This is a genomic window from Frankia sp. AvcI1 (assembly GCF_001420875.1).
In the GTDB taxonomy this organism is placed as follows: domain Bacteria; phylum Actinomycetota; class Actinomycetes; order Frankiales; family Frankiaceae; genus Frankia; species Frankia alni.
The window spans coordinates 289261-346931 of record NZ_LJFZ01000002.1 but is presented as its reverse complement, the minus strand read 5'-3'; the positions used below and the strand labels follow the sequence as shown (position 1 = coordinate 346931).

Below are 57671 nucleotides of genomic sequence, written 5' to 3'. Positions count from 1 at the left end.
GGTCAGCGTGGCCTACCGGATCCTCAGCGACCCCGACCTGCGCCGCCGCTACGACCTGCGGCTCACCGACGAGGGCCGGCCGCNCACCGCCGGACCGGGCCACACCCGTGGCGGTTCACCCCATCCCCAGACCAGGCCCCATCCCCAGGCCAGGGCGTATCCCCGGACCGGACCCCATCCCGAGACCGGACCCCATCCCAAGACTGGACCCCATCCCAAGACTGGGGCGTATCCCAAGACTGGGGCGTATCCCCCAGGCGGGCCACACACCCCCGGCGGGCCGCGAGCCACGCGTGGCGACGGTCCGGGGGCGNCTGGATCGCGCCGGTCCCAGCCGGGAGCCGATTCGCCCGCGCCGCCGCGGCCCGGCGCCGACCCGGTGGTGCGGCGGCGCTACCTGATCCTGATGTCGATCGCGCTCACCCTGTTCATCGCGGGCGGCACGGTGGTCCGGATGTACTCCCTCCCCGCCACCATGATCATGATGGTGATCGCGGCGATCATCCCGCCGGTGGCCGTCACCGTCGCGGGCCGTCCCCGCCTGCCCCCCGACCCGACCCGTCACCACCGGCCGGGGCGGCGAGGCCAGCGCAGCCGTTGATGAGCCCTACTCGCGTTCGGTGCCGGCGGATCCGCCCCGACCGCGAGCCGTTGCCCCGTCAGCCGGGCAGGCGCACCCGCAGGGAGCCGACGGGCCGCCCGCCGCCAAGCACCGTCGGCGCCCCCAGCACGGCGAGCTGAGCCATGTCGAGTTCGAGATGGCCCGGGGTGTCCACCCCGGGCAGCGCGCCGAGGCGGTTCAGCGCCGCCAGTGCGACCGGGATGCCCGCCCGCCCGGCCCCATCTGCGATCTTGATGGCGACGGTGTGCCCGTCGAGCGTTGCGACCAGGGTGACGCCCTCGGCGCCGTTCTTCGCCAGCACGCCCGGCGCGGCGCGCATCAGGTCGGTGTCGGGGCGCCCGACCCCGCCGACCAGCTCGGGATGGGCGCGCATGGCGTCGACGACGCGCCGCTCCGGGCTGCCCGCTGCCGCCTGCACCATCGCCCGCAACCCGCGAGCGAGCCCGGTGAGCGAGAAGGCGAACAGCGGTGCGCCACAGCCGTCCACCGTCGTGCCGGCGATCTCCTCACCGATCAGGTCCTCGACCGTGCGGCGGATCTCCTGCTGCAACGGATGGTCCGGCTCGGTGTAGTTCCGCACCGGCCAGCCGGCGGCCACACAGCAGGCGATCATGCCGGCGTGCTTGCCCGAGCAGTTCATCAGGACCGGTTCGGCGCGCCCGCCGGCGCGCAGGTGGGNCTCGGCCGCGGCGGTGCCCAGCGGCAGGTCCGCGGGACAGCGCAGGGCATCGGCGGAATAGCCGGCGACGGAGAGAATCTCCAGCACGCGGGCCAGGTGGGCCGGTTCGCCACTGTGCGAACTCGCGACCACGGCCAGCAGGTCGCTCGGGATGTCCCGGCTCAGGAAGACCCCGTCGAGACCGGCCCGCAGCATCGCGGCGGCCTGAAAGGGCTTGGCGGCCGAACGGGGGAACACGGGCCTGTCCGGCGCGCCCACCCGCAGGGCGACGGCACCATCGCGACCGAGACCGACGACGGTGCCGTGATGCAGGCTCTCGACGAACGGTGCGCCGCTGCGCAGCCCCCGGACGACCTCGGCGACCACCTGCGGACCCTCCGGTGGCTCCATGGCTGTCAGGGTACGACGGCCGTCCCGCCGAGGCGGGCACCATGCCACATCCCCCACATCCGGACGAAAACGCGCACTTCCGGCCGCCGCCGCGCCCTTCCGTGCGGGGGCCAGCCGAACCGCGACCAGGACGCGGCCGGGCCACATACCCTGGTGATGTGCCTGCCTACGACTACCGCTGCCGGGTGTGCGACGCCTCCTTCGAGGTCCGTCGGAGCATCACCGAATCCACCCCGACCGACGGAGTGACCTGCCCGTCCGGCCACGCCGAGACCTCGCGGGTCTTCTCCGCGGTGGCCGTCAGCCGCGGCGCGGCCGCTCCGGCCATGGCTGCGCCGTCGGGCGGCGGCGGAGCGTGCTGCGGCGGAGGTTGCTGCGGCTGACGCCGCCCCGCCTCACCGCTGGCGGCCCGCCCCGCGGCTCTTCGCCGGCCCGCGGGCTGCCCGGCTGCGGGGGCCGACGTCCACCTGGCGGTCGCGCTGACCGCCCGACGCCGCCGCCCGGTCCTCGACCAGGCGTCGGCGAAGCAGCCGCAGTGTCGCGTCCCGTTCGGTCTGGTTGAGGCCGGAGACGAGGGTCTGCAACAGGCCGCCCGATCCGGGTTGTCGGTCACGGTTACCGAGCCCACGCGTACCCATGAACTCACTCCTACCCACGGGTGTGACAGGTCACGCGGCGCCGCCCTCAACCCAGGTGCGCGCACGTGCGCTGGCAGGCCACCGGCCGGCCCGCTTCCTGGTCGGAGCGGCGCCGGTCCCGTCGCCCCCGCATCCGGGTACGCGGATCAGCCCGACGTCCCCGCACGATCGGCCCGCGCGCCCGCGGCCGTGACTTGCCCGCCCGCGGCGGTGACCTGCCCGCCCGAGGCGGCGGCCTGCTCCGAACGATCGGCCGGGCGGCGCCGGGTCGCCCGCAGCACGCTCGCCGCGCCGAATCCCCCGGCCGACCGCGTCGCCTGCCCCGTCTTCGCCGCCCGATCTGACTGCCCTGCCCGCTGCGGGCCCGCCCGGTGGGCCGAGCGGACGGACGAGCCGAGCGAGCGGCCCGACGAGCGCAGGAACCTGAGCGCGGCCGAACCCGCGTCGACCAGCGAAGCCCGCGCCGCCTGGCGGTAGGTGTGCACGACCCGCCGGTCGAAGGTGGGCGGTCCGAAGATCATGATCCAGGCGACGCCGAGTGCCCACAGGCCGGCCAGGGCTCCGAACGTCAGCACCCCGAACGCACCCAGCAGTGCGAAGAACACCAGGAACGCGACGCTCGCCGCCGACCCCCAGCCGATCAGACGGCCGAGGCTGATCGGCTCCGCCGGTCCCCGACGAGCGGCGGGCGGCCTGGTCGACGTGGTCGCCGCCGTGCGGACCGGTGCCGGGCGCGCGGCCCGAGCGGGGGAAGGTCCCGTGGCCCGACCCGTGGCCGCACCCACCGCCGCGACCGATCCGGCACCCCCGGGAGACCGGGTCGACGTGGTCCCGGCGGGCCGGGCCGATGCGGGTCGGGCGGCCGCGGTGGCGCGGGAGTCCCGGGTTGCGCGGGAGTCCCGGGTTGCGGAGCCACGGGTGGTAGATGTGCGTGGCCGTCGATCCAGCACAGTGCGTCCCATGGCTGCTCTGTGCCCCGGTGGTGTCGGCGTCATGCAATCGTCCTCATGACGACCGCCACATTCCCCTGCCACGCAAAGGTTTCCCACCCGAAGGCGCCACGGTGGCGGCTGCTGTCATACAGCGGACACCCGGGCCGTCCCCTCGCACCCGGTCACAGCCCGGCCCCGCACACCGCACACCGCCCGCCGCCCGGCCTCCGGTCGAACGCGGTCCGTCAGCTCCGCGCCGACTGGGCGTCGACCTCCTGCCGCAGCACCCGCCACAGCTCGCCGACGGAGGTGAACTGGACGCCGGGTGGCGCCGCTTCGACCTCCTCGATCACCCGGTCCGGGGCGTGCTGGTGGCGGAGATGATCCATGATCTCTTCCCGCTCGGCGGGAAAGACCGCCCGGCCGAGCCAGCGGGCAAGCTCGGACCGCTCCTCGACGTCGGCCAACGTCATGCCGGCCGCCGCCCCGGCCCGGGACTGGGCGGGGTCCGGGAACTGCGCGTCGCCGGGCAACTCGTCCGTCGGTTCGACGGAACGCCACTCCTCCGCCCGGGTGTCCCGGCCGCTGCGCACGAACCCGGAGACCTCGTGCGCCATGGNGTCGTCCCGCCACGGGCCGTGCTTGGAGCTTCCCCGATCCACTGCCATGTCTCGTTCCTTCCCTCCGTCGCCATCGCGGACGGCGACGGGTGGTCGAGAAACCGACGGCCCGCGCGGCGGACTGCGCGCGGGGATGGGCGGTGACCCCGTTCGTCCCGCCGGATCCGCGTCGCGCAGGGGATGTACACGCTGGGGCCCGAAACAAACCCTCCGCCGGGCGGTGCGGTTCNCCGACAGGCCCGGACGGGAACACCGCAGGCATGAGGCGGACACCGCACGATGTTCTCGTCGGGCCGGCCGAGCGCCTGGAGCGCGCCGAGGCACTCGATCCGGTGGCGACGAAGGTCCGCGACCGTGTGCGGCACACCCTGGGGCCCGGGGCGGNGCGCGACCTGCTCAACGGGGTGCCGCTCGGGCATCCGCTGCACCCTGCCCTGGCCCAGCTCCCGCTGGGGACCTGGCTGTCCGCGGGGATCGTGGACCTGCTGGGCGGGCACGACGAACGATCCGAACGGGCGGTGCGGGTCCTGATCGGTTCGGGCCTGCTCGCCGCCGGGGCGGCGGCGGCCGCGGGCCTCGCCGACTACTCCGAGCTACACCAACGTCAACTACGCGTCGGCGTGGCCCATGCCGGCGCCAACAGCCTGGCGGTCGGCTGCTACCTCGCGTCGTTGCTGGTCCGCTGGGGCGGGCACGACCGGCTGGGTCGACGGCTGGGACTGGCCGGGCTCGCCGTCGCGGGCACGTCGGCCTACCTGGGCGGTCATCTCGCCTACCGGCAGGCGTCGGGGGTCAACCACGCCGAGGAGGTCACCCACCTGCTGCCGCCCGGCTGGCACCGGGTCGCCCGACTGGACGAGCTGGCCGCGGGNCGCCCGGAGGTCCGCCTGCTGGGCGAGGTGCCGCTGCTGCTGCTCCGGCAGGGCGATCACGTCGACGTCCTCGCGGACCGGTGCAGCCACCTGGCCGGGCCCCTGCACGAGGGAAGAATCGTGATCGACGGCGGCGTCACCTGTGTGCGCTGCCCCTGGCACGGCAGCACGTTCCGGCTGGCCGACGGGGCGGTCGCGCACGGACCCGCGACCGCCGGGCAGCCCCGGCTGGAGGTCGCGGTCGCCCACGGCGACGTCGAGGTGCGGTTGTCCGACGCCGGGATCTCGTGACCTCCACGAGGTCCGAGCCAGGCGCCACGCGGGCCCCGAGCCGTCCGCGGCGCGCGGGACGCTCCGGGTGGCGTCGGGCGAGTGCACCGCATGCCCCATTCGGACGATCCGGGGGCACCACAGGCGGGCCATGCAGTCGGCCAGTAAATGGTCCGGTCGAGTCAGACGCCCGGTGACTCACCTCGGTGGTCATGGTGCCCCGCCCGGGGGAGTGCAGGGCCCGACCGGGCCCACTCGAGAGGGGTAGAAAGCCCCGGATCGGACTATCAGCGGTCAGCGTGACACGCCCGGACGGACCATGTCCCCGCGGGGGGCCCACGCGGGTGATGGCCGCCCGGGCGGCGAGCCCGTTCGGGCGGGTGCTCCCCACCCACACCCGTTCAAGCAACACGGGAGTGCATCCCCCACCTGGGCCATGGGGAGCCCCCACGCCGACTATCCGGTCTGCCTGTTCAGATCCACGACGCCCCGCTCGTCGTCGCGGCAGGCCGGCCGATCGACGCTCGGATGACGGAGGACCGGCCGTCGGCAGGACCGTCGGACGGCGGTCACGAGGCCGTCGGGCGGCGGTCACGAGGCCGTCGGGCGGCCGGTCAGCAGGGCCGTCGGGCGCTGGTCACGAGGCCGTCGGGGCCGCGAGATCGACCGCCGGAGCCGGTGACGGCGCCGGTGTCCGGGCCCCCTCTGCGGGCGCGCCGGAGCCGACGGCGTAGAGCGCGCAGGGCTTCCCGATCACCGGCCGGGCGACATTGCGGACCGGCACTCCACCCGCCGTCGACCCGCGTTCCGAGCCCGCGTGGGCGTGCCCGTGCAGGGCGAGGACGGCGCCGCCGGCATCCAGCGCCTCGGCCAGGTGATAGCTGCCGAGAAAGGGATAGATCTCGGCTCGTTCGCCGATCAGAGTGTCTGGAATCGGGGCGTAATGGGTCAAAGCGACGCGGGTATCGCAGTCGAGTGCCTCCAGGGCATTCCGGAGCCGGGTGGCGACCTCCTTCGTATGCCGAACGAAGGCCTTCATCAGCGGTTCACCGAAGTCGGATCCGCTGGCGCCGGCAAAGCCGCCACCGAATCCCTTGACGCCGGCGATCCCGAGCCGCGCACCGTCGACGTCCACCACCGTTCCGGTGCCTTCGAGCACCGTCACGCCGGCAGCGGTGAGGATGGCGGTGATCTCGGACTCCGCATTGCTGTGGTAGTCGTGATTGCCGAGCACGGCGATGACGGGTAGCGGTGCGCCCGCCACCTCGGCCGCGACAACGTCGGCTTCGGCGGGCAGCCCGTGCTGGGTGAGATCGCCCGCCAGCAGCAGCACGTCGGCGCACCCGGCGAGGCCGCGGACGACCGGCGCGAAGGTCCCTGCGCTGTCCGTTCCCAGGTGGATGTCGCCGACCGCGGCGATGCGCATCATGAAATTGTCTCCACCCTCGCAGTCTCGTCGACCGCCGTGGCGCGGCCGGTGATCGTGACCTCGTTGCGGACCAGCCTGCCCGGGGCGGCCTCGGCCAGCACCTCCGCGACCGCCCGGCGGCGGGCATCGGTGGCGACCTCGCCCTCGACGAGGATGCGCCCGTCGACGACCACCACCTCGAGCCCGAGCTCCGCGACCCGCGGATCCTCGGCGAGGCGTTCGTGCAGCTCTCCCGCGAGGTATTCGTCGGCCTCGGTCAGGTCCAACTCCCCCGCCAGGTCCGTTCTCCCCGCCCGGCCCGACTCCGCCGACAGACCTGACTTCCCCTCCGGTCCGGGGCCGTCATCTTCCTTGCCGGCTCGCAAACCAATGCCTTCCGGCGCCTGTCTCTCAGCCCCGCCGCCTTCAGCCCTGCCGCCTTCAGCCCCGCCGCCTTCAGCCCTGCCGCCTTGTACCCTGCGGCCTTCCGCCCTGCCGCCAAACGTTGCGCCGCGCTGCCCCGCCGTGGACAGCGCAATGCCGCCATCCGACGCGGCAATCCCGGCGGGCCGGGCGGCCACCGGGGCGGCATCGACCGGCGGAATGAGATTGAGTCNGGCGGCGACCAGCAACGCGGCCTCGGCGAAGGGCGAGGCGGCGGTGGATCGGCGAACCTGGTCCCAGTCGACCTGCTCGCNCATCGCCCGGATCATCGGCAGGACCCGGGCCAGATCGCAGTAGCGCTCCTCCAGCGCCAGCAGGGTCATCTCAAACCAGTCCGTGGCGTCCAGGACGGGCATCCGAACCGAGTCCACCGACATCTCGCTGGACCGTTCCAGCATCTGCGAGGTAACCGCCCGACCGACCGGATGGTGGATGAGATCGACGAGCACCTCGCCGTCGAACACCTTGGTGAGCCAGTCCTCCGGCGGATCCACCGGCCGCAGCCCGGCCGCGGCCAGAACCTCGACCGCCCGCGGCACNTCCTCTTCCCGCAGCATGAAATCGACGTCGTGAACGGGCTCGGGACCGCCGCGGGCCCAGCACGCGTAGCTCCCCCCGAGGGCGAACGGGATGTCCGCCTCCTTCAGGGTCACGGCAACCCGTTTCAGACTCTCCCGCAGACCTCTGGGCGCAAGCTCCATACCGCAGCCCGTACCCGCCTGTGCCCTGTGATGCACCTCGCGCGTGGCGCCGGGTGGTCGCGGGTGCCCCTGTCACGATCGCGACATCCCCGAATGGCTACCCCAAAGCGGTGACAAGAGTACTACGCAAGTGCCGGGATGTCCGGCTATCCGTAGTTATAATTTCACTACATGCCACAGGAGTTACGGCTTCGACGTCGGAGCGCCACCCGATTCTCACACCCTGGCGACAACGAGCGTCGGCATGAGCGATGATGACCTTTGCGGCGAACTCGTCGGCCGCCCACTTCGACACCGGATTGGAAGCGAACCCTGAACGCGCGCACACGATCCGACCAGTTGCCCAGGGGTGTCGGTGAAGACACCGGCGTGCTGGAACATTCCGGCGAGCGCCTACCCGGGCAACGCGCCACCGGGACGGCCACCCTGTCCCCGCAGCCGGCCGAGCCGCCCAGCACCAGCGGCGTGGTCGACATGTCCAGCCACCCGGGCCAGCTCGCCCGTCGGCTGCAGCAGGTGACCTACCAGCTGTGGACGACAACCGTCTCCACCGAGACCNCCCCGCCGCAGTTCGTGGTCCTCAACAGCCTCCTCGCCGATCCCGACATCGATCAGCGCACGCTCGGCGAACGGGCGTCGCTCGACAGATCCACGGTCGCCGACGTGGTGGCGAGGCTCGTCCAGCGAGGCCTCATCCNCCGGGTCCGCGACCCGCGTGACGGCCGCCGCAACGTGCTACGGCTGACCAAGCGAGGCGAGTCGACCCACGGCCAGGTGGCAGACCNCATCGAACAGATGAACGACAAGCTGCTGGCCCCCCTGTCCCGGGAGGAACAGGGCTCGCTGCTGTCCATGCTGACGCGGATCGTCGACCAGGGCGGCCCGCGGTAGCACGACTGCCACTCATCGTTTACNTTCGGTAACGCTAGGACGTCGATTCAATTCGATCCGACCGGCACCGAGGACGATGCTGCGACTCCGTCGGCCCGACGCGCGGCGTCGCCCCCGATCACCTGGCGCCCCGCACACGGGCCTGTCCGCACTTCGGCGACTCGCTGTCGTCGGGCTCGCCGGTCTCGCGGTCGGCACCGTCGGCATCACCGCCTCGTCCCCGCTCCACGGGCGCGAGGCCGCCCGGCCCGCCAGTTCCATCCCAGCGGGCCGTCCCGACCGCGGTGAGCCCGACGGCGGTACGCACGCCGCCGGCCCCGACCTGCCCGCCGATCGTGACCCGAGCGGTGGGGGCCCGCCGCACGATGTTCGGCCGAGCCAGACCCGGCCGAAGGGTGCCCGTGCCTCGTTCGGTCCCGAGGCCACGGCCATCACCGTCGTCGCGGCGGGCGAGATCGACCTGTCCCGGGCGGTCGACCCACAGGCGGCCGTGTCACCGCTGCGCGGCTACGGCACCGCGGCCGATCTCGCTCTCTGCCGGCTGGTCGCGCCCCTCGCGACGTCCCTCGCCGCCCCGGATCGCCGGTCAGACGGCGCGGATGGCGCCGCCGTCGCCCTCGCCGGCGCAGGTTTCGACCGGTGCGACACCGGCGGTGTCGGACCGCCCGGCAGCCCGGCGCGCACGCGCACCGACGCGGCCCTCGACCAGGCGGGCATCGCCGCCTCCGTCCCGGCGGTCGCAGGCGCCCGGGGGCCGATCGGGACGGAGACGGTCCGGGGAACGCGGGTCGCCCTGCTCTCCTACCTCGACCCCGTCTCCTCCCTCGACCCCGCCGGCACGTCCGCCCAGACCGCTCTCACCGCCGAGCGGATCGGCCAGGACGCCGCCCGCGCCCGCTCCGACGGCGCCGATCTCGTCGTCGCGCAGCTCGCCTGGGGCCGGCCCGGCCAGCAGGCCGTGACGCCGCACCAACGGGATCTGGCCCGCACGCTGCTCACCTCGTCCGACGTGGACCTGATCCTCGGCACCGGCGGCGGGAGCCCGCTGCCGATCGAGCGGATCGCCGGCCGCTACGTCGCCTACGACCTGGGCACCCTGATCGGCGCACCGGCCTTCGGCGACCGCGGGGACGCCACGGCGGACCGCTCGGCGGACGGCTCGGCGGACGGCTCTGCGGACGGCTCTGCGGACGGCTCTGCGGACGGCTGGTCGCCCGCCCCGGGCCTCGACGGCGTGCTGCTCTCCATCCAGGTCCGGCGGACGGCCCTGGGCTGGACGGTGGCCGGCCTCACCTACACGCCGACCTGGGCGGATCCCTCCGGCGCCGCGGCCTGGCCGATCGCGGACCGGCTGGACGACCCCGGCGCGCCCGCGCTGGATCAGGCCCGGCTGGCCGCCTCCTGGCAACGCACGATCGCGGCCGTCGGAGCGCTCGGCTCGACCGACGGGGTCCGGGTCGACCGGGTACCCCGCGATTCGCCCCCGGACCGTCCAGGCTGGCCGGCCAGCCCTGAAGCCCGGCCAGCCCCCACAGGCCCGGCCGGTAGGGCGAACCCGCCAATAGGGCGAACCCGCCAATAGGGCGAACCCGTCGGTAGGGCGAACCCGTCAGTAGATCAAACTTAGTGCAATTAGCGTGTCTTCGCCGTCAACCCGATACTGTCTGCGCTGCGGCAGCGGTGTACGCCACGCCGTCCACGCAGGCAGCCCGTCCCGAGGAGGAGACACGTGACATCGCCTGACACCGNGGCCCTGGTGCTCCGGGTCATCGTGGGTCTCACTCTGGTCGCCCACGGCTACAACCACGTCTGGGGGCCTGGCGGGATCAAGGGCACGGCCGGCTGGTTCCAGAGCATGGGTCTGCGTCCGGGCATCGTGCACGCCTGGACCTCCGGGCTCGTCGAGCTCGCCGCGGGATTCGGGCTGGTCTTCGGCTTCCTCACGCCGTTCAGTGCCGGCGGCATCATCGGCACGATGGTCGTCGCGGGCATCACGGCGCACCGCACCAACGGCTTCTTCATCTTCAAGCCGGGCCAGGGTTACGAGTACGTCCTGATGATCGCGGCCGTCTGCGCGGCGATCGGCATCCTCGGCCCCGNCAAGGCGTCGCTGGACCACGCGATCGGCATCGAACTCGACGGCTGGGCCGGCGGCCTGATCGCGATCCTGCTCGGCGTGGGCGGGGCTGCCCTGCTGCTGGTGACCGCCTGGCGGCCGGAGCGCAAGCCGGCGGAGTCGACCAAGGTCTGAGCACCGCCGCCCGGCACCCACCGCCTGACCTGCGTCGTCCGGCGCGGGCTGGCCGCGGCGCGGGCCCGGGACGGTCNCGGCACGGGGGCGCGCGGGCGAAGAGTGTGCTCATACTGACCTACGTGCCTACGAACTCCGACAGTGGACAGCTGGCCTCGGCGACCTCTGGCCCGTCCCTGCGCATCCCCAGCGGCGGGCTGACCCTCGCCGCGGACGCCTACGGCGACGACACCGATCCTCCGGTGGTGTTACTCCACGGTGGCGGCCAGACTCGTCACTCCTGGCGGCGCACCGCCCGCCGGCTCGGTGCGGACGGCTGGTACACCCTCACGGTGGACCTGCGCGGCCACGGCGACTCCGGCTGGTCCCCCGAGGGCGACTACGCGCTCGACGCCTTCGCCGACGACGTGCTCGCCCTGCGCCGCGCCCTCGGCCGGCCGCCGGTGCTCATCGGCGCCTCGCTGGGCGGCATCGCCTCCCTCGCCGCCGTCGGCCGCGACCCCGACGTCGCGCGCGGCCTGGTCCTCGTCGACGTGTCGCCGTTCCTGCAGCCCCGGGGCACCGGACGGATCATGGACTTCATGCGGGCCGCGCCGGACGGCTTCGCCTCCGTCGAGGACGCCGCCGACGCGGTCGCCGCCTACCTGCCGCACCGGGAGCGCCCCCGCGACCCGGCCGGGCTGCGCAAGAACCTGCGCTTCGCCGACGGCCGCTGGTACTGGCACTGGGACCCGGCGTTCGTCTTCCCGCCCGAGGGCCACGACCCGCGGCTGCGGCTGCGCACGCCGCTGGAGGAGCTGTCCGCCATCGTGACGAGGCTGCGGATCCCGACCATGCTCGTGCGGGGCGGCCAGTCCGACGTGCTCGGCGAGGACGACGCCCGCCGGTTTCTCGACCTCGCCCCGCACGCGGAGTACTGCGACGTCGCCGGGGCGCATCACATGGTCGCCGGCGACGACAACGCCGTCTTCGACGTGCGGATCCTCGACTTCCTCCAGCGCCGGATCCGTCCCCGCCTGGTCCTGGGCCCCGGCGACTGACCGGCACACCCCACCCGGTGGGGTATGCCTGACCCCGATGGACGACGCACCGGACACGCCCCCGCCCGAGGATGCCGGCCCGCCCACGGTCGCCGGCCTGCTGCTGGCGGCCGGGGCGGGGCGGCGGATGGGGCGCGCCAAGGCGCTGGTCGAGTTCGGCGGTGAGACCCTCGCCGCGCGGGGGGTCCGGATGCTCGCCGCCGGCGCCTGCTCGCCGGTCGTGGTCGTCGTCGGCGCCGCCGCGGACGAGGTCGCCGCGGCCCTCACCGCTGCCGCCGCGTACCGCGGGGCGGGCGACTCTGTGGGGCGGGCCCAGCAGCGTGCCGGCGGGGCGGGCGGCGAGGCGACGGGGCGTCTCGGGTGGGCGGAGCCGCGGCTGGTGCGGGCGCAGGGCTGGGCCGAGGGGATCGGCGCCTCCCTGCGAGCCGGGCTCGACGCTCTCGGCGGCACCGGCGCCCAGGCCGCGGTCGTGACGCTGGTCGACCAGCCCGGCCTGACCGCGGCGGCGGTCCGCCGCCTGGTCGACGCCGCCGCGCCGGCCGGGGCGTACCGGCGATACGCGGCGCTGACCGCCACCTACCGCGGCCAGCCGGGCCATCCCGTCCTGCTGCGCCGGGCGATCTGGGCCGACGTCGCCGGCCTCGCCCGCGGGGAGGTCGGCGCGCGGGCCTGGCTGCGCGCCCATCCCGACGCCGTCGGCCGGGTCGCCTGCGACGGCCTCGGCACCCCCGCGGACGCCGACACCCCTGCCGACCTCGCCGGCATCGAGGAGGATGCCCCCATGGACCTGTCTGTCACCGATAATCCCGCACGCTTCCGCTACGAGGCGATCACGCCCGCCGGCGAGATCGCCGGTTTCGTGCAGTACCAGAAGCGGCCGGATCGGATCGTCTTCATCCACACCGAGGTGAGTCCGGAGTTCTCCGGCCAGGGGGTGGGTTCCACCCTCGCCACCGCGGCACTGGACGATGTTCGCCGGCAGGGCCTCGCCGTGGTCCCGCAGTGCCCCTACATCCGCGCGTTCATCGAACGCCATCCGGCCTACGCCGATCTCGTGGCCGCCGACGCCTGAGCCGCGGCCGTCCGCCGTAGAGCGAACATCGGGGCTGGTAGGACACCATGCCGACGACGTAGGAAACGGAGGAACAACGCCGAGCCCCGGCATTCCAAGATGAGCTGACGACCGGCCCGCGGCTGGGCAGTATCGGCGGCACGAAAACCGATACGAGGCACAACGCTCCCGATTCCCGAATCGGCGGGGGACGGCGGGGAGCGCGGTCGACCGTTGCGCGGTGGGCTCGGCGGGAGAAGTAGTCACATCATCGTGGTGGCGGCGGGTTCGGAACAGGCACGGCGCCTCCCGTGAAAGGACGTCTGTGTGTCCGGCGCCCGTCATCGGTCCCCAGGTGGAGGCAGTCACGGCGCCCGGCCGCGCCGGCCTGACCGGCCTGACCCGCCTGACCGGCGTGTCCGCAGGTCAGCGCGCGGACGGTTCACCGGGCCTGAGCGGTCCGAACAGCCGGAACGGCCCGGACGGCCGGAAGGGCCCGGACGGCCCGGACGAGTCGGACGGTCCGCGCGGCCGGGACGGGTCGGCCCGGACGGGCGGCGCCGGGGCTGGCGGGCCCGCGGGATCGGTCTCGGCGCGGTCAGCAGTGCCGCCCTGCTCGTCCTCGGCGGTCTCACGGTCACCGGCATCGGGTTCGCGGCGGCCTCCGTCTGGCACGGCGGCTCGCCGGAGGAGTGCGCCGACGGCACCACCCGGACCACGCTGACGATCACCACAGCCCCGACCCTGGCCGCGCCGATCAGCCGGCTGGCCGCCGAGTTCAGCCGGGCGCACTCCGACCAGGACGGGCCCTGCGTGACCTTCGACGTGTCCGCCACGCCGTCCGACCGGGCACTCGACGCGTTGTCGCGGGCGACCACGCCCGGTTCGACCGTTCCGGACGTGTGGATCCCCGAGTCGGCGGACTGGCTGGAGCTGGGGCAGGAGTCGAACACCGCGGCGCAGCAGTTGCCGGCGCGGGCGACGACGATCGCCGGCTCCCCCGTCGTCATCGCCATGCCCCGGCTGATGGCACAGCGGCTCGGCTGGCCGGAACATCACCTGACCTGGGCCGATCTCGCGGCCGATGCGGACAGGACGGCCTTCTGGCCGGACCGCGGGGAGCCCCGCTGGGGCGAGTTCCGGCTCGCCATGGCCAACCCCGAGAACTCGGCGGCGGCGCTGCGGGCGGTCATCGGCACGGTCGGCGCGGCGCGGCGGTTGGCCCCCGCGGACATGACACCGGGCACCTTCGACCAGGACCGCGCGGCCCAGGCCACGGTGCTGCACCTGGAGCGCTCGATCGACTGGCTGCCGCAGTACGACCACCAGCTGTTCGACTCGGTCCGCGACGGCGGTACGGAGAACGGCGCCGCCGGCAGCGCGCCGTCGGCCTTCCCCGCCCTGGAGTCCGACGTCATCGCCTACAACCGGACGCTGACGGCGCGGACGGGCCCCCTGTCCGCGACGACCCTCGTCGCCTCCTATCCCGCCGACGGCGCGTTCACGGCGACGGTGCCCTACATCGTCCTGAAGCGGACGACGGATTCGGCGCCCAGGCACGCCGCGGCGGACGCCTTCGCCGCCTACCTGCGCGGCGACGCCGGGCGGCGAGCCCTGACCGCGGCCGGCTTCCGCACCCCCGCGGAGCTGGCAGGCCGCGACGATCCGGGCGGGCTGGCGGCGACGCTCAACGCGACCGACGGCGTGCGTTCCACCCCGCCGAAGCTCGCCAGTACGGACGCCTCGGACAGCGTGCTCGGAACCGCGCGCCGCTTCTTCCGGCACAGCCGTGAACGCGGGGCCACCCTCGCCGTGCTCGACACCTCCGGCTCCATGGCGCTGCCGCTGACGAGCGACGCCGGTCGCACCCGCCTCCAGGCGGCCACGGACGCGGCGATGACCGGCCTGCGGCTGTTCGCACCGGACAGCCAGGTCGGCCTCTGGCAGTCCTCCGCCGAACTGCCCGACGGCCACCGGGAGCTCGCCCCGCTCGCCCGGCTGAACGCTGCGGGCCACGCCGGCGCGGGCCACGCCGGCACCCAGCGCGACGACCTGACCGCCTCGCTGGCGGCCCTGAAGCCCGGCGGCAGCACCGACCTGTACTCGACCGCCGTCGCGGCCGTGCGCGAGCTGACCGACCGGTACGCCGCTGATCGGCTCAACCGGGTCGTCCTGTTCACCGACGGTGACGCGGACACCGGCGGCGACGATCACCCCGACGGGGAGCAGCCGGGGCGGCGCGCGACGGCGAGTGCCGAGCCCACGCTCGACCAGGCTGTCTCCGCGCTGCGGGCCGCCGCAGATCCGCACCGGCCCGTCCAGCTCATCGTGATCGGCTGCGATCCCGGCGCGGATCTCGCCAGCCTGCAACGCCTGGCCGGGGCCACCGGCGGCCACGCCTACCTCGCGCCGGACGCGAACGCCCTGTTCGACATCTACGTCGACACCCTGACCGGCGCCTAGCCGGTGCGCGTTCCACGTGGGTCCCTCTCAGGCGCGGCGCGACCGCCCGTCGCCATCTCGGCCAGATTGCGGACACATCGTGCCGAGGTCTGGGCACGGTTTTGAGCGTCAAAAGCGTGCCCAGACCTCGGCACGGCTACGCACGCGACCGGTGACAGAAAGGATCGGCGGGTAGCCCACCTCTCCGTGACGCCAGCCGACCAGCTCAGCCCGCGACGCCGGCGGCGCGGCGCCGGCCGGCCCGGGTGCGCCGTGGATCGGGGCTGGCGGCCTGCGGGAAGCGGCGCAGGTACTCGCGTTCGAGCTCCAACATGCGCGCCGTGTGGGTCTCGAACGCGTCCTCGCTGCCGGCGATGAAGGCGTCGTGCCTGGTGCGGTGGAGGTGCCGCAGCTCGCGGACGAGGTCGTCGTCGGCCAGGTTGGGGGCGGGGATGCCCTCGGGTCGGTGCGTCATGACCTGGGTGTACCCGCTCCGCCACCAGCCTTCGCGTCTCCCCGCCCCATACCGCACGGCCAACTCCTGGCGTGGCCACGGCCAGCCCATGATCACGGCGGGCACGTGGTCACAGCGGGCACGTGGTCACGGCGAGAACGTGGTCACGGCGAGAACGTGGTCACGACCGGCGCACGGTCAGAGCGGGGGCGGCACCGGCCCCGGGCCGGGCTGCGGATCGAGGCCGGGGCCCGGCGGAACGGGATCGGGCCCCGGGCCGGGAGGGACGGGATCCGGCCCGGGGCCGGGCGGCACCGGATCCGGCCCGGGGCCCGGTGGGACGGGATCCGGCCCGGGGCCCGGCGGCACCGGATCGGGGACGGGCGTCGGCGGGACGGGGTCCGGAGGCGTCGGAAGCGGGCCCGGGCCGGGCGGCGGCAGGACCGCGCTGCCCCCCTCCGCGCCCTGACCCGACCCCGGAGCAGGGATGAGGCAGATGGTCTCCATCTCGTGGCGGTTCCCACGGAAGGCCCGACGCACACCGCAGACGACCGGATCAGACGCGGGGGGNGGCCGTGCCACCGCTCNATCACTACCGTTGCGACCTATGACCGGGTTGGACGGTTCCGCGGGTTCGCCCTGGGCCATCGTCCACCGCACCGAGCAGCGCATGTCGCGGATGGTCGGGTATGCGCGGGCCGCGTGCGCCACGTTCGTGGTCATCCCGCTGTTCGGGTGGGACCGNCTGCGTCACCCCTGGCTCGCCGTGCTGATCGTGGTCGCCGCGGCCGGCGAGGCGAGCTGGTTCGCCTGGCGGGCCTGGCACGGGCCGGGCCGGCTCTCCCAGCGGCTGGTGCTCACCGACGTTGCCTTCTGCGTGGCGCTGATGCTGGTCGGCTCCCGCGCGGCGCAGGCGCACGAGCGCAACAAGCTGATGACCGAACTGGTGCCGTTCAGCCTGGTGGCCTCGGCCGGCGTCGGGTTCGGCCTGGGGCTCGGGCTGCTCGCCGTGTTCGCGGTGGTCATCCTGATGACGGCGTGGAGCCTGGCGGTACTGCCGGACGTCTCCCTCAAGCTCGGCTCGGACCTGTTGGGCTTCGCCCTGTGGTACGTCGTCGCGATGCTCATCGCCCGCGAGCTGCGGACGCTGTCCGCGGCGACCGCCGCCGCCCAGGACGCCGCCAGGGCCGCCGGCCGGCTCGCCGTCGAGCAGGAACGGGAGGCCGAGAGCCTGCGCCAGCGCGAGATCACCCACCGGGAGATCCACGACTACCTGCTGCCCATCGTCGATCACGTCGCCGGCGGCGGCCTGCCCTCCCCCGCGTTGGTGCGGGAGGCCCGCCGCGGGGCGCAGCGGGCCCGGCGCATCATCATGGACCCGCGCGGGCTGGACCCGCGGGTCCTCGACGGCGACGGCAACGGCAACGGCGGCGACGGCCTGCCCGAGCCGGGTGAGACCGGGTTCGAGGCGATGATGTCCGCGGTCGTCGACGCGTTCGCCGACGAGGGCCTCGCGCTCGTCCCCTTCGTGGCGATCCAGGGCGAGCCGCCCGTGCCGGTGCGCGAGGCGCTGGTCGCCGCGACCCGGGAGGCGCTGCGCAACGTCGTGCGGCACGCCGGCGGAGTGGACGAGGTCAGCCTGTTCGTCGAGGGCGACGCCGACGCGGTACTCGTGGTCGTCCGCGACCGGGGCGTCGGGTTCGACCCGGCGACGGTCCGCCCGGGCGGCGGGTTGAGCGGCAGCTACCAGGCCCTGCGCCGGCACGGCGGACAGGCGCTCATCACCGCCCGGCCGGGCGATGGCGTCAAGGTGACGCTGCGCTGGCCGGCCCCGTCCACGCCGCCCGACGGCACCACACCACCCGACGGCACCACACCGTCCGACGGCACCACACCGTCCGACGCGCCCGACGGCGAGGCACCGTCCTCGGCTGCGCCCTGGCAGACGGGCCCGCGGTGAGCGCCGAGCGCCGGCCGGTCTCGGTGGCGATCATCGATGACCATCCCATCGCCACCGAGTCGCTGGCCGCCCGCTTCGCCGGCGCCGGGTTCTCGGTCCTCGCGCCGGCCCCGAGCCTGGAGGCGTTCGACCGCGACGCCGCGCCCGGCGTCGTCGTCTGCGACCTGCATCTGCCCGGGATCTCCGGCGCCGCGGCCGTGGCCGACCTGCACGCGCGCGGCCTGCCCGTCCTGACGACGTCCGGGGTGGCGACGCCCGACGAGGTCCTCGACGCGATTGCCGCGCAGGCCCGCGGGTTCGTCGACAAGACGGCGCCGGCGCAGCAGTTCGTGGCTGCGGTCACCGCCGTGGCCGCGGGCAGCTACCACGTCTCCGCCCGCCTCGCCGGCTTCCTGCTGGAGGACNCGCAGCGCCGNCCGCTGTCGCGCGGCGAGATCGGCACCGACGAACGCAACCTGNTGCGCGCCCTCGCCCAGGGGGATCATCTCGACGAGCTGTGCGCCGAGTGGGGACTCGCGGCGCCCGACGCGCACGGCCTGCTCGCCCGGATCTTCGACGCCGCCCGCCGCCGGCGCCGCCTGCACCGGCCCTCACCGCGGGAGGCCGAGGTGATGGTCCTCGTCGGGTGCCGGGGGCTGTCCCACAAGGAGGCGGCCCGGGCGATGAACGTCAAGACCAGCGTCGTCGCCGACTACCTGCGCACGGTGCGGGCCAAGTACATCGCGAGCCATCCCGACGCCCCGCCGACGATCCCCCCGAGCGCCGCCGCCGCGCTCTGGGCCCGCGAGCTCGGCTTCGACTGAGCTCGACCTCTCAGCTCGACCTCTCCCCCGCCCGAACCGTCAGTCTCTGCCGCGTCCCCCGGTTTTCGTGGGATTGCCCGCCGTCTCCTGCGCCCACACCCTCGTCAGGATGGGTGGCGGNGACGAGGAGGGGGATCGGACGCGGGCGGATCGACTGCGTGCGGTGTTCCTCGCCGCCTTCCTCGACGCGGCGGCGCTGCCGCCCGGAATGTGCCAGATCAGGCCGCCCGACGCCGCGGCCCCGCCGTCCGGAGGCCGGACGGTGCACCAGGGCCAGGCCATCTGGCTGGGTGCGCCCGACGCGGAGCTCTACCGGCTCGACGACACGCGCTGGCTGCTGCCGAGCCCACGCCGGGCCGGCGAGCTCGCCCGGGAGCTGCTCGGACCACCGACCACCCCGCCGCTCGCGGGTACGGCAGACGACCCGCTCTGGTTACGCGGGGGCGACGGCCCGGCGGTGGCCGGCTTGGGTGACGCCGGGCCGAGTACGGGCGGGAGGGGCTCGGGGCAGGTCCGGCTGCACGTCGTCCGCGACACCCCGAGCGCCGGGCACGTGAGCGTTCTCCAGTTCGGACCCGTGGTGGCGCGGATACAGGCCGTCCCTGGCGAGGGTTCGGCGCTGCCGGACGGCCTCGCCGCCGACCTCGGTCGGCTGGTCGCGCGGCAGATCTCGGCGCTGAGCGGCGCTGCTCTGGAGCTGCGCCGGCCTGCCTGGCACCCCGCCCGGTGGTTGTCCCGACCGGGCCGGTGACGACCGGGAAAAACCAGCGGAAAAAACCAGCCGGAAAACCAGACTTCGACGGCCTGCGCCGACCGTTTTCCCCCGAAGAATCGGGGATGGTATGCACCGCGGGCATCCCGCACGATGAGTCCAGGGACCACGCCGGTGCGACGGGTCAGGCCAGTTCGTCGGGGGGACGAGACGGCCAGGTACCGCATCGGGGGCGCACCGGCGTGGTTCCGCGGACTGCCGGCCTTTCGGGGGAGGCCGGCAGTCCGCCGCTCGTCGACCACGCCAGCGCCGCCCTGCCCCGGCCACGGAGGGGCCACTCGGTGCCCGACGCTCCACGGCACGGAGCAACCACGGGCGGCGACCGTATACGGACGGTCGGTCCCGTTATCCTGCCGTTTGGCGAGGGTGTCGTCGGTGCTCCGGTCGGCGCCGCTACGATCTGCCCACCGGAGTCGTGGACAGGGGGTGCCGTGGGCGAGCCGATCCTCGCGATCGACTACGGTACCTGCAGTGCCCGGGCGGCTCTTGCCGTCGAAGGCCNCATCGAACCGGTCCGGGAACCCGCCAGCGGCTCCGTGAGCTGGCCGGCGTCGGTGTTCGCCGACGGCGGCAACCTGATCGTCGGTACCCTCGCCGAACGCCGCAAGCGGATCTGGCCCGCCGCCTACCGCGGCGAGATCAAGCGCGACCTGGCCCGCGACGGCGCCGTCCCCCTGGATGGCCGCGGCTATCCCGCGCACGTGCTGGTCACCGCCGTGCTCGGCGCCCTGAAGGCGGAGGCGGAGCAGCAGCTCGGCGGGCAGTCGTTGACCCGGGCCGTCGTCACCGTGCCGGCGAGCTACGACCCGGCCGGCCCGCTGCGCCGGGTCATGATCGCGGCGGCGGAGGCCGCCGGCTTCGTCGACGTGGACCTGCTCGCCGAACCGGTCGCCGCGGCCTGGTCGCCGCTGGTCGGCACCGAGCCGGAGCCCGGTTCGCTGATGCTCGTCTACGACCTCGGCGGCGGGACGTTCGAGGGGGCGCTGGTCTCGGTCGGCGAGAACGGCCGGCACGAGATGATCGCGCACGCGGCGCTGCACGACTGCGGCGGGCGCGACCTCGACCAGATCCTCTTCGACGAGATCCTCGGTCTCTACGGCCCGGGGCTGGAGCCGCTGCTCAACCCGGCGGGCCCCGGCGACATGTACCAGACCACGGCCAGCCGCACCCGCCACGAGCTGCTCGACTTCGCCCGCGCGGTCAAGCACCAGCTGACCGACATCGCCGTCGTCGAGGACGTGTTCAGCCCGGCCGGCCTGCTGGTCAGCATGCAGCGCGAGAGGTTCACCCAGCTCGCCTCGCCGACCCTGGCGCGCACGATGGCCTGCTGCCAGCATCTGCTGGAGAACGCCGGGTACGGGCCGGACAAGCTCGGCGGGGTGCTCCTCGTCGGCGGCAGCTCACGCATCCCGGTGGTGACCGACGTCCTGGAGGGACGGCTCGGGGTCGGCACCGACTGGCCCGGCCAGCAGCTGTTCTCCCCGGTCGACCCGGAGCTCGCGGTGGTGCTGGGCGCGGCGGCCTGGGCGTCGTCGGTGTCGACCCGGCGGACCACCGCCGCGCGGCCGAACCCCGTGGAGCAGCCGGCCCGGTGGGACATCCCCGGCGGGCGGGCGACGATGGTCCGCTGGCTGGTCGAACCGGGCGAACGCTTCGACGCCGGCGCCGTGCTGGCCCGCGTCCGGCTGACCGACGGCTCCCTGTTCGACCTGGCCGTCGAGGCGCCGGGCAGCCTCATCCACACCCATGCCGAGCCGGGCACGCCGGTCCGCGACGCCGACTGGCTCGCGACCACCCTGCCCTCGGGGCCGGCGCCGCTGGGGTCGGCGGGCGCCGCGGACCTGCGCGGCTTCGAACGCAGCAGCCGCCCGTCGCTGCGCGTGGAGGTCACCGCGCGGGCCACGCTCAAGGGCCACGAACGCGACGTCACCTCCGCCGCCTTCTCCCCCGACGGCGCGCTGCTCGCCACCACCAGCAAGGACGGCACCCGGCTGTGGGACGTGGCGACCGGCCGCACGTCGCTGACGCTGAGCGGGCGTAAGAGCCTGGTCGTGCACGGCTGCGCGTTCTCCCCCGACGGCAAGCTGCTGGCCACCACCGGCAGCGACAAGACCGCCCGGATCTGGGACGTCGCCTCCGGNCGGCAGACGGTGACGCTGACCGGGCACCGCGGGCCCGTCTACGGCTGCGCGTTCTCCCCCGACGGCAGCCTGGTGGCCACCACCGGCACCGACCGCACCGTGCGACTGTGGGGCTCGTCGACCGGCAAGAACATCGCCACCCTCAACGGCCACCGCGGCACGGTCTACGGCTGCGCGTTCTCCCCCGACGGCCGGCTGCTGGTCTCCGNGGGCGCCGAGTCCACGCTGCTGTGGGATGTCTCCGTCGGGGAGGCCCTCATGAGCCTGCCGGGTCACACGAACTTCGCCGGCGGCTGCGCGTTCTCCCCCGACGGCAGCCTGCTGGCGACCGCCGGCAACGAGGGCACCCGGCTGACCGACGCGGGTAGCGGCAGCACCGTCGCGACCCTGCCCGGCTCGGCCCAGAGCTGCGCGTTCTCCCCCGACGGCCGGCTGCTGGCGACGGCCAGCACCGACGACACGGCCCTGCTGTGGGACGTCTCGACCGGCGCGGCGATCGCCACCCTCACCGGCCACAGCAGCACCGTGATGAGCTGCGCCTTCGCCCCGTTCGGCCTGCTGCTCGCCACCACCAGCACGGACATGACCGCCCGCCTCTGGGACATCATCTACACGCCCTGAGGCCCGCCCGCTGCGCCGGCCCGCCCGTTCCTTGCCTATCCAGAGGGATAAGTCGGGCACGGAACCCTCTGGAAGGGCAAGGAGACCGCTCGCCGCGGCCAGGCCGGACCGCGCGCCGACGGACCGGGCTGCGGTGGGGCCGGAGCGTCAGCCGGTGGGCAGTTCCCGGGCAAACAGCGCCGTGACCTTCTCCCAGTGCCGCTGCTCGGCCGCGGCGTCGTGGCTGGGGTTGTCCGCGACGGCGAAGCCGTGGGCGGCGGTGTAGTGCTCCAGCTCGTAACGGGCGCCAGCCTTGTCCAGCGCCGTGGTGAGCAGCTCCTGCTGCTCCGGCGTGCAGGACTGGTCGTTGGCCGCGACGCCGAAGTAGAGCGCCGCGCTGATGTCGTCCGCCCGCAGGTGCGGGCTGGTCGGCTCCTCGGTGGCGATGCCACCGCCGTGGATGGACGCGGCGGCCGCGACCCGGTCCGGGATCGCACCGGCCACGGTGAAGGCCAGCAGCCCGCCCCGGCAGTAGCCGACGGTGGCGACCTTGTCGGCCCGCACGTCGGACCGCGCGTCCAGCACCTCGAGCAGCGCCGCGGTGTCCTGCACGACCAACGCCGGGGCCGCCTTGCCCATCACGGCCATCAACTCGGCGCGCAGATCAGGATCGGACCACACCTTGNCCACGTCGAACGAGATCTTGCCGGATCGGTAGAAGTAGTTCACCACCGCCACCGCGTAGCCGCGCGCGGCGAANTGGTCGGCCATGTCGTGCATGACCGGCCGGACGCCACCGGCGTCCGGATAGAAGATGACGACCGGCGGCGTCGTGCCGCCGCCGTCGTCGTCGGGGGTGTGCAGGTACACGTCCATCACACCGTCGGCCGTGCGTACATCGATTTCGGTAACGGGCACTCGGTTCGCCTCCCGCTGGTACCGCCCGGCCTGGTGCCGGGCGCAGCCATGCGGCAAGCAGCATCCTCCATGCCGCGCCGAGAGGGTACAGACGGCCCCCGCGGCTGCGGTGGGCGCCCATAGCGCCACGCCAGGTGACGATTCGGCGCCGTTCGGAGGCTCAGGCGGGACGAGCGGTGTCCGCGGCGGCGGGGTCGACGGCAGCCGGGTCGACGGCATTGGGGTCCGTCGCGTCCGCGGGCGGGCACTCCAGACCGAAGTCGTCGAGCACGGCCGTCGGCGCGACGCCGCAGCCCACTTCGTAGGTGCCGAGCTGGACGAGCTTCCAGCCGCCGTCGGTGCGGTGCAGCACGCCCTCCGCCCGGTCGAGATCCGCGACCGTCGGGTGCAGTTCGNTGTACGCCCAGCTCGGGTCGCTGCTTGCGAGGCGGGTGCCGGCGAGCTCGTAGTCCCTGGTCGGAACCTGCGCCGTGTACGGGCTGGTGCGCACCGCCTTGTCGATGGCGTCGGCATCCCGCGCGGTGGGAGCGACGGTCTCGGCGGCGGCNTCGCGGACGGGCGCCGCGACCACGCCGGTGCTCGCGGTGGCGGCGGCGGAGGAGCCGGTACAGGCGAAGGCAGTTCCCACCGTGACGACTCCCGCGGTGACCAGAGTGGCTGTGGGCAGTACCACCCGACGCGCCACGCGAGGGCGCACGCCGTGGCGGGCGGACTGAGGACGACGGTGTCGAGCCATGCGGAGCACGTACCCAGTTTGCGCGGGTGAACCCCCCCTTGGGGTGCAGTTCCCTGGTCGTCCTCCCGACAGACCACAGCGTGCTCCCCAGGGGCACCCACCGTCACCTGGGTGACAGCCGTGTGACGTCGGGATCGTCACCGTGGGACCCTGCCGACGCTCTTGGCGACCGCGCCGAATGGGGTAGCGCGGCCAGGCCTCGCCGCCGTGCCCCGCCGCCACCGTCAGGCCCGCCATCGCCCGGACTCGCCGCCGTCGATCCCGTCAGCGCCAGGCCTGTCGACCTCGGTCGGAGCAGGGCCGTCGACACCGTTCGGGGCATAGCCGTCGATCTCCAGTCGGCGCCCAGGCCGATGCCGCCGTCGTCCCCGAGCCGGCGCGACCCGCCGCCGGCAACCAGGGCGCACCATCCCTCCGCGTGGGCTTGATCGTCAGATGCCCCCGAGGCTCAGGTCCGCTTGGCCTAGGGCGTTCGGGGGATGCGCGCGTACCTTGCCCACAGCCCCCGAGGGCTATCGACTGTCTCGGACGCACAACACCGCGACGCCGGCGGCCAGCAGCCAGACGGGGGCCAGCAGCCCGCCCGAGTACGGCAGGCCCGACGCCGCACGTCGCGCCGATCGATACCGCGGCGAAAACCGCGCTCACGACACCGAACCAGGTCGGCAGGACCCGGTGCACGAAGATCAGCACTGCCGCGCAGGCAGCCGCGGCGATCGCCCCTCACCAGGCCGCGTACTACATCCGGCTTTCGAGATCCGGCTCATTCATATTTTTTGATCCCCTGATCGCAACTCCAGACTGCTCATCCATACCGCCTGGGAATCCGTTTTCCAGACAACATTGACGTCCACGCTGGCACACAGGTCCAAGAGATCCGGGCGCGGCTCCGAGGGAACCAGGAGGATCAGACGCGGGGCCGGCTCAATAAAACGTCGATAGTCAAGGAGTTGACCGATTCCCATACGAACGTCCTCACGCGCGACCGTCCCCTTCGCTTCTATCAGCTCGTGCGACGTCTCATCGTAGAGGTCCGTAAAGAGCGGACCCAGCTCATTTTTCGGAAGAATCGCCTTACGGCATATCCCATGACCAAGAGATCGCAGATGATTTGCATACTCGCGGACAAGATCAGCTTCCCGCCGAACAGCGGTGCCGAGCTTCTCTTGCCCGATCACCGCATACCGGTCAACTCTCGATTCTTCTATCGGCACTGAGACAACGCGGCTGGCAGTGGCGGTACTCGCCGGAATCGTAGCCTCAACGAGGTGCACGGAGCCGTGCGGACGGAGCCGAAAGATGATGACCGACCGTATCGGACCGCCTCGCGTTCCTGGCGCCCGGCTCGTGTACCACGGCAAGTCGGCATCGAGCTCGAATTCGCCGACATACTGAACACCGCTATCCAAAACATGGAAGAGACGAAGTGCGCGGCCCCTCGCTCGATGATTCAATACAGCCAGATTGTTTCCCGCCATCTTCTGATCGCCAGCCTGCCCCTCTCCAGTGTAATGGAAGCATCCATCGTCACCCCAGCCATCAAAATAGCCATGAATCCTGCCCTTGATTGGGTTCGTGAAGAGCAATATGTTAGGACTCTCAGCACACGGTCCAATTCCAGACTGATGATTTCCGCCGTATCTTTGGTGGACGGCGCGACGGATCCGCACAACACCCGNCTCAATCTCCCAAAAGTTGATCTCCGGATCTGGCGATTTTGTCACCATACCAACGAAAGGTCGTAGCGTCGCGAGGAACCGATTACGGTTGAGCTCGTCACGCAGGAGATCGAACGCGGGCTCGGAAAGACCNATAGCAGGATCCTCTTGGTGCAACCACCAGCGCTGCTGGGAGCTGTCACCAGGCGGCACTGGAGTCCCCGCGCGGATCTCCCACAACAGCGAGTCACGTAGCGCGACGACCGGGAATTCCCGTGCCGTTGATCCGTCAGCGCCCCCGCTGCTTCCCGCGTCCAGGACCGCCTCCAGCTCCGCGCGAACCTCGGACCACCGACTCAGCCGCACGCCAGCCGTGACGCGCTCCACCGCCCACAGCAGCGTCAACGACTCAGGTGCTCGTGATCCNCTCTGATCCGATGCGTCCAGGACCCTACGCAATTCACTCAAAGCTTCATCTAGATGCACTTGGCAACGATATGGTCACCGTGCCCCGGCCCAACGCGGTGATCCGAGGATCGGTGAACATGCCGNCACACCTCCGGCACTCACAGGAAGTTCACAGCTGGGTCTCAGGTAGAAGCCAGGCATCCGGGAGAAGCTGTCCCCATGCAACCGGTGCGGGTACTCGTGGTGGACGACGAGACGACGCTGGCGGAGCTGCTGTCGATGGCGCTGCGCTACGAGGGGTGGGAGGTGCGCAGCGCCGGGGACGGGCGTGGCGCCCTGCGGCTCGCGCGCGAGTTCCGGCCCGATGCGGTGGTGCTCGACATCATGCTGCCCGACATGGACGGGTTGGAGGTGCTGCGGCGGCTGCGGGCGGAGAGCCCGGACGTCCCCGTGCTGTTCCTGACCGCGCGCGACGCCGTCGAGGACCGGGTGGCCGGGCTCACCGCCGGCGGTGACGACTACGTGACGAAGCCGTTCAGCCTGGAGGAACTCGTCGCCCGGCTGCGTGGGCTGATGCGCCGGGCGGCGCGGACCACCGAGGCGCTGCAGGGTGCGCGGCTCGTCGTCGGCGACCTGACCATGGACGAGGAGAGCCGCGAGGTGGCGCGCGGCGGTGTCCCGGTGCACCTGACCGCGACCGAGTTCGAGCTGCTGCGCTTCTTCATGCGCAACCCGCGCCGGGTGCTCAGCAAGGCACAGATCCTCGACCGGGTCTGGAACTACGACTTCGGCGGGCAGGCGAACGTCGTCGAGCTGTACGTCTCCTACCTGCGAAAGAAGATCGACGCCGGCCGCCCGCCGATGATCCACACGATGCGGGGCGCCGGCTACGTGCTGCGACCGGCGGAGACCGACTATCCGGTCCGACCGGAGGGCACATCGACCTCCCCGACCTCCTCGACCTCGGCGGCGCCCGCGACGATCCACGGCGGCGCGTTCGGCCTGGCCGGCGGGTCGGCGGCGGTGGTGCCCGGGTCCATCGGCGCCGGCTCGGGCGGGGCCACGGGTTCGGCTGCGTCCGCTGCACCAGTCGCACAGGCCTCGTCGGCCTCGTCGGCCACGTCGGCCGCAGCGCCGGGGCCGCGCGCGGAGTACGGCTCGGCGGCGCAGCTCGCGCCCGGTGGAGCCGGCGCCGCCCGGTCCGGCCAGAGCCGGCCAGGCGGGGGCCTGCGCCGCGCCCGCCGGAACTGATCGACATGACCGCAGCCGCACCGCATACTGTCCCGGACGCCGTCCAGGCCGGGCTCTCCGGGCGCGGTGGTCCCGGGCGACGCCGCACCGNCCACGGCTGGCCGGTCACCCCGTCCCGCTGGTCGTTGCGGACGCGGCTGCTCGCCCTGCTCATGGTGCTGCTCGCGACCGTGTCGCTGGCGATCGTGTTCGTCACCGCGGTGGCGTTGCGCGGCGTCCTGCTCGACCAGCTCGACCGCCGGCTGGGCGAGGCGAGCGGAAGGTGGGAACGCACCCTGCAGCACTACTCCGGACCACCGCTGCCGCAGCAGCTCCCCGGCGGCCTGGGCTCGGGACTGGACTCCGGATCGGGGTCCGGATCGGGTTCCGGATCGGGTTCGGAGCCAGGCTATGGGTACGGCTCGGGTACGCGCTACGGCACGACGACCTCCTGGCGGACCACGGCCGGTTCGGTGCCGCTCACCGCGCAGACGTTGTACGGCGTGAGCGCTGCCAGCCTGCTCGACAACTTCTTCACGGGGCCGGTCGAGCCCGGCACGTTGGCCGCGATCATCGACGGCTCCGGCTTCTACGGGGCGTACATCGATACGACCTACTCCCTGCAGGCTCTCTCCGCCGGGCAGACCGCCACCGTCGCGGCCGTCCCGCGCGACGGCGGCACGCACACCCGCGGGCTCGGCGAAGCCGGCGACTACCGGCTGCTCAGCAGCACCAGACCCGACGGCACCACCGTCGTCACGGGCCTGCCGATGAAGCAGGTCAACGCGACGCTGACCAAGATGGCCGCCATCGCCGGCGCCGTCGCCCTGGCGGGGGTGGCCGCGGCGGCCCTCGCCGGCACGGTGATCGTCCGGGTGACCCTGCGCCCGCTGCGCCGGGTCGCGGCGACCGCGTCCCGCGTTGCGGAGATCCCGCTCGACCGGGGCGAGGTGGCGCTGTCGGTCCGCGTGCCGGATGTCGACACCGACCCGAGAACCGAGGTAGGCCAGGTGGGCTCGGCGCTCAACCGGATGCTCGGTCACATCGGGGCGGCGCTGGCGGCCCGGCATGCCAGCGAGACGCGGATGCGGCAGTTCCTCGCCGACGTCAGCCACGAGCTGCGCACCCCGCTCGCCGCGATCAGCGGCTACGCGGAGCTCACCCGGCGCACCCGCGAACCCGTCCCACCCGACGTCACCTACGCGATGAGCCGGGTCGAGTCGGAAAGCGCGCGGATGACGGCGCTGGTCTCGGACCTGCTGCTGCTCGCGCGGCTCGACTCCGGGCGGCCGTTGGAGCACGAGCCGGTGGACATCTCCCGGATGGTCGTCGACGCCGTCAGCGATGCGCACGTCGCCGCCCCCGACCACCGCTTCGCGCTCGACCTGCCCGAGGAGCCGGTCACCGTCACCGGCGACGCGGCCCGGCTGCACCAGGTGCTGGCGAATCTGCTGGCCAACGCCCGTGCCCACACCCCGCCGGGAACCCGCGTGACGGCCAGCCTGGCGGTCACCGACGACGAGGTCACCGTCGCCATCGTGGACGACGGCCCCGGCATCCCCGCCGACCTGCTGCCCGAGGTCTTCGAGCGCTTCGCCCGCGGGGACAGCTCCCGGTCCCGGGCCGCGGGCAGCACCGGGCTCGGGCTCGCCATCGTCGCCGCCGTCGTCGAGGCCCACCAGGGCCGGGTGGAGGCAACCAGCCAACCCGGGCGCACGGCCTTCGTCGTCACGCTGCCGCGCTGGTCCGCCGCGGTCTCGGCGCAGGGCGAGCCGCCCAACCGGGCAACCGTGACCCCGGGCTGGACCGCGGCACCAGGTCCGGCGCCGACGACGCCGTCGGCTCCGTCAGCATCGCCGGCACCGCCGGCACCGCCGGCACCGCCCGTACCGACGGCCCCGCCCGTACCGACGGCCCCGCCCGCGCCGGCGGCACCACCCGCGCGGCCCGCACCGACGGCGGGCCTCGCTAGGCTGATGCGCCGCGCCTGAGCACGCCTCCTCCACGTCCGTCCTCGGAGCCCGCCATCGGGCCCGCCTCGGCGCCCGTCCTCCACGCCCGGTTCCGGGACGCCGTGGCGGACGAGGGTCGTCGGCGAGCTTCACAGGTTCCGCACAGGCGGAACACAAGGACCCAAAAGGTCGCTGGCCCAGGGTGATCCCTATGTCGCCCACACTCACCGACCCGATCCCGCGCGACGGGGGTCGGCGCGCTCAGGGACACCGTCGCCGGCTGCCGTGGAGCAGGACGGAGCCCGCCGCGCCGGCGGGCCCCGCCGCGCCGACAGACCCCGGTGCGCCGACAGACCCCGATGTGCCGGCGGACCACGACGCGCCCACCGTCCTCGGGCCCGCTGCCGAGGGCGCGGTACCGCCCGCCGCCGCCGAGCCGGACCCACGTTGGGTCCGCCCGGCGCTGATCGTCCTGCTGGTCGGCACCGGCGTGCTGTACCTGTGGGACCTGAGCGCCTCGGGCTGGGCCAACGCCTTCTACTCGGCCGCGGTCCAGGCGGGCTCGGTGAGCTGGAAGGCGTTCTTCTACGGCTCCTCGGACGCCGGCAACTCGATCACCGTCGACAAGCCACCGGCCTCCCTGTGGGTGATGGCGCTGTCGGCGCGCATCTTCGGGTTGAACTCGTGGAGCCTGCTCGTCCCGCAGGCGCTGATGGGCGTGGGCACCGTCGGGCTGCTCTACGCGACGGTGCGCCGCCAGCTCTCCGCCGGGGCGGGCCTGCTCGCCGGGGCGGTACTCGCGCTCACCCCGGTGGCGGCGCTGATGTTCCGGTTCAACAACCCGGACGCGCTGCTGGTTCTCCTGCTGGTCGCCGGCGCGTACGCGACGCTGCGCGCGGTGGAGCAGGCCAGCACCCGCTGGATGGTGCTGGCCGGCGTCCTCGTCAGCTTCGCGTTCCTGACGAAGCTGCTGCAGGCGCTGGTCGTGGTGCCGATCTTCGCGCTGGTCTACCTGGCCTGCGCGCCGACGTCGTTCTGGCGCCGGGTCCGCCAGACGCTGGCCGGCGGCNTCGGGCTGCTGATCCCCGCCGGGCTGTTCATCGCGATCGTGGAACTGGTCCCCGACTCGTCACGGCCGTACATCGGCGGCTCCCAGCACAACAGCCTGCTGGAACTCACCCTCGGTTACAACGGGCTCGGCCGGCTCACCGGCAACGAGACCGGCAGCGTCGGCGGCGGCGGAGCCGGCGGCCGCCGCGGCTTCGGCCTGCTCCAGAACGGCGCGGCCGCGGCGCTGCCGGGCGGCGGCACCGGCGCCGGCACGGGCACGGGCACGGGCGCCGGCGGCGCGGCCGGGTTGGCGAACGGCGCCGCCGGCGGGATGCCGCTCCCGGGTGGCGGTGGCCCCGGCGGCGGGCGCGGCGGCGGCATGTGGGGCTCGACCGGCTGGACCCGGATGTTCGGCTCGGAGGTCGGCGGTCAGATCTCCTGGCTGCTGCCGGCCGCGCTGATTCTGCTGGTCGCCGGGCTGTGGATCACCCGGCGGGCACCGCGCACCGACCGGCTGCGGGCCGCGTTCGCCCTCTGGGGCGGCTGGCTGCTCGTCACCGGGATCATCTTCAGCCAGATGAAGGGCATCTTCCACGCCTACTACACGGTGGCCCTGGCTCCGGCGGTCGGCGCCCTGGTGGGCATGGGAGCCGTCCTGCTGTGGCGGCACCGGCGTCACCCCGCCGCCGCGCTGGCCGGCGCGGCGACGATCGCCGCGACCACCGCCTGGTCGTGGACGCTGCTGCACCGCACCGCCGACTGGCACCCGTGGATCCGCTACGCCGTGCTGGTCGCGGGCATCATCGCCACGCTCGGCTTCCTCGCCACCGTCCGGCTGCCCCGCCGGGCCTCGATCGGGGTCGCCGCGGTGGCCCTCGTCGCCGGCCTGCTCGGTCCGGGCGNGTACGCGGTGGCCACCGCCGGAACGCCGCACACCGGCTCGATCCCCTCGGCCGGCCCGGCCGGCGCCGGCTTCGGCGGCCCGGGCGGCTTCATGCGCCGCCTGAACGGACAGCCGGGCGGCACAGGCCGCAACCAGGCAGGCGGCGCCTTCCCGGGCGGCGGCCAGACCGGCACCTTCCCAGGCGGCGGCCAGGGCACGTTCCCGGGCGGCGGCCAGACCGGCGGATTCCCGGGCGGCTTCCCCGGCGGCGGCCAGACCGGCGGATTCCCCGGGTTCCCCGGCGGCACGACCGGCGGCGCCGGCGGCACGACCGGCGGCGGCAGCGGCAACGGCGCGACGGGCAGCCCGGGCACCACCCAGGGCCGGGGCGGCATGCGCGGCGGCATGGGCGGCCTGCTCGACGCCGCGAAGCCCAGCGACGCCATCGTGAAGCTGTTCAAGCAGAACGCCGACTCCTACACCTGGGTCGCGGCGGCGGTGGGCTCGAACAGCGCCGCCGGCTACCAGCTCGCGACCCGCGAACCGGTCATGCCGATCGGTGGCTTCAACGGCAGCGACCCGTCGCCGACGCTGGCGCAGTTCAAGAAGTACGTGACCGAAGGAAAGATCCACTACTTCATCGGTGGCGNCGGCTNCGGCCAGGCCAACGGCGGCAGCAACTCCTCGCANGAGATCGCCGCCTGGATCACGGAGAACTTCACCGAGAAGACGGTCGGCGGGGTCACCCTCTACGACCTGACCGCCCCCAAGGCGAGCACCAGCACCTCCTCCTCCACCACCACCACTCGCACCACCTGATCCGTCGCCATCACCAGACCGGCCGTGTGCTCCGGGCCCTCCCCCAGGCCCGGAGCACACGGCCGTCGCCGGTCAGGTGGGGGTGCCGACGGCACTGCTCAGGGCGAAGGCTGGAGTCTCACAGGCGGCACACAGCATGGGCACANGGGTGGCACAGCTCGCCGACCGAGAGTGAGGAGCATGACGACGTGGATGCCTTCCTCGGCGACCGGAACCGGTGCCCCCGCGCAGCGCGTTCCCGTGGAGCAGACGCACGCCAGCACGGCAGTGGAGGACGACGGCCGACCGCTGCCGGTGCTCGACGTCGTCATCCCGGTCTACAACGAGGAGACCGATCTCGGCCCCTGCGTGNGCCGGCTACACGCCCACCTGCGGGACTCGTTCCCCTACCCGTTCCAGCTCACGATCGCCGACAACGCCAGCACCGACGGCACCCTCGGGATCGCGCTGGCGCTGGCGGAGGAGCTGCCCGGGGTACGCACGGTGCACCTCGACGCGAAGGGACGCGGCCGGGCGCTGCACACCGCCTGGGNGATGTCGCCCGCGCCGGTGCTCGCCTACATGGACGTCGATCTGTCCACCGACCTCGCCGCGCTGCTGCCGCTGGTCGCGCCGCTCATCAGCGGGCATTCGGACCTCGCGATCGGTACCCGGCTCGCCCGCACCTCCCGGGTGGTGCGCGGGCCGCGCCGGGAGGTGATCTCCCGCTGCTACAACCTGATCCTGCGCGGGACGCTCGCCGCCCGCTTCTCCGACGCGCAGTGCGGCTTCAAGGCGATCCGCGCCGACGCCGCCGCGGCGCTGCTGCCCCTGGTGGAGGACACCGGCTGGTTCTTCGACACCGAGCTGCTCGTCCTCGCCGAGCGGGNCGGGATGCGCATCCACGAGGTACCCGTCGACTGGATCGACGATCCGGACAGCCGGGTCGACGTCCTCGCCACGGCGATCGCGGACCTCAAGGGGGTCGTGCGGCTGCTGCGGGCGCTGGGCACCGGCGCGCTGCCGCTGGCCGAGCTGCGCCGGGAGTTCGGCCGCGGCCCGCTGACCGCCACGGCCGGCCTCGGCCCGGGCGAGGGCGGCGGCACGGAGGGCAGGGGCGGGGCGGCGGGAGGGGTGCAGGTGCCGGGAGTGCCGCGGGGACTGCCGGGTCAGCTCGTCCGCTTCGCCATCATCGGTGTGGNCAGCACCCTGGCCTACCTGGTGCTGTTCGTCCTGCTGCGGACGGCCACCGGCGCGCAGGCGGCGAACCTGCTGGCGCTGCTCATCACCGCGGTGGCGAACACGGCGGCGAACCGGCGGCTCACCTTCGGGCTCACCGGGGCGGCCCAGGCCGGGCGTCACCACCTGCAGGGTCTGGTGGTGTTCGCCATCGGGCTAGGGCTGACCAGCGGTTCGCTCGCCGCGCTGCACGCGGCGAGCGACCATCCCGGCCGCGGCCTGGAGGTCACGGTCCTCGTGCTGGCGAACCTGTTGTCCACCGTCATCCGGTTCCTGCTGCTGCGGGCCTGGGTGTTCCGTCCCGGCCCGGCGACGCCCGGAGCTTCCTGACGCCCGGAGCTTCCTGACATCCGGAGCTTCCTGACATCTGGAGCTTCCTGACGCGGAGTGCGGTCCCGTGGGGCCCGCCGCCGGGATGGCGCGGCGGGCCCCGCGGGTGCGCAGTCGAGCCCGTCGGTCAGGGGCGGACGACGAGCAGCAGGTCGCCGACCTCGACGGAGTCGCCGTTGGCGCGGACGAGCTCGCCGACGGTGCCGGCCACGGGGCTGGTCACGGCGGCCTCCATCTTCATCGCCTCGACCACCGCGAGCTTCTGGCCCTGGGTGACGGTGTCCCCGGCGGCGACGGTGAAGGTGACGATGCCGGGCAGCCCGGCGCCGATCTGGTTCGCGTCGCCGGGGTCGGCACGGCGCGCCGAGGCCGTCGTCGCCGTGATGGAGTTGTCGCGGACCCGGACCGGCCGGGGCTGGCCGTTGACCCGCAGGTACAGGGTTCGCATGGCGGCGTCGTCCGGCTCGGACAGCGTCTCCAGCTCGATGATGATTTCGACGCCGGGCTCCAGCGTGACGGCCACCGGCACGCCCGGCCGCAGCCCGTACAGGTAGGGCTCGGTCGGGACCAGCGACGAGTCGCCGTAGCTGTCGGCGGCGGCCAGGTAGTCCTTCCACGGGCCGGGGAACAGCAGCCGGGACAGCGCCGCGCGGCGCCGGGCGCCGGGGACGGCGAGCTCGGCGGCGTCGGCGGGGTCGAGGTCGGCCGACGGCGGCGCCGGGTGGCGGCCGGCCAGCGCCCGCTCCCGGAACGGCTCGGCGAACCCGGCCGGCGGCGTGCCGAGCTCCCCGGCGAGGTAGCCCAGGACGCTCGCGGGCAGGTCGAAGCGCTCGGGATGCTCCCGCAGCGTGGCGACGTCCACCCCGCCGCCGACGAGGAACAGCGCCAGATCGCCGACGACCTTGCTGGTCGGCGTCACCTTGATCGGTTTGCCGAGCAGCTCGTTGGCGACCGCGTACGCCTCCTGCACGGCCGGCCAGCGCTCCCCGAGCCCCAGCGCGATCNCCTGCTGGCGCAGGTTGGTGAGCTGCCCGCCGGGGATCTCGTGCCGGTACACCGCCCCGGTCGGCGCCCGCAGGCCCGCCTCGAACGGCGCGTACAGGTCGCGCACCGCCTCCCAGTAGGCCTCCATGGACGACAGCGCCGACAGCGCGATCCCCGTCGCCCGCGGGGTGTGGTCGGTCGCGGCGACCAGCGCCGACATGTTCACCTGGCTGGTGCCGCCGGACATCGGCGCGGCGGCGGCGTCGACGGCGTCCACCCCGGCCGCGGACGCGGCGAGCAGGGTGGCGAGCTGGCCGCCGGCCGTGTCGTGCGTGTGCAGGTGGACGGGCAGGTCAAACCGCTCGCGCAGAGCGGTGACCAGCGTCGCCGCCGCGGCGGGGCGCAGCAGCCCGGCCATGTCCTTGATCGCCAGCACGTGCACGCCGGCGGCGACGAGCTGGTCGGCGAGGCGCAGGTAGTAGTCGAGGGTGTAGATCTGCTCGCCGGGGTCGGACAGGTCGCCGGTGTAGCACAGGGTGCCCTCGGCGATCGCCGTGCCGGTCTCCAGGACCGCCTCGATCGCCGGGCGCATCTGTTCCATGTCGTTGAGGGCGTCGAAGATCCGGAAGATGTCGACGCCGGTCGCGGCGGCCTCGGCGACGAACGCCCGCACCACGTCGTCCGGGTACGGCGTGTAGCCGACCGCGTTGCGGCCGCGCAGCAGCATCTGCAGGCACTGGTTCGGCGCGGTGGACCGCAGCGCCGCGAGCCGCTCCCACGGGTCCTCGGCCAGGAACCGCAGCGCCACGTCGTACGTCGCCCCGCCCCACGCCTCCAGGCTGAGCAGGTTCGGCGTCAGGGCGGCGAACGACGGCGCCGCCGCGAGGATGTCGAAGCTGCGCAGCCGGGTGNCCAGCAGCGACTGGTGGGCGTCACGCAGGGTGGTGTCGGTGACGGCCAGCGCCTCCTGGGCGCGCAGCCGCGCCGCCCAGCCGGCGGGGCCGAGCTCGGTGAGCAGCTGCCGCGAGCCGGCGGGCACCGCGACGCCGGTGAGGCCCGCGCCGGACAGCCCCTGACCACTGCCGCCACCGGTGCCGGTGCCGAGGCAGGCGGGCGAGCCGGGGCCGATCGCCACCCCCTGGCCGTCGGGCAGCAGCGGCAGCTCGGGCAGCCGGATGCGCGGGTCTACCAGGGCGTGCGCCGGTCGCCGGAACCCGTTGACGGTGCTCTCGGCGAGGCGGGCGAGCGTCCGGCTGGTCTGGTCGGTACCCCGGCCGGGCAGAAGCAGCTCCGGACGCTCGTCGATGAACGACGTCGTCACCCCGCCGGCGAGGAAGTCGGGGTCGGTGAGCACCCGCCCCAGGAAGTCGATGTTGGTCCGGACGCCGCGGACCCGGAACTCGTTGAGCGCCCGGCGCGCGCGGCGCGCCGCCTTCTCCAGCGTGCTGCCCCGCGCGGTCANCTTCACCAGCAGCGAGTCGAAGTAGGGACTGACCTCGGCGCCGGCGTAGGTCGCGCCGTCGAGGCGGACGCCGGGGCCGCCCGGAGACTGGTAGAAGCTGATCGTCCCGGTGTCGGGCCGGAAGCCGTCCGCCGGGTCCTCCGTGGTGACCCGGCACTGGATCGCGGTGCCGCGCAGGGCGATCTGGTCCTGGCCGAGGTTGAGGTCGGCGAGGCTCTCCCCGTCGGCGATGCGCAGCTGGGCCGCGACCAGGTCGACGCCGGTGACCTCCTCGGTGACCGTGTNCTCGACCTGGATGCGCGGGTTCATCTCCATGAACGTGTACTGGCCGTCGGCGCCGAGGAGGAACTCGACGGTGCCGGCGTTGACGTAGCCGACGTGCTGGGCGAAGCGGACCGCGTCCGCGCAGATGCTCGCCCGGATCGCCTCGTCCAGCCTCGGCGCCGGGGCGATCTCGACGACCTTCTGGTGGCGGCGCTGCACCGAGCAGTCCCGCTCGTACAGGTGGATGATGTTGCCGTAGGAGTCGGCGAAGACCTGCACCTCGATGTGACGGGGGCGATCGACCGCCTGCTCCAGGAACACGGTCCCGTCGCCGAACGCCGCCGCGGCCTCCCGGGAGGCGCTGGCCACCGCGTCGGCGAGGTCCGCCGCCCGCTCCACCCGGCGCAGTCCCCGCCCGCCGCCGCCCGCCGAGGCCTTCACGAACAGCGGGAACCCGACCTCCTCGGCCGCCTGCGCCGCGCCCTGCCCGTCCGGCAGCGGCGTGGACGCGCGCAGCACCGGCAGCCCGGCCGCCATCGCCGCGTTGCGCGCGGCGACCTTGTCTCCCGTCAGCCGCAGCACCGACGGCGGCGGCCCGACGAAGGTCACCCCCGCCGCCGCGCACGCCTCGGCCAGCACCGCCGACTCCGACAGGAAGCCGTAGCCGGGGTGCAGCGCGTCCGCCTCCGCCTGCTTGGCCACCGTGAGCAGCGCGTCGATGTCGAGGTAGCCCCGCACCGGATGACCCGGCCCGCCGAGCTCGTACGCTTCGGACGCCTTCGTCCGGTGCAACGCGGAAACATCCTCCGGGGTGTAGACCGCAACGGTGCGCAGCCCCAGTTCCTGGGCGGCTCGGAAGACGCGGACGGCTATCTCACTGCGATTTGCGACCAGGACCTTACGCACGCGCGCCTCCTCGGACGGGGTGCGCATCATTGTGAGGGGCCGATGCTCCCACGCNCCAAAGCAACGTGTCGGGGGTCACGATCGACTGTTCGGACTAACGTCACCACAAGGACGGCGCTATGGAGAACCAAGGCACGGCGGTAGCCGTGGCGGGCGGTACCCCCACGCCGCCGGAGAACTTCATGCAGTCGCCGGACTCCATGCCACCGGGCTCCCCGCCGACGGTCGCCGCGACCACGGGCGCCGAGACGACGGGCGCCGAGACCACGGGGACCATCGTGGTGTTCGGGGCGACCGGCTACACGGGCCGGCTGGTCACCGCCGAGCTCGTCGCGGCCGGGCACCGGCCGGTGCTGGCCGGGCGCGCCGGCCCGCGGGTCGCCGCCCTCGCCGCCGCCCACGGCGGGCTGGCGACCGCCGTGGCCGACGCCGCCGACGCCGCAGCGCTGCGCCGGCTGCTGCGCGCGGGCGACGTGCTCGTCTCCACGGTCGGCCCGTTCGACCAGCTCGGCCGCCCGGCGGTGGCGGCGGCCGCGGCGGCGGGGGCGCACTACGTCGACTGCTCCGGCGAGGGGGCGTTCCTGCGCCACGTCTTCGCCGACGTCGGGCCGCGGGCGGCGGCGGCCGGCTGCGTGCTGCTCCCCGGCGCCGGCTTCGAGTTCGTACCGGGCAACCTCGCCGGCGCGCTGGCCCTGCACGCGGCCGGCGACGCGGCCCGCCGGCTCGACGTCGGCTACCTCGTCAGCGGGCCCACGGGGATGAGCAGCGGAACACGGGCGACGCTGCTGGCCGCCCTCGGCGACGGCGTCCTCGTCCTGCGCGACGGCCGACTCGTGCAGCGCCCGCTCGCCCGGGAGGTGCGCGCGTTCTCCGCCCCCGCCGCCCGGGCCACGCCCGTCGACCAGGCCGGGACTGCCGGCCGGGCACGGCCTGCCGATCAGGCGGTGCGGGGAGCCCGGCGCGGCGCGCTGTGGTCCGGCGGGGAGGCGATCACGCTGCCCCGCCTGGCGCCGGCGCTGACCGACGTCTCCACCTACTTCGGCGGCGGTGATGGCGGTACCCGGGCGGCGCAGGCACTGTCGTTCCCGCTGGCCGGGCTGCGGCGCCTGCCACCGACGCGGGCGGCGCTCGGCGCGCTGGCCCGCGCCGCCCGGTCGACCAGCGGGCGGGGCCCGGACGCGCCGAACCGGGCGCGCGCCGGGGTTCGGGTGATCGCCTGCGCCCGTGACGGCGCCGGCCGGGAGCTCGCCACCGCCGCGCTGGCCGGCCACGACCCGTACACGTTCACTGGGCGGATCATGGCCTGGATGGCGGGGCACCTTGNCGCGGGCACGGTCCGCCGCGTCGGCGCGCTCGGCCCGGTCGAGGCGTTCGGCCTGGCCGACCTGGAGCGGGCCGTCCAGGCAGCCGGGCTGCACCGCGTCGTCTGAGCGCGGGGCGGCGCTGCCGGGTCAGTAGCGCCAGCGGGTGGCGGCCACGACGGTGGCCGCGTCGGCGTCGGCGAACCGGTCGATCTCCGCGCGCCGGACCGTGGCGACGGTGTCGTGCAACGCCGGACCGCAGGCGCGGCGCAGGACGTCGTCTGCCGCGAAGGCGGCGACGGCCACGCCGAGGTCGGTCGGCAGCCGGGCGATGCCCCGCCGGGCCCGCTCGGCGGGGTCGAGCGAGGCCGGGTCGACGTCGACGGGCGGGGGAAGCCTCGCCGCGCCGTCCAGGCCGGCGTGGCCGGCGGCGAGCAGACCGGCCGCCACGAGGTAGGGGTTGGCGGCGAGATCGAAGCATTTGATCTCCAGGTTCGCCGCCCGGCCCCCGGCCGCCGGCGGGCCGGGGATCATCCGCAGCGCGGCCTCCCGGTTCTCCAGTCCCCAGCAGGCGTAGGCGCTCGCCCACTGGGACGGCACCAGCCGCAGATAGGAGGCCACGCTCGGCGCGCCGAGCGCCATCAGCGCGGGCAGCCGGGCGAGAATCCCGGCGGCGAACGCCTCGCCGGTCGCGGTCAGGCCACCCGGGCCGTTCCCGCCCCCCATCAGGTTGACCCGACCACCGCCGTGCCACCCGCCGCCCGCCGACGAGCCCCCCACCACCACGCCGCCCGCCGCAGTGCCCGGCCCCGCCCCGTATCCACCGAGGTACCCGCCGGGCCGGGCCGCACTGTCGCCACCAGCACCACCATCATCACCACTGCCACCCACGCCACTGCCACCCACGCCACTGCCGTCATCGCCATCGCCATCGCCCCACAGGCTCAGATGGACGTGCCCACCGTTGCCGACGCCGTCGGCGAGGACCTTCGGCGCGAACGAGGCGCGCAGGCCGTGGCGCCCGCTGACCGCGCGCACGGTCTCCTTCACCAGCACGCAGGTGTCCGCGGCGGCGAGCGGGTCCTGGGCGGCGACGGAGACCTCGAACTGGCCGGCCGCGTACTCGGGATGGATCTGCTCGACGACGAGCCCCTCCTCGGTCAGCGCCGCGACCACGTCGCGAAGGTAGTCACCGAGCTCGGCGACGCGGGTCATCCCGTAGGCGGGGCCACCGGCGGCGGGAGTGAACCCGTCGGCACCGGCCGGCGCGACGGCCCACTCGATCTCGAAGGCCATCGCGACCCGTAGCCCGCGTGCGGCCAGGCGCGCCGCCTCGACCCGAACGAGCTGCCGGGTGTCCTGGGGATGGGGCGCGCCGCTCTGATCACGGCGGTCCGCCGGCGCCCACGCCCACCCGGGTTGGGCGGCGAGCGCGGTCAGCCGGTCCAGGTCCGGATGCAGCCGCAGGTCGCCGACCGGGCCGCCAAGGGCGCCGCCGGCGACGCGGCCGGTGGTGATCCCGTCGTCGGCGCCGAACGCGTCGAACACCGGGGACGCGCCGACGCCCCACACCACCGCCCTGTCCAGCCGACCGACCGGCACGCCCTTCATCCGGGTGATGCCGCTGTTGTCGACGAAGGTGCAGGCGACGCAGACGACGCCGCGGACCTCCAGGTTCGTCGCCGCATGCCTGGCCGCGGCGGCGAGTCGGTCGCGCTCGCGGCCGCCGTTGGCGCTGATCCGCAGCGCGNCCCGGTCCCACGCAGGGTCGCTCACGATCGGCCTTCCCGCGGATGCCGCCTGCGGCACGGATATCGCTGTCCCACGGATGTCGCCTTCCCCACGGATCCCGCCCCGGGTGGGTCTCGCCTGGCACCATGCTCGCGCGCCCGCGGGCCCGATGTCGGGTGAGACACCGGACGAGACCCCGCCCACACCGGCCCAACCATTACGGAAAGTAAGCTTGAGTCGCGCTCCAGCCGGGATGCCCACCGTGCATCCGGCGGCCGTCCACGGAGTTGTCCACAGCTTTCGCCTCGGCAAGAAGATCTGAAAACACGCCAACATCACCGATGTTCGGGTCGACTGTCCCCAGGCAGGCCAAAGTAATCCACAAGTTATCCACAGGCCCTGCACACAGAGTTCGATTACACAAGGTGACGGCTTCGGNCAGGCATGACCACGCCGCCCGGCGGGGATCGNTCAGGGATGGGGCGCTCCGCAGGCGTCGGCCGACCCGACCTCGTCAACCTTGAGCTTGAGCTCGTCGACCATCACTGCCACGGCCTCGTCCGGCGTGACCTCACCCGCCCGGAGTTCGAGAGCATGCTCACCGAGGCCGATCGGCCCGGTCCACCCGGAACGACGCTGTTCGACAGCCAGATCGGCCTCGCCCTGCGGCGTTGGTGCGCCCCGGCGCTCGACCTGCCACCGCACTCCGATCCCGAGACCTACCTGGAGCGGCGGGCCGAACTCGGCCACGCCGAGGTGCACCGGCGGCTGCTCGGTGCGTCCGGAATCAGCACCTTCTGCGTCGACACCGGCTTCCAGCCCGAGCCGCTGACCTGCGCCGAGGACCTCGCCGCGTTCGCCGGCGGACGGGGGCTCGACGTCGTACGTCTCGAACGGATCGCGGAACGGGCAGCCGTGGACGTGCTCACCGGGCAGATCGGAGTCGCCCACCTCGCCGACACGGTGNGCGCCCGGCTGGCGGAGCGCACCCCGTCGACGGTCGCGGTGAAGTCGGTCGCGGCCTACCGTGCCGGGCTGGCCCTGCCGGCGCGGCGGCCCACCGATCGGGAGGTCGCCGCCGCCACCCGCACCTGGATCAACGAGATCCGGGGTNGCGCCGCGATCCGGCTGCACGACCCCGTACTGCNTTCGTTCCTGATCTGGTGTGGGGTCGAGGCGCGGCTGCCGGTGCAGATCCACGTCGGCTACGGCGACGCCGATCTGGATCTCGCCCGCGGCAACCCGCTGCTGCTCACCGGCCTGCTGCGGGCGATCGCGCCGACCGAGGTCGCCGTCCTGCTCCTGCACTGCTATCCGTTCCACCGCGAGGCCGCCTACCTCGCCCAGGTGTTCGCCAACGTCCACCTCGACCTGGGGCTCGCGATCAACAACACGGGTCGCGGCTCCATCGGCCTGATCGCGCAGGCCCTCGAACTCGCCCCGTTCGGCAAGTTCCTGTTCTCCACCGACGCCTACGCGCTGGGCGAGCTGTTCCTGCTCGGCGCGACGCTGTTCCGCCGCGGCCTGGCCGCCTTCCTCGCCGACGGCATCGACGACGACGCCTGGACCGCCGCCGACGCTGCCCGGATCGCCCGACTCGTCTGCGCCGACAACGCCCGCCGCGTCTACGACCTGCGGTAGACGAGCGAGTACGAACCACGGCAGGGACCGGTCGCGGTGCGTCCTGCGCGGTCTGGCACCGGCGAACCGTGCGCATCGCATCGCACCGCAGGCAACCGTGCGGTCGCGGTCGCGCCGATCGCGGTTCCGCGGAACCGCACCGTGCCTGCACGCCTCTCATGATTGAGGCCAGGACTTGACCGCAATCGCCCCTAACGTCGACGTCAGCGGACCGACGACGAGAGGCGACAGACGATGACCACCATGAGCACCGACCCGACCACAGCCACCGGCCCGACCACGGCCACCGACGCGACCACGGCCGCCCCGGACGGGGGGCAGGGGGTCGCCACGGCCCGGCCCGCGCTCACCGGCGAGCGCGCCGATCTGCTGGCGAACCTGGCGCGGCGCCGTGCCTTCCTCCGGTTCACCGTGCAGAACCTCGACGACGAGCAGGCCTCACGGCGCACCACGGTCAGCGAGCTGACCCTCGCCGGCCTGGTCAAGCATGTCGCCGTCATGGAGTACCAGTGGCTGGACTTCGTCCTCGTCGGCGCCGCGGCGTTCGACGGCGACATGACAGCTCGCGAGCAGAAGTTCCGCGAGGACTTCCAGCTGTCGCCCGGCGAGACGCTGGCCGGCGTGCTCGACCGCTTCGAGGAGGTCGCCCGCCGCACCGAGCGGATCGTCGCCGAGGTCGCGGACCTCGACGACGCCCGTCCGCTGCCCGCGGCGCCCTGGTTCGAGCCCGGCGCAAGCTGGTCGGTGCGGCAGGTCCTGCTGCACCTCATCGCCGAGACCGCCCACCACTGCGGGCACGCCGACATCCTGCGCGAGTCCCTCGACGGCGCCCGCACCATGGGCTGACTACTTCACCTTCTTCACGCCCCACGCCCCCGGCCCCACGTCCCCCGCCGTGCGGCCGGGCCGCCGTCAGCCGGTCGCGGCGGCGGGCGTCGCGACGTTTGCGGCGACGGGGTCACGCCGGGCTCGGCGTCAGCCCGCGTCGGCGGGGGCGGCGGGGGGCGGCGGGCACAGGCAGAAGGGGTGCCCGGCGGGGTCGAGCAGCACCCGCCAGCGCTCGCCGCCGGGCTGAAACTCCGCCTGGGTGGCGCCGAGTTCCTCGGCGCGGCCGACGGCGGCGGGCAGGTCCGCGACCCGGAAGTCGAGATGGAACTGCTGCGGCGCCTCCTGATCCGGCCAACGCGGCGGGTGGTAGTCCGCCACCTGCTGGAACCCGATCATGATCTCGGTTCCCGGCGGGCTCAGGTAGGCCCAGGCGCCCGCGTCGTCCGCGCCGCCGACGCCCCAGCCGGTCAGTTCACCGTAGAAGGTCGCGAGCTCCTTGGCGTCCGGACAGTCGAGCATCAACCCTGCCCACGCCGCCGTCGCGACGCCCGCCGCAGGCGTCACGCCCTCGGCCACGGTGCCGCCGGGCGTCTCCGTTCTCGCTTCCGTTCCCGTTCCCGCCATGATGATCTCCCATCGGACCTGGTGGTGTTGCCTGTGCCACCCATCCTGGGCGGGATACCTGACTTCCTCTGTCAGGATTTGCGGGCGACAATGCGGGCGTGCGTGCCAGCCGGCTGCTGTCCGTCCTGATGCTGCTGCAGACGCGCGGCAAGCTGACGGCGCGCCAGCTCGCCGACGAGCTGGAGGTGTCCGTCCGGACCGTCCACCGGGACCTGGACTCCCTCGCGCAGGCCGGCGTCCCGGTTCTGGCCGACCGCGGCGTCACCGGCGGCTACCGGCTGCTTGCCGGCTACCGCACTCGACTGACGGGCCTGACCGCGGACGAGGCCGACTCGTTGTTCCTCGCCGGGATGCCGGGGGCCGCCGCCGAGCTGGGCCTCGGCGCCATGCTCGCGGCGGCCGAACTGAAACTGCTGGCGGCGCTGCCGGAGCCGCTGCGCGAGCGGGCCGGCCGGGTGCGCGAACGCTTCCACCTCGACGCGCCCGGCTGGTTCCGGGCGACCGAGGACACGCCGCTGCTCGCCGAGGTCGCCGACGCGGTCTGGGCGCAGCGCCGCCTCCGGGTCACCTACCGGCGCTGGCGGGCCCCCCGCGAGGTCGACCGCGTCCTCGACCCGCTCGGCCTCGTCCTCAAGGGCGGCACCTGGTACCTGGTCGCCGCCGCAGAAACGGCCGGCGACGCCAAGAAGACCGGCGACGCCAAGGAGACCGGCGACCGCGGAGAGACCGGCGACGGCGGAGAGACCGGCGACGGCGAGGAGACCGGCGACGGCGGGGGGACCGGCGACGGCGGGGGGACCGAGCAGGCGGGTGCGCCCGCGGGGACGCGGGTGTACCGGATCGGGAGGATCCTGTCGTTGGCGCCGACCGGGGAGGGGTTCGAGCGGTCGCCCGACTTCGACCTCGCCGCCTACTGGGCCGCCTGGACGGCCCGCTACGAGGCCGCGGTCTATCGTGCGACGGCGACCGTGCGCCTGTCCCCGGCCGGGCTCGCGCTGGCGCCGTACCGGCTGCCACCGGCCGTCAGCCGGAGCATCCGGGACAGCGCGGAGCCGCCGGACGGGGACGGGTGGGTCCGCGCGCGGCTGCCGATCGAGTCGGTCCGGCACGCGCAGGGCGAGCTGCTGGCGCTCGGCCCCGAGCTGGAGGTGGTCGATCCTCCGGAGCTGCGCGCCGCTCTGGCCCGCGCCGCCGCCGCCCTCGCCCGCCTCTACAGCACCGCGGCCCCGACGCCACCCGGCGCGGTCAGGCCGACGGCGTCACCCGGTAGCTGATGATCCGGTGGCAGCAGGAGGCGGAAGGTGCTGCCGGTGCCGACGGCGCTGATGACCTCGACCCGGCCGCCGTGGGCCTGCGCCGTCGCCGCGACGATCGACAGGCCCAGCCCGCTGCCGCCGCGGCCCTGGGCCCGGCTGTCCGCGGCCCGGTAGAAGCGGTCGAAGACGTGGTCGGCGACCTCGGGCGGCATGCCCGGCCCGTGGTCGATCACGTCCAGCACGGCGCCGCCCGGCGCGGGCCCGAGCCTGTGCCCGGGCCCGGGCCCGGGCCCTCCAGCACGCAGGCGCACCTCGACGGCCGCGTCGGGCGGAGTGTGGACGCGGGCGTTGGCGAGCAGGTTGCCGACGAGCTGGCGCAGCGCGTCCGGGTCGCCGAGCACGGGGCAGCTCGGCGGGAGCTCGGCGTGCACCGCACGCTGCGGGGCGGCGGCGCGCAGGTCGGCGACGGCGTCGCGGACGAGGTCGGCGAGGTCGAGCTCGACCCGCCGCATCGGCCGCTGCTCGTCGAGATGGGCGAGGTAGAGCAGGTCGTCGACGAGGTCACCCATCCGCGCCGCCTCCTGCTGGATGCGGCGCAGCGCCTGGTCGGCCTCGTCCGCCGGCACCATCCCGGCGCGCAGCAGGTCGGCATATCCGCGGATGGACGTCAGCGGCGTCCGCAGCTCGTGCGACGCCTCCGCGGCGAACCGACGCACCTGCTCCTGGGAGGCCACCCGCGCGTCGAACGCGGTCTGGATCTGGCCGAGCATCGCGTTGAGCGCCATCGCGAGCTGCCCGGTCTCGGAGCGGGGCGGCCCCGCCGGCACCCGCCGGTCGAGGTCGCCGCCGGCGATCGCCGCCGCGGTGCCGACCATCTGGCGCAACGGGCGCAGGCCGCGGGTGAGCCACAGCCAGGCCAGGGCGGCCACCGCGGCGAGCACGGCCGCCCCGACCGCCAGCTCGATGCGCACCAGCCGGCGCACCGTGTCCGCGACCGGCCGCAGCGGCAGCGCGACGAGCACCCGGGTGCCGCCCGGAAAGGCGCGCTGGACCGCCCGGTAACGCTCGCGATCGGCGACGACGGTGAAGGGAGCCGGGCTCCGCGGCGAGCCCGTGCCAGTACCGGCGCCGCCGCCGCCCGCCCCGCCGCTCGCACCGCCGATGCCGGCGCGCCCGGCGACGTCCAACAGCGGGGTGGCCGGCGGCGGGGGGCTCGCGGATCCGGCCACCCGCAGCACCGTGCCGTTGGCGCGGCGGATCTCCACCAGGTAGTCGGTGGGGCCCACGGCCCGCTCCATCCCGGCTCGGTCCAGCCTCGACGGGCGGGTCAGCAGGGTTGCGACCGGCAGCCGACCGAGCACCTCGGCGCGGCCGAGCTGCTGGTCGACGCGGTCGTAGAGATAGGAGCGCAGGGCGAACGCGCTCGCCGTGCCGGCGATGGTCAGGCCGAGGGCGCACAGCGCCACCAGCCCGGCCATCAGCTTCAGCCGCAGGGTCACCGGCCGGTCCCCGCCGCAGGCAGACGCAGCGCGTAACCGAAGCCGCGCTGCGTGTGGATGAGCGACGGCCCGTGCCGACCCAGCTTGCGTCGCAGGTAGCTGACGTACTGGTCGACCACCGTCGGCTCGCCCGCGAAGTCGTAGCTCCACACCGCGTCGAGGATCTGCACCCGGGACAGCACCCGGTTGGGGTTGGTCAGGAAGTACCGCAGCAGGGTGAACTCGGTCGGCGACAGCTCGATCGGCTCGCCGGCCCGGCGGACGACATGGGTGTCCGGGTCGAGTTCGACGTCGGCGAAGCGAAGGGTGGTGGCCGGCGGATCGGGTGCGGGCTCGGGCCGCGGCGGCGACGTCCGGCGCAGCACGGCCCGTACGCGGGCTACCAGCTCGTCCACCGCGAACGGCTTGGTGACGTAGTCGTCCCCGCCGTAGGTCAGCCCGGCGATCTTGTCGCGGTGGGCGTCGCGGGCGGTGAGGTAGACGACGGGCACGCTCTGGCCGCCGGCCCGCAGGGTCCGGCAGACCTCGAAGCCGTCGACGTCGGGCAGCATCACGTCGAGGATCATCAGGTCCGGACGGNCCTGGACCGCGAGCTGCAGCGCCGACCGCCCGGTCGCCGCGGTCAGGACGTCGAAGCCGTGGAAGCGCAGGGCCATCCGGAGCAGGTCGACGATGTTGGGTTCGTCGTCGACGACGAGCACCCGTGGGGCTGCGACCATGTCCGGCTCCCTCGTTGTCTCGTGGCTGGGCGGCCCGGATGCCGAGTTCATCGGAGCATCGTGAGAGTTCCGTGTGAAGGGGCTGGTATCGCAGGTCGGCGGGGCCCCCTCGGCCCGGTGGGAAAGCCCTGGTCGCGCAGGCGAACTGGCCGGGCGGAACAGTCCCGCGAGCGGGAATCCACACCCGTGGGACATGGTTGGCGGGCGTCCAGTCTGGAACAGTCTCCCAATGAGATCACTCACGGACACCGAGCTGATTCGCGAGCTGGAGCCCGTCGCCGAGGCGAACGTGAACCGGCATCTCGGCATCGCCACCGAGTGGATGCCGCACGACTACGTCCCCTGGAGCCTGGGCCGGGATTNCGACACCGTTCCCTGGGAGCCCGGCCAGTCGTCCCTGTCGAAGGCGGCGCAGATCGCCTTCGAGGTCAATCTGCTCACGGAGGACAATCTCCCGAGCTATCACCGGGTCATCGCGGACGGTTTCAGCCAGGATGGCGCCTGGGGCACCTGGGTGCACCGGTGGACGGCCGAGGAGGGCCGCCACGCGATCGCGATGCGCGACTACCTGATGGTCACCCGGGGGGTCGACCCGGTCGCCCTCGAACGTGACCGCATGTACCAGATGAGCCGGGGCTTCGATCGGCCCGGCATCACGCCGCTGCAGTCGATGGCGTACGTGTCCTTCCAGGAGCTGGCGACCCGGGTCAGCCACCGCAACACGGGGCGTTTCTGCGGGGAGCCTGTCGCCGAGAAGCTGCTGGCCCGCGTGGCCGCCGACGAGAACCTGCACATGATCTTCTACCGGAATCTCGTGGCCGCCGCGCTGGAGATCGCCCCGTCCCGGACGGTGGAGGCCATCCGGGACGAGATCCTCAATTTCGTGATGNCCGGCGTCGGCATCCGCGACTTCGGCCGCAAGGCCATCCAGATCGCCCGGGCCGGCATCTACAACCTGCGTGTCCACCATGACGACGTGGTGGCGCCGATCCTGCGCCAGTGGCGTTTCTTCGACCTGACGGGGCTGGACGCCGCGGGCGAACAAGCCCGCGAGGAGGTCGCCACCTTCCTCGCCGGCCTCGACGCGGCCGCCGCGCAGCAGCAGGAGNAGTTCGAACACACCCAGGCCCGACTGGCACGGCGCGCGCAGGCGTTGACCTCCGTCTGACCGGTGCGGTTCCGGGCGGGCTCTGCCGAGTGTCCGTAGTGCACGGATCAGGCGGTAGTGTCCCGATCTGAGGTACACGTGCTACGGTCCGGCCGTCGTCGCCGTCGACGGATGGAGCCCGCGTGAGCGTGCACCGAGGGAGCATCCACCGGATCACCTTCCCGCAGCTTGGCCTGGGGATCGTGGCCATCGCCGCCGTGGCCGTCGCGGTGCTGATCGGGCAGCGCGGCGCCGCCGCGCCGGACGACGCGGTCGGTGCCGGGGAGCCGACCCCCTCCGCCACCGGCGGCACCACCGCCGCGCCCGTGCCCGGCCGGCCTCCTGCGGGCCATCCCTCCTCCGCCGCTTCGGTCGTGGCCGGCGGAGGCACCACCTTGCCGTCGCTCGGGCGCAAGGACCCGGTGTCCCCGCCTCGGCCCGCCACCATCCGGCACTCGCCGGCGACGGCCCCGGCCTCGGTCGGCCCGAGTGCCGTCAGCACCGCGGGCGCCGGCCAGCCGGCCATGACCGCGGCGNCACCGTCCACGTCGCACCACACCCCGGCGCCCGCGCCGCACGACCACCGCTCGCGCGCCGATCCCGGCGTCGTCGTGCGCATGCCGCCGATCGTCCTGCCGAGCTGCCTCGTCGGCTGCTAGCCCNCATGCCCCTCGGTGATCTGTGAGTGTCAGGGTCCGGGGAGCCGCGACGCGACGCGATCAGCGCAGCAGGGCGCCGAGCCACCCCTCGATGAGGCCGACAGCGCTGTCCCGGTCGACGATCAACCAGGGCGAAATCCAGTTTCGGGCCGCCAGATCCTCGTACATCCGCGCACACCGCTCCTGCAGCCCGCCGTCGCTCTCNAAAGCGTCCAGCGGCCGGTCCGGGTCGTCGCCCGCCCGCGCCGCCGCGCCCGCCCGCGCCTTGGCGACCGGCACCCGCAGCAGCACCTGCAGGTCCGGGGCTGGCAGGGCCAGCGAGCCGAGTTCGAGATCGGCGACCCAGGCGGGGAAGCCCGCCCGCTCGGCCGCCGGCAGCCGCGCCGCGCCGTAGGCGGCGTTCGACGCGATGTACCGGTCGAGGATGACCACGTCGTTGGCGTCGGTCAGGGCGTCGAGCGCGGGCCGCGACGCCGCCCGGTCGAGCGCGAACATCATCGCCGTGGCGCGGGGGGCGGCGGCCAGCGGGGCGAGCCGCGCATCGCCCCCGAGNAGCCCGCGCATGGCCGGTCCGAGGGGCTCGGCGTCGTAGCGCGGGTAGGCGAGGGTCGCCACGCTGCGCCCGGCGTCGGTGAGCCGGGCGACGAGCCGGCCGGTCAGCGTGTTCTTGCCCGCCCCGTCGACACCTTCGATGGCGATGATCATCCGATCACCGGCTGCTGGCGGAAGTGTTCCACGACCGCGTCGGACCAGCTCAACAGCCGGCCGGCGAGGGCGGCGGGGACGCCCGCCCGGGCCGCCGCCGCCTCGATCCGGGCGTGGCGCAGCTCGGCCGGCAGCAGCGCCACCGCGCCCGCCTTGCCCTGGAAGGTCGCCCACAGCCCGGTGAGCGCCCTGCCGTCGATCGGCGGCAGGGCCGCGGCGGCGGTGCCGAGCACCGCGCGCGACCACCAGCCGTCCCCGCGGATGACCGCCGAGGCCGCCGGCTCGCCCCGCACCACGTCCAGCCCGCCGACGACCACATTGTTCGCGTTGCGGACCGCGACCAGGGGGTGCCGGTACTCCAACCGGTCGCCCCGATCGGCCAGGCAGGCCGCCAGATACCACAGTGACAGCAACGTCGGCGGCGTTCCCGACACGAGCATGCGGCCTCCCCGCCGACGGCATCCACCGGATCCGGTCGGGAGCGTAACAAGCCGGGCGCCTCCCGGTCGGCAGGCCGCGGCAGGTACGTCGGGGTGGCCAGGTCACGGCAGGCACGTCACGGCAGGGTCGGGGCAGGCAGGCAGGTCGGGGCAGGCAGGTCGGGGCAGGTACGTCGGGGCAGGTACGTCGAGTACGTCCAGGGACGGATGTCCCGACGCCACCGGCTCGCTACCGTCGACGGTGATGACGAGCACGGACAGATCGGCGGCCGCGCGGGCGCTGGCACTCGCGCGCCCGTCGCCGCCGCCCGGCCGCGCCCGGGTGCGACGCCGGGGCCCCCTGCGGACCGTGTGCGATGTCATGGCGCTGGTCGCCACCGCCGCCGTGGTCATCGGCGGGTCGAACGGTGCCGCCCAGGACCAGGTCCCACCCGCCCGGGCCCTCGACGCGCCGGCCTTCGTGCTGCTCACCCTGCTCACCGGGACCGTCCTGCTGCGCCGCCGCGTGCCGCTGGTGATGCTGCTCTCGACGAGCCTGCTGCTCGGTCTGTACTTCGCCGCCGGCTACCCGCACGGCCCGGCGGTCACTCCCCTGGTCGTGGCGGCGCTGTCCGTCGGCCTGCACCACGATCGGCGTGCGTCCCGGCGGGCGGTGCTGGTCGCGAACGTCGCCCTGCTGGTCGGGTCGGCCGTGGGCGATGCCCGCGGCTACGCCACCGGCGGCTGGGGGCTGGTGTTCGAGACGGTCGGCGGGATCGCGCTGTGCAGCGTGCCGGCGCTGGTCGGCGCACTGATCCGGCTCAACCGCGTCGCCGCGGCCCAGGCCGCCCAGGAGGCGACCGGACGCCGGATCGAGCAGGAACGACTGCGGATGGCGCGCGAGGTGCACGACGTGGTCGGGCACAGCCTGTCGGTCATCTCCTTGCAGGCCGCGGTGGCCCTGCACGTGCTGGACCGGCGGCCCGAGCAGGCCCAGGTGGCCCTGGAGGCGATCCGCCGCACGAGCGTCGACGCGCTCGACGAGCTGCGCTCCACCCTCGCCCTCACCCGCGCCGGCCAGCAGAGCGGCGGAACCGGCCAGCACGAGGGCGGCGGCACCGGCGCCGGCGACGGCCAGCACGAGGGCGGTGGCACCGACACCAGCATCACTCTCGTCAGCGGGCCCCGCGCAGGCGGGCCCCGCGCAGGCGGGGCCGTCGCGGTCGACGACCGCTCGCCCGTGGGCGAGCGGGCAGGATCGGGCGATCCCCGGGTCACGGCCGGTGCGAGCCCGCGGCCCGAGCCGCCGCTGACCGGGTTGGGCCGACTGCCGACCCTGCTGCACGAGGTGCGCCTGTGTGGCGTCCCGATCGAGCTCGTCACCGAGGACGACGGCGACCTGCTGACCGGGCTACCCGCCGACCTCGACCTGGCCGCCTACCGGATCATCCAGGAGTCGCTGACGAACGTCCTGCGCCACGCACCGCCGGGCCGAACCCGGGTCCGGGTGACCCTGGCCACGGCGGGAGGCCGGCTCGCCCTCGACGTCACCGACCGGCCCGAGCCACCCGAGCCGTCGCAGCCGGCACAGTCGCCACAGCCGGCACAGGCGTCCGGGCCGGCACAGGCGTCCGGGCCGGCACAGGCGTCCGGGCCGGCACAGGCGTCCGAGCGGGCGCAGGCGTCCGAGCGGGCGCACGACGCGCTCCCCGGCGGGCAGAGGCCGGGCGGCCAGGGACTGACGGGGTTGCGTGAACGCGCGGCGGAACTGGACGGGGTCCTGTTCGCCGGCCCGGGGCCCGGCGGCGGCTGGCAGGTCCGCGCCGAACTGCCGCTGNCGCGCCGCGAGCGGGCGCAGGTGCGCGCGTGATTCGCGTCGTGATCGCCGACGACCAGCCGCTGGTCCGGCTCGGGCTGCGGGTCCTCATCGAGACCGAGGACGATCTCGACCTCGTCGGCGAGGCCGAGGACGGTCGGGCTGCCGTCGACATCGTTCGAGCCACCCGGCCGGACGTGGTGCTGCTCGACATCCGCATGCCGGTGGTCGACGGCCTGGCGGCGCTGCGGACGATCGTGGCGGACCCACGGCTGGCCGCGACCAGGATCGTCATCGTCACCACCTTCGAGGTCGACGAGTACGTCTTCGAGGCCCTGNGCGCCGGCGCCTCGGGCTTCGTCCTCAAGGACACCGAGCCCGCGGACCTGCTGCGGGCGATCCGGGTGGTGGCGGNGGGCGAATCGCTGCTGTCGCCCACGGTGACAAGGCTCGTCATCGACACGTTCGCCCGCCGACCGGCGGTGACGGCCCCGGATCTGAGCGGGCTCACCGTACGTGAACGTGAGGTGATGAGCCTCGTCGGCCGTGGGATGTCCAACGACGAGATCGCCGCCCGCCTGGTGATCAGCCCGGCGACGGCCCGCACCCACGTCAGCCGGGTGATGGTGAAGCTGGCCGCCCGCGACCGGGCCCAGCTCGCCGTCCTGGCCAACCAGGCCGGCCTGGTCTGAGCCGGCACCTGGCGCGTACCGGGAACGCGGCCGGGACACGCTCGCTTGCGTACACCGGTGTCGTCCGCTGACGGACGACGTCCCCCGTTCGCGCCGGCACGCTGATCGGCATGACGACAACCACAGGCCGGCGCACCGCGGCGGCCCACCCTCACGGTCGGAGCGAGGTTCCCGTCCCCCGGCCCGACGGAGCCCTGGACGAGGCGGACCCGGCTCGCCGTCTCGCCATCGACGTCCGCGGCCTGACGAAACGGTACGGCCGGCGCACCGTGGTCAACGGGCTGGACGTCGCCGTTCCCGAAGGTGTCGTCGCCGGCTTCGTCGGGCCCAACGGCGCCGGCAAGACCACGACGCTGCGGATGCTGCTCGGTCTGGTCCGCCCCAGTGGCGGGCGCGGCACCGTGCTCGGCCGGCCGCTGCACGCGCCCGCCGCCTACCTGCCGCGGGTCGGCGCGCTGATCGAGAGTCCGGCGCTGTACCCGGCGCTGTCCGGGGCTCGCAACCTCACCGCGCTCGCCGCGCTCGGCGGCCAGGATCCCGCCCGGGTGGAGGGCATCCTCGACGAGGTGGGCCTGACCGGCCGCGGCGGCGACCGGGTGCGGTCCTACTCGCTGGGCATGAAGCAGCGACTCGCCATCGCCGCCGCCCTGCTCGCCGACCCGGACCTGCTGATCCTCGACGAGCCGACGAACGGTCTGGACCCCACCGGCATCCGCCAGATGCGCGAGCTCATCCGCACGCTGGCGGATGCCCCGTCCGGCGCGCCCGCCCCGTCCGGCGGCCCGAGCCGCACCCGCACGGTGCTGATCTCGTCGCACCTGCTCGCCGAGGTGGAGCAGATCTGCGACTGGCTGATCGTCGTCGAGGGCGGCCGNNTGGCCTACCAGGGCCCGACCGAGAACCTGATGGCCACCCGCACTCACGACGTCGTGCTGCGCCCCGAACACGACGAGGACCTCGCGCTGGTCGCGGACCTGCTCGCCGGCCTGTCCGTGCCGGCGGTCCGCGGGGCCCACGAGGTCGTCGCCAGCCTGAGCGCGGGGCCGCCGGACTCCCGGGAGCACGCTCGCCTGCTCGCCGGCATCAACCGGGCCGCCGCGGCCCACGGCATCACCCTCATCGAGATCTCGCCGCGCCGGCCCAGCCTGGAGGACCGCTACCAGAGCCTGGTCGCGCAGTCCCGCGCCGACGCCGCCGTCCCGCCTCCCCCGCACGTCACGCCTCCCCCGCACGTCACGACCAACGTGGAGACTGCCCGATGAACCTCGTCCTGGCGGCCCGGCGATCCCTGCGCGCCGAGCTGATCAAGCTGTGGCGGCCGAGCACCGCCGTCGCGATGGCGATTCTCGCCGTCCTCAGCGTGCTGTCCACCGCTCTGCTCTTCGGTCTGGCCGATGCCGGCGGACCCGGCGCGGCCGGCGCCGGCGGGTCGGGCGGCTTCGGCGTCACCACCGGCCAGGTGTCGGCGGCGGACGGGATGGCCCTCGGCTTCATCAGCGGCAGCACCTTCACCGGGCTGCTGATCTTCCTCGTCTTCGCGATCACCATCACCCTCGAGTACAGCCAGGGGACGCTGCGAACACTGTTCCTGCGCGAACCCCGCCGGCTGGGCTGGCTGGCCGGTCGGATGTCGGTGATGCTCGCCCTGACCGCCGCGGCGTTGATCGGCGCGGTCGTCCTGAGCGTGGGCGTCGGGTACGTCACCGCGACGCTGCGCGGGATCGACACGTCCGCCTGGTGGAGCGGCGACGGTGTGCGGCATCTCGCCTCGGGTTACCTCAACGCGCTGGTCGCCGCCGCCTTCTTCGGGGTGGCCGGCACGGTGCTCGGGCTCGTGCTGCGTTCGACCGCGCTCACCCTGGCGGTCGGGGTCGCCTGGACGTTCCCGATCGAGCACATCATCCAGGAGTCGTGGGGCGCGTCGAACCGGGTGTTGCCCGGCCTCGTGTTCGACGCGATCGGCCAGGGCGGCGTCAGCGACGCCGGCTACGGGACGGCGCTGCTCGTCGGTACGGCCTACGCGATGGGCGCCGCCCTGCTGGGCGCNATCACTCTGGCGCGCCGCGATGTCACCGCCTGATCACTCTTATGTCATGAGGGCAGACGCCCGGCCAGACAAAAGCCTATGATTACCACCTAACGTGCCCGGCTGACGACGACAGGGGATCGGATGGCGCCTCCGACACGGCAGCGGCGCTCCGCCGGCTGCGATCGCCCTGCCCGGTGAGCCCGTTCGACCGGCTCGTCCGCGAACTCGACGGGACCGACGCCTACGCCGTCCTCGGCGTGAGCCGGTCCGCCGACCGCGCCGAGATCCGCCGCGCCTACCGGGCCCGGGTCCGCGTCCACCACCCGGACAACCCGGCCAGCCGGCATCCCGGTTCGGTCCGCGCGATGCAGCTCATCGTCGCCTCGCACGAGCTGCTGGAGAAGTGGCGCGACGACTACGACGCCCGCACCGGCCGCCTCAGCCGCCCGCACCGGGACACACGCGCCACCCCGCCAGCCGCGTCCACCCCGCCGGCGACACCAACCGCACCGGCCGCACCGACCTCACCCGCCGCACCGACTTCGCCAACCGCATCGACTTCGCCAACCGCACCGGCCTCACCAGCCGCGGACGTCCGAGCCCGGCGCTCCGCCCACCGGGCCGCGGGCGCCGGGGAGACCACCGGCCACCATTTTTTCTCCAGCGGTCACCACTACTCGACCGGCTACCCGACGAGCCGGTCCCAGGGGCCGGGCACCCACCCCCATCGCCGGGCGGCCTGGCCGGCGTACCCGCCGATGCGGCCGGCCGGCGCAGCCGCCACCGCCCGCGCCGCGGGCTCCGCCACCCGCACCGACTCCACCACCCGGACCGACCCCGACCTCCGCACCGACCCCGACATCCGCGCGGGCTCCGACGTTCAGGCGGGCTTCGAAGTTCAGGCGGGCTTCGACATCCGCACCGGCTTCGGCATCCGCACCGGGAGCAGTTCCCGAGGCGAGAACGGCGTCCAGGCCGCGGGCGAGCCCTGGAGCGTGCCGGATCCGCGGCTCGATCCGCATGATCCACGGGCCTGGCTGCCGATCCGTACGCGGGCGGACGGCGAGGATCGACTGCCGCAGCGGCGAGCGCCCAGCCACCGGGCCGTGCGGGTTCGCAGCCACCTTGGTCTGTCCATCGTGGCGACCATCCTGTGCGCGCCGGTCGGGGCGTTCGGGCTGGTGTACTCGATGCGGACCAGCGAGCGGCTCGCCCGGGGGGACGTGGCCGGCGCGCGGCTGGCCTCCCGGCGCTGCCGTGCCTGGTGTCTGGCCGCCACCGCCGCCGGCGTCGTCCTGCTGGGCGTCCTGGCCGCCGTCGGGGGCCGCAACGGCCCGGGCTGACGGCGGCCCGCCCGGGCTGACGGCGGCCCGAACCTCAGGCCCGCCCGGGCTGACGGCGGCCCGAACCTTGGGGAACGCTGTCAATCGCCAGGGCCGCGGCCGGCCGCGCCGGCGGCGGTGTTCACTGGACGGTGTGGCATCCGAGGGTTCGCCGGTGGGACGACGGGTCGTCCTCGGCATGGTCGCCCTCGGTGCCGCGGGGGTCGCGTTCGGGGCGCCGGTGGAGCGAGCCGTCGAGCGGGTGGTCACCCCGATCCGCGAGAAGGACCCGACGGGGCTGTCCGATCTCGTGCCCGTCGGGGGTTTCCGCTACTACACGGTGACCTCCAGCGTCCCCAGGCTCGGCCCGGACGACTACCGGCTGCGCGTGCACGGCCTGGTCGACCGGCCGATGACGCTGACGCTGGCCGATCTCGCCCGGATGCGGCAGACGACCCTCGTGCGCGATTTCCAGTGCGTGACGGGCTGGCGGGTCGGGGCGGTGCACTGGTCGGGCGTGCTGCTGCGCGACCTGCTCGCGGCGGCCGGCGTCCAGCCCGCCGCCACCGCGCTGACCTTCCGTTCCTTCGACGGCGTCTACACCGAAAGCCTCACCCTCGCCCAGGCCACCCGGCCGGACGTCCTGGTAGCCCTGACCATGCTCGGCGCGCCGGTGACGCACGACCACGGCGGGCCCGTCCGCCTGTACGTGGCGCCGATGTACGGCTACAAGTCGATCAAATGGCTGGGCGAGATCGAGGTGGTCGACACGGTCACCCCGGGCTACTGGGAACGCCAGGGGTACGACGTCGACGGCTGGGTCGGCCGGTCGAACGGCCGGGCCGATGAAGCCGTCTGATCCGCCGCCGTCGCCCGCCGACCTACCCGCGCCCGGTTCGGGGCGGATCGCGACCCCGTCGGGCCTGGTCCGCCGGTTCGGCCGGGTGCCCCGGTGGGTGCACTGGCTGACCGCGGCCCTGATGGGCTGCTGCCTGCTCACGGGCGCCACGCTCTACCTGCCGCCGCTGGCCCGGTTGGTCGGTCGCCGCCAGCTCGTCGAGACCGTTCATCTCTATGCCGGGCTCGCCCTGCCGGTGCCGATGCTCGTCGCCGCCGTCTCGGCCGGCTACCGCCGCGACCTGCGGGCGCTCAACCGGTTCACCGCGGCCGACCGCGCCTGGCTGCGCGCCAGCCTGCGGTTCGGTTCCTGGCGGCGGGCCGCCGCCCGGGCCCGGATCGTGGCCGGCGTCGGGAAGTTCAACGCCGGGCAGAAGCTGTTCGCCGCCTTCGTCGCGGGGGGCGCCCTCGTGATGCTCGGTACCGGCATGATCATGCAGTGGGGAGCCGGGCCGCTGGGCCCGATCCCGATCGGCTACCGCACCGGCGCCACGTTCGTGCACGACCTGCTTGCCTACGGTCTGTTCTTCGGGGTCGTCGGGCACCTGTGGATGGCGGCCCACGACCCGGTCGCACGGGTCGGAATTCGCACCGGCACGGTGCCGGTCTGGTGGGCCGCCCGGGAGCATCCCGCCTGGGCGCCGGCGCCGGCCGTCCCGTCCCGCCCCGCGCCAGGCGAGACCGTGGGTCGGGACGGCGACAGCGGCGGGATCAGTCGTTGCGCGACACGATCGCCACAGTGATCACAATGGCGACGACGTAGACCAGCAGGACCACCACGAAGGCGATGAGCGAGATGACGCACCAGCGCCTGGCCCGGCCCGACGCCTCCCGGGCACCCGCGAGATTGCCGGCCTGCAGCCGCGTCTGGGTCTGCGTCGCGTAGACGATCGCCACGATCCCCGTGGGCAGGCAGCACAGCAGCGTCGCGACGAGCGACTGCCAGAGGTAGGTCCGGATGGGCCGGTCCTCGGCGGGCGTCGCGACCGCGCCGCCCGCCTCCGGCGGCGGCCAGCCACCCGGTTCCCCCTGCGGCCAACCACCCGGCTGACCGAACCCGCCGGACTGATCAAACCCGCCGGACTGATCGAACCCGCCGAGCTGGCCGGCGGGGTCCGGACGTTCACCACCGGGCGGACTGGACACCGCGGGGCGCCGTCAGACCGCAGCCGGCCCGAGCGTCGAGTACGACGTGCTCGAGCTGCTGTCGAAGCCGCCGACCAGGGCCACCACGAGAAAGATCACGAACGACGCGACACCGGCGATCGCCGAGATGATGCACCACATCCGCGCCTTCTTCGAGGCGTCGAGCGCCCCGTTGAGGTCGCCCATCTGCCGGCGACCGTCGACCTTGGTCGCATAGACGATCGCCACGACCCCGGCAGGCAGGCAGCACAGGACGGTCACGACGATCGACTGCCACAGGTAGTTCGAGATCGNCCGGCCATACGGCGGCGGCGGGCCGAACCCGCCGGGGGCACCGTAGCCCCCGGGAGCCCCGTAGCCGGGCGGCGCTCCGTAGCCTTCCGGGCTGCCGAAGCCCTGCGGCGCCCCGTACCCGCCCGGCGGCGGTCCGTAGCCGGGCAC

General features: G+C 74.0%; 30 protein-coding genes and 46 pseudogenes (1 of these 76 running past the window's edge). 47 read left to right on the top strand and 29 right to left on the bottom strand.

What is annotated here, in order from left to right; translation table 11 throughout:
- Nucleotides 1–83, top strand: a pseudogene (locus tag UK94_RS38905) (molecular chaperone DnaJ) (its annotated part extends 21 nt beyond the left edge of the window); the annotation flags it as partial.
- A 576-nt stretch (nucleotides 84–659) separates the two neighbouring features.
- Here the strand turns inward: UK94_RS38905 and UK94_RS38900 are convergent.
- Together UK94_RS38900 and UK94_RS38895 are read right to left on the bottom strand one after the other, a co-directional pair.
- Nucleotides 660–1300 (bottom strand): annotated as a pseudogene (locus tag UK94_RS38900) (asparaginase); the annotation flags it as partial.
- A 1-nt stretch (nucleotide 1301) separates the two neighbouring features.
- On the bottom strand, nucleotides 1302–1691 hold a 390-nt coding region (locus tag UK94_RS38895; protein ID WP_235486352.1), incomplete at its 3' end, for an asparaginase.
- A 41-nt stretch (nucleotides 1692–1732) separates the two neighbouring features.
- Between UK94_RS38895 and UK94_RS32115 the strand changes: the two genes are divergently transcribed.
- On the top strand, nucleotides 1733–2074 hold the full coding sequence (locus UK94_RS32115; protein WP_308203091.1) for a zinc ribbon domain-containing protein: 342 nt from the start codon (nucleotides 1733–1735) through the stop codon (nucleotides 2072–2074).
- A 12-nt stretch (nucleotides 2075–2086) separates the two neighbouring features.
- Here the strand turns inward: UK94_RS32115 and UK94_RS03695 are convergent, their stop codons facing one another.
- The 3 genes and pseudogenes from UK94_RS03695 to UK94_RS03685 all read right to left on the bottom strand — a co-directional run.
- The gene (locus UK94_RS03695; RefSeq protein ID WP_041938753.1) at nucleotides 2087–2329 is read right to left on the bottom strand and encodes a hypothetical protein; all 243 of its coding nucleotides are present in this window, start codon (nucleotides 2327–2329) and stop codon (nucleotides 2087–2089) included.
- Nucleotides 2330–2475: 146 nt separating this feature from the next.
- Nucleotides 2476–3114, bottom strand: a complete 639-nt coding sequence (locus tag UK94_RS03690) for a hypothetical protein (protein ID WP_011601959.1) — start codon at nucleotides 3112–3114, stop codon at nucleotides 2476–2478.
- Nucleotides 3115–3506: 392 nt separating this feature from the next.
- A pseudogene (locus UK94_RS03685) lies at nucleotides 3507–3880 on the bottom strand (DUF2795 domain-containing protein); the annotation flags it as partial.
- Between the two features lie 405 nt (nucleotides 3881–4285).
- On the opposite strand from UK94_RS03685, the pseudogene UK94_RS75745 reads away from it, so the two are divergent.
- Nucleotides 4286–4752, top strand: a pseudogene (locus UK94_RS75745) (DUF2231 domain-containing protein); the annotation flags it as partial.
- A gap of 1 nt (nucleotide 4753) precedes the next feature.
- Nucleotides 4754–5044, top strand: a 291-nt coding sequence (locus UK94_RS38890) for a Rieske (2Fe-2S) protein (RefSeq protein ID WP_235486351.1), incomplete at its 5' end; no start/stop codon positions are given.
- Nucleotides 5045–5660: 616 nt separating this feature from the next.
- Here the strand turns inward: UK94_RS38890 and UK94_RS03675 are convergent.
- The 3 genes and pseudogenes from UK94_RS03675 to UK94_RS75740 form a co-directional block, all read right to left on the bottom strand.
- A complete protein-coding gene (locus tag UK94_RS03675) occupies nucleotides 5661–6452 on the bottom strand; it encodes a metallophosphoesterase (protein ID WP_011601956.1) in 792 nt (263 codons plus the stop codon).
- Nucleotides 6449–7012 carry a BON domain-containing protein gene (locus UK94_RS38885; RefSeq protein WP_313949449.1) on the bottom strand — a complete coding sequence of 188 codons (564 nt, stop codon included), beginning with the start codon at nucleotides 7010–7012 and terminating at the stop codon, nucleotides 6449–6451. Before UK94_RS38885 ends, UK94_RS03675 begins: the two co-directional genes overlap by 4 nt.
- A gap of 403 nt (nucleotides 7013–7415) precedes the next feature.
- Nucleotides 7416–7576 (bottom strand): annotated as a pseudogene (locus tag UK94_RS75740) (phospholipid-binding protein); the annotation flags it as partial.
- A 426-nt stretch (nucleotides 7577–8002) separates the two neighbouring features.
- Between UK94_RS75740 and UK94_RS38880 the strand changes: the two are divergent.
- The 10 genes and pseudogenes from UK94_RS38880 to UK94_RS03640 form a co-directional block, all read left to right on the top strand.
- Nucleotides 8003–8134 (top strand): annotated as a pseudogene (locus UK94_RS38880) (MarR family transcriptional regulator); the annotation flags it as partial.
- 1 nt (nucleotide 8135) lies between these two features.
- Nucleotides 8136–8273: pseudogene (locus UK94_RS38875) on the top strand (MarR family transcriptional regulator); the annotation flags it as partial.
- Between the two features lies 1 nt (nucleotide 8274).
- Nucleotides 8275–8360 (top strand): annotated as a pseudogene (locus UK94_RS38870) (MarR family transcriptional regulator); the annotation flags it as partial.
- Nucleotide 8361: 1 nt separating this feature from the next.
- Nucleotides 8362–8467, top strand: a pseudogene (locus UK94_RS38865) (MarR family transcriptional regulator); the annotation flags it as partial.
- 76 nt (nucleotides 8468–8543) lie between these two features.
- Nucleotides 8544–10049 (top strand): CapA family protein, encoded by a 1506-nt coding sequence (locus tag UK94_RS03660; protein WP_055748700.1) that lies wholly within the window; start codon nucleotides 8544–8546, stop codon nucleotides 10047–10049.
- A gap of 167 nt (nucleotides 10050–10216) precedes the next feature.
- Nucleotides 10217–10566, top strand: a pseudogene (locus UK94_RS03655) (DoxX family protein); the annotation flags it as partial.
- 1 nt (nucleotide 10567) lies between these two features.
- A pseudogene (locus UK94_RS38860) lies at nucleotides 10568–10718 on the top strand (DoxX family protein); the annotation flags it as partial.
- A gap of 77 nt (nucleotides 10719–10795) precedes the next feature.
- Nucleotides 10796–11758 (top strand): alpha/beta hydrolase (locus UK94_RS03650; RefSeq protein WP_313949445.1); only part of this gene is annotated, 963 nt, incomplete at its 5' end.
- A 37-nt stretch (nucleotides 11759–11795) separates the two neighbouring features.
- The gene (locus tag UK94_RS03645) at nucleotides 11796–12830 is read left to right on the top strand and encodes a GNAT family N-acetyltransferase (RefSeq protein WP_011601949.1); all 1035 of its coding nucleotides are present in this window, start codon (nucleotides 11796–11798) and stop codon (nucleotides 12828–12830) included.
- Nucleotides 12831–13136: 306 nt separating this feature from the next.
- Nucleotides 13137–15272: a substrate-binding and VWA domain-containing protein gene (locus UK94_RS03640; protein WP_055748698.1), complete on the top strand. Its 2136-nt coding sequence runs from the start codon at nucleotides 13137–13139 to the stop codon at nucleotides 15270–15272.
- Nucleotides 15273–15477: 205 nt separating this feature from the next.
- Here the strand turns inward: UK94_RS03640 and UK94_RS03635 are convergent, their stop codons facing one another.
- Complete coding sequence (locus UK94_RS03635) at nucleotides 15478–15726, bottom strand: DUF6158 family protein (protein WP_011601946.1); 249 nt, start codon at nucleotides 15724–15726, stop codon at nucleotides 15478–15480.
- Nucleotides 15727–16450: 724 nt separating this feature from the next.
- Between UK94_RS03635 and UK94_RS03630 the strand changes: the two genes are divergently transcribed.
- The 6 genes and pseudogenes from UK94_RS03630 to UK94_RS38845 all read left to right on the top strand — a co-directional run.
- The coding region (locus UK94_RS03630) for an ATP-binding protein (RefSeq protein ID WP_235486349.1) at nucleotides 16451–17665 on the top strand (1215 nt) is incomplete at its 5' end.
- A pseudogene (locus UK94_RS38855) lies at nucleotides 17662–18069 on the top strand (response regulator); the annotation flags it as partial. The gene UK94_RS03630 and the pseudogene UK94_RS38855, both read left to right, overlap by 4 nt.
- Before the next feature lie 520 nt (nucleotides 18070–18589).
- A partial coding sequence (locus tag UK94_RS03620; RefSeq protein WP_235486346.1) for a hypothetical protein occupies nucleotides 18590–19219 on the top strand: 630 nt, incomplete at its 5' end.
- Between the two features lie 523 nt (nucleotides 19220–19742).
- Nucleotides 19743–21380: pseudogene (locus UK94_RS03615) on the top strand (Hsp70 family protein); the annotation flags it as partial.
- A 1-nt stretch (nucleotide 21381) separates the two neighbouring features.
- Nucleotides 21382–21589, top strand: a pseudogene (locus UK94_RS38850) (hypothetical protein); the annotation flags it as partial.
- A 1-nt stretch (nucleotide 21590) separates the two neighbouring features.
- A pseudogene (locus tag UK94_RS38845) lies at nucleotides 21591–22002 on the top strand (hypothetical protein); the annotation flags it as partial.
- Nucleotides 22003–22149: 147 nt separating this feature from the next.
- Here the strand turns inward: UK94_RS38845 and UK94_RS03610 are convergent.
- The 4 genes and pseudogenes from UK94_RS03610 to UK94_RS38830 form a co-directional block, all read right to left on the bottom strand.
- Nucleotides 22150–22666: pseudogene (locus UK94_RS03610) on the bottom strand (dienelactone hydrolase family protein); the annotation flags it as partial.
- Nucleotide 22667: 1 nt separating this feature from the next.
- Nucleotides 22668–22740, bottom strand: a pseudogene (locus UK94_RS38840) (hypothetical protein); the annotation flags it as partial.
- Between the two features lies 1 nt (nucleotide 22741).
- Nucleotides 22742–22857 (bottom strand): annotated as a pseudogene (locus UK94_RS38835) (dienelactone hydrolase family protein); the annotation flags it as partial.
- A 1545-nt stretch (nucleotides 22858–24402) separates the two neighbouring features.
- On the bottom strand, nucleotides 24403–24909 hold the full coding sequence (locus UK94_RS38830) for a hypothetical protein (RefSeq protein WP_235486345.1): 507 nt from the start codon (nucleotides 24907–24909) through the stop codon (nucleotides 24403–24405).
- A 1011-nt stretch (nucleotides 24910–25920) separates the two neighbouring features.
- Here UK94_RS38830 and UK94_RS03600 point away from each other — a divergent pair.
- From UK94_RS03600 to UK94_RS38790, 10 genes and pseudogenes are all read left to right on the top strand, one after another.
- A pseudogene (locus tag UK94_RS03600) lies at nucleotides 25921–26607 on the top strand (response regulator transcription factor); the annotation flags it as partial.
- A 470-nt stretch (nucleotides 26608–27077) separates the two neighbouring features.
- Nucleotides 27078–28922: a HAMP domain-containing sensor histidine kinase gene (locus UK94_RS03595; protein WP_235486418.1), complete on the top strand. Its 1845-nt coding sequence runs from the start codon at nucleotides 27078–27080 to the stop codon at nucleotides 28920–28922.
- Nucleotides 28923–29094: 172 nt separating this feature from the next.
- Nucleotides 29095–29952: pseudogene (locus tag UK94_RS38825) on the top strand (glycosyltransferase family 39 protein); the annotation flags it as partial.
- Between the two features lies 1 nt (nucleotide 29953).
- A pseudogene (locus UK94_RS38820) lies at nucleotides 29954–30835 on the top strand (glycosyl transferase); the annotation flags it as partial.
- 1 nt (nucleotide 30836) lies between these two features.
- Nucleotides 30837–31465: pseudogene (locus tag UK94_RS38815) on the top strand (glycosyl transferase); the annotation flags it as partial.
- Between the two features lie 350 nt (nucleotides 31466–31815).
- Nucleotides 31816–31986, top strand: a pseudogene (locus tag UK94_RS38810) (glycosyltransferase family 2 protein); the annotation flags it as partial.
- A 1-nt stretch (nucleotide 31987) separates the two neighbouring features.
- Nucleotides 31988–32167, top strand: a pseudogene (locus UK94_RS38805) (glycosyltransferase); the annotation flags it as partial.
- Nucleotide 32168: 1 nt separating this feature from the next.
- A pseudogene (locus tag UK94_RS38800) lies at nucleotides 32169–32503 on the top strand (glycosyltransferase family 2 protein); the annotation flags it as partial.
- Nucleotide 32504: 1 nt separating this feature from the next.
- Nucleotides 32505–32815, top strand: a pseudogene (locus UK94_RS38795) (glycosyltransferase family 2 protein); the annotation flags it as partial.
- A 1-nt stretch (nucleotide 32816) separates the two neighbouring features.
- Nucleotides 32817–33183: GtrA family protein (locus tag UK94_RS38790; RefSeq protein ID WP_235486343.1), on the top strand; the 367-nt coding region annotated here is incomplete at its 5' end.
- 127 nt (nucleotides 33184–33310) lie between these two features.
- On the opposite strand, the pseudogene UK94_RS38785 reads toward UK94_RS38790, so the two are convergent.
- From UK94_RS38785 to UK94_RS38765, 5 genes and pseudogenes are all read right to left on the bottom strand, one after another.
- Nucleotides 33311–34187: pseudogene (locus UK94_RS38785) on the bottom strand (biotin/lipoyl-containing protein); the annotation flags it as partial.
- Nucleotide 34188: 1 nt separating this feature from the next.
- Nucleotides 34189–35078: pseudogene (locus tag UK94_RS38780) on the bottom strand (pyruvate carboxylase); the annotation flags it as partial.
- A 1-nt stretch (nucleotide 35079) separates the two neighbouring features.
- Nucleotides 35080–35628: pseudogene (locus tag UK94_RS38775) on the bottom strand (pyruvate carboxylase); the annotation flags it as partial.
- Nucleotide 35629: 1 nt separating this feature from the next.
- Nucleotides 35630–35913, bottom strand: a pseudogene (locus tag UK94_RS38770) (carbamoyl phosphate synthase); the annotation flags it as partial.
- 1 nt (nucleotide 35914) lies between these two features.
- The coding region (locus UK94_RS38765; RefSeq protein WP_235486341.1) for a biotin carboxylase N-terminal domain-containing protein at nucleotides 35915–36799 on the bottom strand (885 nt) is incomplete at its 3' end.
- A gap of 119 nt (nucleotides 36800–36918) precedes the next feature.
- Between UK94_RS38765 and UK94_RS03575 the strand changes: the two are divergent.
- Nucleotides 36919–38122 (top strand): annotated as a pseudogene (locus UK94_RS03575) (saccharopine dehydrogenase NADP-binding domain-containing protein); the annotation flags it as partial.
- A 128-nt stretch (nucleotides 38123–38250) separates the two neighbouring features.
- Here UK94_RS03575 and UK94_RS03570 read toward each other — a convergent pair.
- A pseudogene (locus tag UK94_RS03570) lies at nucleotides 38251–39850 on the bottom strand (glutamine synthetase family protein); the annotation flags it as partial.
- A 458-nt stretch (nucleotides 39851–40308) separates the two neighbouring features.
- On the opposite strand from UK94_RS03570, the pseudogene UK94_RS38760 reads away from it, so the two are divergent.
- The 4 genes and pseudogenes from UK94_RS38760 to UK94_RS03560 all read left to right on the top strand — a co-directional run.
- Nucleotides 40309–40797, top strand: a pseudogene (locus tag UK94_RS38760) (amidohydrolase); the annotation flags it as partial.
- A gap of 1 nt (nucleotide 40798) precedes the next feature.
- Nucleotides 40799–40944 (top strand): annotated as a pseudogene (locus UK94_RS38755) (amidohydrolase); the annotation flags it as partial.
- Nucleotides 40945–40979: 35 nt separating this feature from the next.
- A partial coding sequence (locus tag UK94_RS38750) for an amidohydrolase family protein (RefSeq protein ID WP_235486339.1) occupies nucleotides 40980–41472 on the top strand: 493 nt, incomplete at its 5' end.
- Nucleotides 41473–41715: 243 nt separating this feature from the next.
- Nucleotides 41716–42318, top strand: coding sequence for a DinB family protein (locus tag UK94_RS03560; protein WP_235486337.1), 603 nt, complete (start codon nucleotides 41716–41718; stop codon nucleotides 42316–42318).
- Nucleotides 42319–42447: 129 nt separating this feature from the next.
- On the opposite strand, the gene UK94_RS03555 is transcribed toward UK94_RS03560, so the two are convergent.
- A complete protein-coding gene (locus tag UK94_RS03555) occupies nucleotides 42448–42819 on the bottom strand; it encodes a VOC family protein (RefSeq protein WP_041940110.1) in 372 nt (123 codons plus the stop codon).
- 203 nt (nucleotides 42820–43022) lie between these two features.
- On the opposite strand from UK94_RS03555, the gene UK94_RS03550 reads away from it, so the two are divergent.
- Nucleotides 43023–44198: a WYL domain-containing protein gene (locus UK94_RS03550; RefSeq protein WP_011601921.1), complete on the top strand. Its 1176-nt coding sequence runs from the start codon at nucleotides 43023–43025 to the stop codon at nucleotides 44196–44198.
- On the opposite strand, the gene UK94_RS03545 is transcribed toward UK94_RS03550, so the two are convergent.
- The 3 genes and pseudogenes from UK94_RS03545 to UK94_RS38745 all read right to left on the bottom strand — a co-directional run.
- The gene (locus UK94_RS03545) at nucleotides 44135–45679 is read right to left on the bottom strand and encodes a HAMP domain-containing sensor histidine kinase (protein WP_055748688.1); all 1545 of its coding nucleotides are present in this window, start codon (nucleotides 45677–45679) and stop codon (nucleotides 44135–44137) included. The genes UK94_RS03550 and UK94_RS03545 overlap by 64 nt on opposite strands.
- A pseudogene (locus UK94_RS03540) lies at nucleotides 45676–46258 on the bottom strand (response regulator transcription factor); the annotation flags it as partial. The pseudogene UK94_RS03540 and the gene UK94_RS03545, both read right to left, overlap by 4 nt.
- 1 nt (nucleotide 46259) lies before the next feature.
- Nucleotides 46260–46629, bottom strand: a pseudogene (locus tag UK94_RS38745) (hypothetical protein); the annotation flags it as partial.
- On the opposite strand from UK94_RS38745, the pseudogene UK94_RS38740 reads away from it, so the two are divergent.
- From UK94_RS38740 to UK94_RS38730, 3 pseudogenes are all read left to right on the top strand, one after another.
- A pseudogene (locus UK94_RS38740) lies at nucleotides 46628–46760 on the top strand (acyl-ACP desaturase); the annotation flags it as partial. The pseudogenes UK94_RS38745 and UK94_RS38740 overlap by 2 nt on opposite strands.
- A 1-nt stretch (nucleotide 46761) precedes the next feature.
- Nucleotides 46762–47287, top strand: a pseudogene (locus UK94_RS38735) (acyl-ACP desaturase); the annotation flags it as partial.
- Nucleotide 47288: 1 nt separating this feature from the next.
- Nucleotides 47289–47506 (top strand): annotated as a pseudogene (locus UK94_RS38730) (acyl-ACP desaturase); the annotation flags it as partial.
- Between the two features lie 758 nt (nucleotides 47507–48264).
- Here UK94_RS38730 and UK94_RS38725 read toward each other — a convergent pair.
- The 4 genes and pseudogenes from UK94_RS38725 to UK94_RS03520 form a co-directional block, all read right to left on the bottom strand.
- Nucleotides 48265–48408: pseudogene (locus UK94_RS38725) on the bottom strand (dTMP kinase); the annotation flags it as partial.
- A 1-nt stretch (nucleotide 48409) separates the two neighbouring features.
- A pseudogene (locus tag UK94_RS38720) lies at nucleotides 48410–48756 on the bottom strand (dTMP kinase); the annotation flags it as partial.
- A 1-nt stretch (nucleotide 48757) separates the two neighbouring features.
- Nucleotides 48758–48909 (bottom strand): annotated as a pseudogene (locus UK94_RS38715) (dTMP kinase); the annotation flags it as partial.
- Entirely contained in the window at nucleotides 48906–49349 is a 444-nt protein-coding gene (locus UK94_RS03520; RefSeq protein WP_041938745.1) for a hypothetical protein, read from the bottom strand. The pseudogene UK94_RS38715 and the gene UK94_RS03520, both read right to left, overlap by 4 nt.
- Before the next feature lie 1845 nt (nucleotides 49350–51194).
- Here UK94_RS03520 and UK94_RS38710 point away from each other — a divergent pair.
- From UK94_RS38710 to UK94_RS03485, 8 genes and pseudogenes are all read left to right on the top strand, one after another.
- Nucleotides 51195–51482 (top strand): annotated as a pseudogene (locus UK94_RS38710) (response regulator transcription factor); the annotation flags it as partial.
- Between the two features lies 1 nt (nucleotide 51483).
- Nucleotides 51484–51558: pseudogene (locus tag UK94_RS38705) on the top strand (DNA-binding response regulator); the annotation flags it as partial.
- A 1-nt stretch (nucleotide 51559) separates the two neighbouring features.
- The coding region (locus UK94_RS38700; RefSeq protein WP_235486335.1) for a LuxR C-terminal-related transcriptional regulator at nucleotides 51560–51836 on the top strand (277 nt) is incomplete at its 5' end.
- A gap of 110 nt (nucleotides 51837–51946) precedes the next feature.
- Nucleotides 51947–52710, top strand: a pseudogene (locus UK94_RS38695) (ATP-binding cassette domain-containing protein); the annotation flags it as partial.
- A 2-nt stretch (nucleotides 52711–52712) separates the two neighbouring features.
- Nucleotides 52713–53098: pseudogene (locus tag UK94_RS38690) on the top strand (ABC transporter ATP-binding protein); the annotation flags it as partial.
- A gap of 961 nt (nucleotides 53099–54059) precedes the next feature.
- Complete coding sequence (locus tag UK94_RS03495) at nucleotides 54060–55208, top strand: CD225/dispanin family protein (protein WP_011601910.1); 1149 nt, start codon at nucleotides 54060–54062, stop codon at nucleotides 55206–55208.
- 178 nt (nucleotides 55209–55386) lie between these two features.
- Complete coding sequence (locus tag UK94_RS03490; protein ID WP_011601909.1) at nucleotides 55387–56046, top strand: molybdopterin-dependent oxidoreductase; 660 nt, start codon at nucleotides 55387–55389, stop codon at nucleotides 56044–56046.
- Entirely contained in the window at nucleotides 56033–56827 is a 795-nt protein-coding gene (locus tag UK94_RS03485; RefSeq protein WP_011601908.1) for a cytochrome b/b6 domain-containing protein, read from the top strand. The genes UK94_RS03490 and UK94_RS03485 overlap by 14 nt, the downstream gene beginning before the upstream one ends.
- Here the strand turns inward: UK94_RS03485 and UK94_RS03480 are convergent.
- Both UK94_RS03480 and UK94_RS03475 read right to left on the bottom strand, forming a co-directional pair.
- Nucleotides 56796–57230, bottom strand: coding sequence for a CD225/dispanin family protein (locus UK94_RS03480; protein WP_011601907.1), 435 nt, complete (start codon nucleotides 57228–57230; stop codon nucleotides 56796–56798). The genes UK94_RS03485 and UK94_RS03480 overlap by 32 nt on opposite strands.
- A 12-nt stretch (nucleotides 57231–57242) precedes the next feature.
- A complete protein-coding gene (locus UK94_RS03475) occupies nucleotides 57243–57509 on the bottom strand; it encodes a CD225/dispanin family protein (RefSeq protein ID WP_256804497.1) in 267 nt (88 codons plus the stop codon).
- Between the last annotated feature and the right edge of the window lie 162 nt (nucleotides 57510–57671).

What these genes read in the sequence shown, in the direction of transcription:
- UK94_RS03660 (WP_055748700.1), top strand. Translation starts at nt 8,544, where the DNA reads ATGCTGCGACTCCGTCGGCCCGACGCGCGGCGTCGCCCCCGATCACCT.
- UK94_RS03675 (WP_011601956.1), bottom strand. Translation starts at nt 6,452, where the DNA reads ATGATGCGCATCGCCGCGGTCGGCGACATCCACCTGGGAACGGACAGC.
- UK94_RS03645 (WP_011601949.1), top strand. Translation starts at nt 11,796, where the DNA reads ATGGACGACGCACCGGACACGCCCCCGCCCGAGGATGCCGGCCCGCCC.
- UK94_RS32115 (WP_308203091.1), top strand. Translation starts at nt 1,733, where the DNA reads ATGCCACATCCCCCACATCCGGACGAAAACGCGCACTTCCGGCCGCCG.
- UK94_RS03555 (WP_041940110.1), bottom strand. Translation starts at nt 42,819, where the DNA reads ATGCTCGACTGTCCGGACGCCAAGGAGCTCGCGACCTTCTACGGTGAA.
- UK94_RS03695 (WP_041938753.1), bottom strand. Translation starts at nt 2,329, where the DNA reads ATGGGTACGCGTGGGCTCGGTAACCGTGACCGACAACCCGGATCGGGC.
- UK94_RS03560 (WP_235486337.1), top strand. Translation starts at nt 41,716, where the DNA reads ATGAGCACCGACCCGACCACAGCCACCGGCCCGACCACGGCCACCGAC.
- UK94_RS03490 (WP_011601909.1), top strand. Translation starts at nt 55,387, where the DNA reads ATGGTCGCCCTCGGTGCCGCGGGGGTCGCGTTCGGGGCGCCGGTGGAG.
- UK94_RS03635 (WP_011601946.1), bottom strand. Translation starts at nt 15,726, where the DNA reads ATGACGCACCGACCCGAGGGCATCCCCGCCCCCAACCTGGCCGACGAC.
- UK94_RS03520 (WP_041938745.1), bottom strand. Translation starts at nt 49,349, where the DNA reads ATGCTCGTGTCGGGAACGCCGCCGACGTTGCTGTCACTGTGGTATCTG.
- UK94_RS03485 (WP_011601908.1), top strand. Translation starts at nt 56,033, where the DNA reads ATGAAGCCGTCTGATCCGCCGCCGTCGCCCGCCGACCTACCCGCGCCC.